The 57,671-nt window shown below is 30.7% G+C and carries 43 protein-coding genes and 2 rRNA genes (2 of these 45 only partly in view); 24 read left to right on the forward strand and 21 right to left on the reverse strand.

Annotated elements, in window-relative coordinates:
• Both H0I29_RS12190 and rrf read left to right on the forward strand, forming a co-directional pair.
• Positions 1 to 700 (forward strand): 23S ribosomal RNA (locus tag H0I29_RS12190); it begins 2,185 nt to the left of the window's first position.
• 107 nt (positions 701 to 807) lie between these two features.
• A 5S ribosomal RNA gene (gene rrf / locus H0I29_RS12195) occupies positions 808 to 917 on the forward strand.
• Between the two features lie 1,019 nt (positions 918 to 1,936).
• Here rrf and H0I29_RS12200 read toward each other — a convergent pair.
• The 4 genes from H0I29_RS12200 to H0I29_RS12215 form a co-directional block, all read right to left on the reverse strand.
• Entirely contained in the window at positions 1,937 to 2,803 is an 867-nt protein-coding gene (locus H0I29_RS12200; RefSeq protein WP_218752552.1) for a hypothetical protein, read from the reverse strand.
• A gap of 32 nt (positions 2,804 to 2,835) precedes the next feature.
• Entirely contained in the window at positions 2,836 to 4,707 is a 1,872-nt protein-coding gene (locus H0I29_RS12205) for a SusD/RagB family nutrient-binding outer membrane lipoprotein (protein ID WP_218752553.1), read from the reverse strand.
• A gap of 6 nt (positions 4,708 to 4,713) precedes the next feature.
• Positions 4,714 to 7,716 carry a SusC/RagA family TonB-linked outer membrane protein gene (locus H0I29_RS12210; protein ID WP_218752555.1) on the reverse strand — a complete coding sequence of 1,001 codons (3,003 nt, stop codon included), beginning with the start codon at positions 7,714 to 7,716 and terminating at the stop codon, positions 4,714 to 4,716.
• 887 nt (positions 7,717 to 8,603) lie between these two features.
• Positions 8,604 to 10,607: a BCCT family transporter gene (locus H0I29_RS12215; RefSeq protein WP_218752556.1), complete on the reverse strand. Its 2,004-nt coding sequence runs from the start codon at positions 10,605 to 10,607 to the stop codon at positions 8,604 to 8,606.
• 545 nt (positions 10,608 to 11,152) lie between these two features.
• Here H0I29_RS12215 and porQ point away from each other — a divergent pair.
• On the forward strand, positions 11,153 to 12,175 hold the full coding sequence (porQ, locus tag H0I29_RS12220) for a type IX secretion system protein PorQ (protein WP_218752557.1): 1,023 nt from the start codon (positions 11,153 to 11,155) through the stop codon (positions 12,173 to 12,175).
• A 1-nt stretch (position 12,176) separates the two neighbouring features.
• Positions 12,177 to 12,869 (forward strand): (d)CMP kinase, encoded by a 693-nt coding sequence (cmk, locus tag H0I29_RS12225; protein ID WP_218752558.1) that lies wholly within the window; start codon positions 12,177 to 12,179, stop codon positions 12,867 to 12,869.
• Between the two features lie 206 nt (positions 12,870 to 13,075).
• Here the strand turns inward: cmk and H0I29_RS12230 are convergent, their stop codons facing one another.
• Positions 13,076 to 13,705, reverse strand: coding sequence for a 7-carboxy-7-deazaguanine synthase QueE (locus tag H0I29_RS12230; RefSeq protein ID WP_208888786.1), 630 nt, complete (start codon positions 13,703 to 13,705; stop codon positions 13,076 to 13,078).
• A 242-nt stretch (positions 13,706 to 13,947) separates the two neighbouring features.
• On the opposite strand from H0I29_RS12230, the gene rpsA reads away from it, so the two are divergent.
• The 3 genes from rpsA (at position 13,948) to H0I29_RS12245 (ending at position 18,325) form a co-directional block, all read left to right on the forward strand.
• Entirely contained in the window at positions 13,948 to 15,759 is a 1,812-nt protein-coding gene (gene rpsA / locus H0I29_RS12235) for a 30S ribosomal protein S1 (protein ID WP_218732957.1), read from the forward strand.
• A gap of 309 nt (positions 15,760 to 16,068) precedes the next feature.
• The gene (gene glmM, locus H0I29_RS12240; protein ID WP_218752559.1) at positions 16,069 to 17,460 is read left to right on the forward strand and encodes a phosphoglucosamine mutase; all 1,392 of its coding nucleotides are present in this window, start codon (positions 16,069 to 16,071) and stop codon (positions 17,458 to 17,460) included.
• Positions 17,461 to 17,464: 4 nt separating this feature from the next.
• On the forward strand, positions 17,465 to 18,325 hold the full coding sequence (locus H0I29_RS12245) for a hypothetical protein (RefSeq protein WP_254712621.1): 861 nt from the start codon (positions 17,465 to 17,467) through the stop codon (positions 18,323 to 18,325).
• A gap of 34 nt (positions 18,326 to 18,359) precedes the next feature.
• On the opposite strand, the gene H0I29_RS12250 is transcribed toward H0I29_RS12245, so the two are convergent.
• Positions 18,360 to 19,250, reverse strand: a complete 891-nt coding sequence (locus H0I29_RS12250) for a lysophospholipid acyltransferase family protein (RefSeq protein ID WP_218752560.1) — start codon at positions 19,248 to 19,250, stop codon at positions 18,360 to 18,362.
• An 11-nt stretch (positions 19,251 to 19,261) separates the two neighbouring features.
• Positions 19,262 to 20,095 (reverse strand): lysophospholipid acyltransferase family protein, encoded by an 834-nt coding sequence (locus tag H0I29_RS12255; RefSeq protein ID WP_254712622.1) that lies wholly within the window; start codon positions 20,093 to 20,095, stop codon positions 19,262 to 19,264.
• A gap of 145 nt (positions 20,096 to 20,240) precedes the next feature.
• Here H0I29_RS12255 and H0I29_RS12260 point away from each other — a divergent pair, with 145 nt between their 5' ends.
• From H0I29_RS12260 to H0I29_RS12270, 3 genes are all read left to right on the forward strand, one after another.
• The gene (locus tag H0I29_RS12260; protein ID WP_218732961.1) at positions 20,241 to 20,897 is read left to right on the forward strand and encodes a rhomboid family intramembrane serine protease; all 657 of its coding nucleotides are present in this window, start codon (positions 20,241 to 20,243) and stop codon (positions 20,895 to 20,897) included.
• 179 nt (positions 20,898 to 21,076) lie between these two features.
• Positions 21,077 to 21,622: a Smr/MutS family protein gene (locus tag H0I29_RS12265; RefSeq protein WP_218732962.1), complete on the forward strand. Its 546-nt coding sequence runs from the start codon at positions 21,077 to 21,079 to the stop codon at positions 21,620 to 21,622.
• A 9-nt stretch (positions 21,623 to 21,631) separates the two neighbouring features.
• Complete coding sequence (locus H0I29_RS12270) at positions 21,632 to 22,765, forward strand: cysteine desulfurase family protein (RefSeq protein WP_218752561.1); 1,134 nt, start codon at positions 21,632 to 21,634, stop codon at positions 22,763 to 22,765.
• A gap of 78 nt (positions 22,766 to 22,843) precedes the next feature.
• On the opposite strand, the gene H0I29_RS12275 is transcribed toward H0I29_RS12270, so the two are convergent.
• The 10 genes from H0I29_RS12275 to dnaN all read right to left on the reverse strand — a co-directional run bounded on the left by H0I29_RS12275 (position 22,844) and on the right by dnaN (position 34,084).
• Positions 22,844 to 24,382, reverse strand: coding sequence for a hypothetical protein (locus H0I29_RS12275; RefSeq protein ID WP_218752562.1), 1,539 nt, complete (start codon positions 24,380 to 24,382; stop codon positions 22,844 to 22,846).
• An 80-nt stretch (positions 24,383 to 24,462) separates the two neighbouring features.
• Positions 24,463 to 25,272 (reverse strand): formate dehydrogenase accessory sulfurtransferase FdhD, encoded by an 810-nt coding sequence (gene fdhD, locus H0I29_RS12280; RefSeq protein WP_218752563.1) that lies wholly within the window; start codon positions 25,270 to 25,272, stop codon positions 24,463 to 24,465.
• Between the two features lie 191 nt (positions 25,273 to 25,463).
• A complete protein-coding gene (locus H0I29_RS12285) occupies positions 25,464 to 26,663 on the reverse strand; it encodes a class I SAM-dependent methyltransferase (protein WP_218752564.1) in 1,200 nt (399 codons plus the stop codon).
• Positions 26,664 to 26,669: 6 nt separating this feature from the next.
• The gene (locus tag H0I29_RS12290) at positions 26,670 to 27,752 is read right to left on the reverse strand and encodes an AI-2E family transporter (protein WP_218752566.1); all 1,083 of its coding nucleotides are present in this window, start codon (positions 27,750 to 27,752) and stop codon (positions 26,670 to 26,672) included.
• The gene (locus tag H0I29_RS12295; RefSeq protein WP_218752568.1) at positions 27,752 to 29,035 is read right to left on the reverse strand and encodes a hypothetical protein; all 1,284 of its coding nucleotides are present in this window, start codon (positions 29,033 to 29,035) and stop codon (positions 27,752 to 27,754) included. The genes H0I29_RS12290 and H0I29_RS12295 overlap by 1 nt, the downstream gene beginning before the upstream one ends.
• Before the next feature lie 85 nt (positions 29,036 to 29,120).
• On the reverse strand, positions 29,121 to 29,990 hold the full coding sequence (locus H0I29_RS12300; protein ID WP_218752570.1) for an RluA family pseudouridine synthase: 870 nt from the start codon (positions 29,988 to 29,990) through the stop codon (positions 29,121 to 29,123).
• Positions 29,990 to 30,412, reverse strand: coding sequence for a VOC family protein (locus H0I29_RS12305; protein WP_218732970.1), 423 nt, complete (start codon positions 30,410 to 30,412; stop codon positions 29,990 to 29,992). Before H0I29_RS12305 ends, H0I29_RS12300 begins: the two co-directional genes overlap by 1 nt.
• A gap of 31 nt (positions 30,413 to 30,443) precedes the next feature.
• On the reverse strand, positions 30,444 to 32,135 hold the full coding sequence (ggt, locus tag H0I29_RS12310; protein ID WP_218752572.1) for a gamma-glutamyltransferase: 1,692 nt from the start codon (positions 32,133 to 32,135) through the stop codon (positions 30,444 to 30,446).
• Positions 32,136 to 32,230: 95 nt separating this feature from the next.
• Positions 32,231 to 32,800 (reverse strand): ACP phosphodiesterase, encoded by a 570-nt coding sequence (locus H0I29_RS12315; protein WP_218755237.1) that lies wholly within the window; start codon positions 32,798 to 32,800, stop codon positions 32,231 to 32,233.
• 165 nt (positions 32,801 to 32,965) lie between these two features.
• Complete coding sequence (gene dnaN, locus H0I29_RS12320; RefSeq protein WP_165730063.1) at positions 32,966 to 34,084, reverse strand: DNA polymerase III subunit beta; 1,119 nt, start codon at positions 34,082 to 34,084, stop codon at positions 32,966 to 32,968.
• A 268-nt stretch (positions 34,085 to 34,352) separates the two neighbouring features.
• On the opposite strand from dnaN, the gene H0I29_RS12325 reads away from it, so the two are divergent.
• The 3 genes from H0I29_RS12325 to H0I29_RS12335 all read left to right on the forward strand — a co-directional run bounded on the left by H0I29_RS12325 (position 34,353) and on the right by H0I29_RS12335 (position 40,108).
• Complete coding sequence (locus H0I29_RS12325; protein WP_218752574.1) at positions 34,353 to 36,848, forward strand: PIG-L family deacetylase; 2,496 nt, start codon at positions 34,353 to 34,355, stop codon at positions 36,846 to 36,848.
• A gap of 319 nt (positions 36,849 to 37,167) precedes the next feature.
• Positions 37,168 to 39,054 carry a sodium:solute symporter gene (locus H0I29_RS12330; protein ID WP_218732973.1) on the forward strand — a complete coding sequence of 629 codons (1,887 nt, stop codon included), beginning with the start codon at positions 37,168 to 37,170 and terminating at the stop codon, positions 39,052 to 39,054.
• An 82-nt stretch (positions 39,055 to 39,136) separates the two neighbouring features.
• Positions 39,137 to 40,108 carry a Gfo/Idh/MocA family protein gene (locus tag H0I29_RS12335; RefSeq protein WP_218752576.1) on the forward strand — a complete coding sequence of 324 codons (972 nt, stop codon included), beginning with the start codon at positions 39,137 to 39,139 and terminating at the stop codon, positions 40,106 to 40,108.
• Between the two features lie 43 nt (positions 40,109 to 40,151).
• Here the strand turns inward: H0I29_RS12335 and H0I29_RS12340 are convergent, their stop codons facing one another.
• The 4 genes from H0I29_RS12340 to H0I29_RS12355 all read right to left on the reverse strand — a co-directional run bounded on the left by H0I29_RS12340 (position 40,152) and on the right by H0I29_RS12355 (position 44,573).
• The gene (locus H0I29_RS12340; RefSeq protein WP_218752578.1) at positions 40,152 to 40,823 is read right to left on the reverse strand and encodes a PolC-type DNA polymerase III; all 672 of its coding nucleotides are present in this window, start codon (positions 40,821 to 40,823) and stop codon (positions 40,152 to 40,154) included.
• Between the two features lie 2 nt (positions 40,824 to 40,825).
• Positions 40,826 to 42,742, reverse strand: a complete 1,917-nt coding sequence (locus tag H0I29_RS12345) for a DUF294 nucleotidyltransferase-like domain-containing protein (RefSeq protein ID WP_218752580.1) — start codon at positions 42,740 to 42,742, stop codon at positions 40,826 to 40,828.
• Positions 42,739 to 43,287, reverse strand: a complete 549-nt coding sequence (locus H0I29_RS12350) for an NUDIX domain-containing protein (RefSeq protein ID WP_218752582.1) — start codon at positions 43,285 to 43,287, stop codon at positions 42,739 to 42,741. Before H0I29_RS12350 ends, H0I29_RS12345 begins: the two co-directional genes overlap by 4 nt.
• 197 nt (positions 43,288 to 43,484) lie before the next feature.
• Entirely contained in the window at positions 43,485 to 44,573 is a 1,089-nt protein-coding gene (locus H0I29_RS12355; protein ID WP_218732978.1) for a M42 family metallopeptidase, read from the reverse strand.
• Positions 44,574 to 44,801: 228 nt separating this feature from the next.
• Between H0I29_RS12355 and H0I29_RS12360 the strand changes: the two genes are divergently transcribed.
• The 11 genes from H0I29_RS12360 to recN form a co-directional block, all read left to right on the forward strand.
• Complete coding sequence (locus tag H0I29_RS12360) at positions 44,802 to 45,692, forward strand: ABC transporter ATP-binding protein (protein WP_218752584.1); 891 nt, start codon at positions 44,802 to 44,804, stop codon at positions 45,690 to 45,692.
• A 105-nt stretch (positions 45,693 to 45,797) separates the two neighbouring features.
• Positions 45,798 to 49,454 carry a M1 family aminopeptidase gene (locus H0I29_RS12365; protein ID WP_218752585.1) on the forward strand — a complete coding sequence of 1,219 codons (3,657 nt, stop codon included), beginning with the start codon at positions 45,798 to 45,800 and terminating at the stop codon, positions 49,452 to 49,454.
• A gap of 64 nt (positions 49,455 to 49,518) precedes the next feature.
• Positions 49,519 to 50,598 (forward strand): esterase-like activity of phytase family protein, encoded by a 1,080-nt coding sequence (locus H0I29_RS12370; RefSeq protein WP_218752586.1) that lies wholly within the window; start codon positions 49,519 to 49,521, stop codon positions 50,596 to 50,598.
• A gap of 37 nt (positions 50,599 to 50,635) precedes the next feature.
• Positions 50,636 to 51,157 carry a hypothetical protein gene (locus H0I29_RS12375; protein WP_218732982.1) on the forward strand — a complete coding sequence of 174 codons (522 nt, stop codon included), beginning with the start codon at positions 50,636 to 50,638 and terminating at the stop codon, positions 51,155 to 51,157.
• A gap of 99 nt (positions 51,158 to 51,256) precedes the next feature.
• Positions 51,257 to 52,135, forward strand: coding sequence for a 4-hydroxy-tetrahydrodipicolinate synthase (gene dapA, locus H0I29_RS12380; RefSeq protein ID WP_218752587.1), 879 nt, complete (start codon positions 51,257 to 51,259; stop codon positions 52,133 to 52,135).
• Positions 52,136 to 52,140: 5 nt separating this feature from the next.
• Complete coding sequence (locus H0I29_RS12385; protein WP_165730085.1) at positions 52,141 to 52,653, forward strand: ferritin; 513 nt, start codon at positions 52,141 to 52,143, stop codon at positions 52,651 to 52,653.
• A gap of 238 nt (positions 52,654 to 52,891) precedes the next feature.
• A complete protein-coding gene (locus tag H0I29_RS12390) occupies positions 52,892 to 53,752 on the forward strand; it encodes an outer membrane protein assembly factor BamD (RefSeq protein WP_218732984.1) in 861 nt (286 codons plus the stop codon).
• A gap of 9 nt (positions 53,753 to 53,761) precedes the next feature.
• On the forward strand, positions 53,762 to 54,082 hold the full coding sequence (locus tag H0I29_RS12395; protein ID WP_218732985.1) for a DNA-directed RNA polymerase subunit omega: 321 nt from the start codon (positions 53,762 to 53,764) through the stop codon (positions 54,080 to 54,082).
• The gene (gene coaBC / locus H0I29_RS12400) at positions 54,082 to 55,293 is read left to right on the forward strand and encodes a bifunctional phosphopantothenoylcysteine decarboxylase/phosphopantothenate--cysteine ligase CoaBC (protein WP_218752588.1); all 1,212 of its coding nucleotides are present in this window, start codon (positions 54,082 to 54,084) and stop codon (positions 55,291 to 55,293) included. The genes H0I29_RS12395 and coaBC overlap by 1 nt, the downstream gene beginning before the upstream one ends.
• 83 nt (positions 55,294 to 55,376) lie before the next feature.
• Positions 55,377 to 56,267: a DUF4835 family protein gene (locus tag H0I29_RS12405; RefSeq protein WP_218732987.1), complete on the forward strand. Its 891-nt coding sequence runs from the start codon at positions 55,377 to 55,379 to the stop codon at positions 56,265 to 56,267.
• A 71-nt stretch (positions 56,268 to 56,338) separates the two neighbouring features.
• Positions 56,339 to 57,671, forward strand: partial view of a DNA repair protein RecN gene (recN, locus tag H0I29_RS12410; RefSeq protein WP_218752589.1) — the 5' portion only. The gene runs 320 nt beyond the window's last position; the window shows 1,333 of its 1,653 coding nt (coding positions 1-1,333); the start codon lies at positions 56,339 to 56,341; its stop codon lies off the right edge, out of view.

The raw sequence follows: 57,671 nt of genomic DNA on the forward strand, positions 1-57,671 counted from the left end.
CCACCCTTTGCTTATCTAGAGTCTAACTCAGAGATGAGGACAGTGCTTGGTGGGTAGTTTGACTGGGGTGGTCGCCTCCAAAAGAGTAACGGAGGCTTCTAAAGGTACCCTCAGTACGCTTGGTAACCGTACGTAGAGTGCAATGGCATAAGGGTGCTTGACTGAGAGACATACAGGTCGATCAGGTTGGAAACAAGAGCATAGTGATCCGGTGGTTCCGCATGGAAGGGCCATCGCTCAAAGGATAAAAGGTACTCCGGGGATAACAGGCTGATCTCCCCCAAGAGCTCATATCGACGGGGGGGTTTGGCACCTCGATGTCGGCTCGTCACATCCTGGGGCTGGAGAAGGTCCCAAGGGTTGGGCTGTTCGCCCATTAAAGTGGCACGCGAGCTGGGTTCAGAACGTCGTGAGACAGTTCGGTCTCTATCTGCTGTGGGCGTTAGAAATTTGCGTGGATCTGACTCTAGTACGAGAGGACCGAGTTGGACTGACCTCTAGTGTACCTGTTGTTTCGCCAGAAGCATAGCAGGGTAGCTACGTCGGGAAGGGATAAGCGCTGAAAGCATATAAGCGCGAAACCCACCACAAGATGAGATTTCTTTAAAGGGTCGTTGGAGATTACAACGTTGATAGGTCATAGGTGTAAAGGCAGTAATGTCATAGCCAAGTGATACTAATAACCCATAGACTTATGTACGCTTCCCGCCGAAAGGCGGGAGCAGAACCTCTTTATTTATTAGACGATTTAGATATTATTTTACCATATGTTAACTTATACAGTTAAAATTATTTAGCTGAAAATTTTAGGGTGGTTATAGCATTGGGGCTCACCTCTTCCCATCTCGAACAGAGAAGTTAAGCCCAATCGCGCCGATGGTACTGCATTTATGTGGGAGAGTAGGTCGCCGCCTTTCTTTAATCTTGAATATTCAAGATCCTAAACCTCAATTCTTATGAATTGAGGTTTTTTTTTGTAATAAACTCAAAGGTTTGTTATGGTCTTGTAATCTATGAATTACATAAAATCATCTAACTTATCATTTGATGGTAGGAAAAATCTCATACTCTTGATCATACACTACTTTATATTGTTAGGTGATTCCTTACAAAAGGTCGAAATGACAAACTGGTGGTATAATATGTTAATCCGTGTCTGTACGCGTTACAAACGAGCACTAGCCTCGGAAATACTTATTGTTATTTTATCAATCTGAATTTACTTCAATTTCTTTGTTGCATTAAGTTTATGCAAGGCGAGATGCTGAATCAAGTTCAGCATGACAAATTTTTATTCTCTCTTGATAATTTTTTTTGACTTTCTGTGGTTTATTCTGCTAATCTTTGACGATACTGTTACAAACAATGGGAGCCTTTAATTAGTAATTGTTATTTTATCAACCGGAATTTCTTTCAAAGTTTTATAATTTTGACATTAAGTAAGCACAGGTGCTCATATAAGTTGAGTTTTACAAGGTATCGTTTTTTAGTTCCCCTTTGCTTTGATTTAATATTGATATCTATTTTCGTTTAAAGTCTCTTATTGAAGTTAATTCAAAATAGATTATCCTTTTATGATTTTAGGATTTTTTTAAAAAGGTACAACTGACAAATTATTTTAAACAAATTTGTAATTTCTAAATAATAATAAGTCTTTTGATATTTATAAGACGTTAGTCAGAAATGTTCATTAATTACTATCTATTTTTTTATATAACTGAATGTTTTGCGTGAAGGATAGTAACAAAAAGCCCACAGTGAGGTACGAGCGAGGACTTGTAGTGTATAGCCTGACCATGCTTTTTTCATGGGCACGCCCTTAATTAGATTCACTTTTGCTTATATTGTCTTAAATAATTTATATAAGCATAAAAAGAATAAAGCCAGTTCTAAAGTAAATTAGAACTGGCTTTAATTTATACAAATTTGAAATTATTTACAATGCAGTATATTGATATACTCTACCGTAATAAGATGAGTTACCTACGCGGTATCTAGAAAGAATATGTTGTCTATAACTGCCAACATAACCTGTCCAATAATCACTATAATCATTCAAACTCCATCTAAAAACTTGTAGGCTACCTTGATCAGATCCATCATCTCCAATTACTCTAATACGGTAATAATTATACCCATAACCAGAAGATATTTCTATTCGTTTATTTACTGTTACTGGTTCCCATCCAGTTGCTTCTCCAAATAATACTGGTTCTCCAACATTAAACCATTCACTTCTTTCTCCGGTATCGTTATCTAAAATATATTGATATTGGTATTGAAGTCTTAGAGTAGTAGGTACTCCTGGTGTTTCATAAAGGGAATTATGAAATTTAATCCATGTTGTTTCACCTGTGTTTTCTGTTGTTATTTTTGGATATTCTCCATAATCTACTATAGTTGGATCTTTATCAAAATCATGCACAATTAGAGTCGTTTTTCCTGCAGGCATTTCAATATTCTTGTCATACACTAATGTTAAATCATCTACAGCTCCTATATATAGTTTTAGATTTATTAATCCAGATTCTGTAGTATAAAATTTACCACCCGTAGCAGATCTAGGTATAAAGCTATTAATAGGTAATGAATAAGTTTCATTGCTTAATAACTCATCATTTAATTCTATCCTATTTATGGTGCTAGCGGTTCCACTTGCAAGGGGAACTACATAATGTATTTGGAATTGTGCTGTTGTTTCTGTATCAATTTCTGTTGTGTCATATTCTACAACGTGTTCTTCACAAGCTGTAATTAAAAATGCACAAACTAGAAAGAGTCCTATTTTAGTTATATTTTTCATGTTTTTTAGATTTCTTAAGTTGAACATATACTTTATTGAGGTAAATCTCCTGGATAGACAAACCACGGAATAGACGTGTGATAATTCTCTGCTGTTCCCGATATAGGTTTAAGTATCTCTAAAGAAGGTATATTCCACATATATTCTGAATTAAATCGAGGTCTTATTCGGTAACTTGGTGAACCTTCATTTTGTGTATAATAAGATCCTTTTCTACCTTCCACTTGCGCAGGTGCTAAATAAAAACCTTTGTATACTTTAGTATCGTCTGTGTCTTTTTTCTGATCTACTAGTCCGTGTATAAAACCATTACCTGTGCTAGGAACATCTCCTGTATAGTCAATATCATAATTATATTTACGCATATCAACCCAAGCTTCTGAAGCTCCCCATGGATATAAAGAAACCCATTTTTGCATCATAATATGTGACAATGTAAATTCGTTTAATGGTAGTGCTCCTGCATAAGGTCCGTTTAAGTATTCTGATGCAAGTGAATTAAAAACACTTGTTGTAATTTTGTCACCTCCACTAGCACTTCCTTCACTTCCTGTACTTATATAACGAGCTGTTGTTTGCATATCTGCACTAACCCCTCTTTTGAAGGCTTCAAAAGCATCTGTTTTTTGACCCAACTTCCAATAGGTTTCTGCTAAACAAAATTGAATTTCAGAGTACGTGGTTAATATATATGGAGCATCATCTCTATAAATCCATCTACCAGTACCATCATGAACTGTACCTTGGTATTGAGAAGATAAGGTTCTACCGTAAAATGATGGAGCTTGTCCTATAGGTCCTGTACTACCTGTAAAAGAACCTCCATAATATTGATACGCTTTTATACTGTCTGTATTATTTAAATTTAAATATGTTGGGTTACTTTCTGTAGCCAATTTAACAGCAACTCTAGGATCATAATGACCTAATTCATTTGTTAACGTATCAGTTATAATTTGTTTATCCGCAAGTTCAACCGGATGATAATAGTTTGTCGTATTTATAATATGAATTTTATCTCCTGTTGCATCCTCATATTTAGGAACTGTACCTGTAAATACTTGTACTGCATAATCATGTTGAAAATAGCTGTAACTTAAATTACCTCTTGCCGTTCCCCAAAAATTATTATAGCTACTATATGGTGCAGATTGTGATCCACCACCTACAGAAACAGTAGCGTCATCACTAGGACTTTGGAAAGATTTACCAGCTGCATTAATTAATTCTTGAGCGTATGTTCCTGAAAAGTCTGATTTATTACTTAAAGAAGCTAAGTTACGGACAATAATGGCGTATGAAAATTTCTTCCACATTTCTTTATCACCACCATAAATAAAATCATTATTAGTTAATTTATCACCATACGATTGATCGTCAGTTTTTTCTAACATTTCAATTGCTTCATAAGCCCATTCACGAACTTGGGTGTAGACATCTTTTTGATAATCATAATCATGCTGTAGTAAACTAGGTACAAATGCATCATTCATTGGTACTTCTCCATGAACTTTTGTCAATAAATCCCAACTGTAAGCTTTCATTGCTAAACCAATTCCAGCTAAAGTCCAATCTTCTGCTTCTATAGATTGATTGATTAAGTTTTCTAGATTTTGACCTTGACTCCAATAAGTCATTCTCCAAATTTCTCCTCCAGCATCGCTCCCTAAATTATAGTAATTGCTAGCAAAACTGGTGTAACTACTTGTACCCATCATTTGTGTCATCGGAGCAATTGCTCTTAGATCATAATAAATACCTTGATATTGTTGGGTAATTCCTGCTAGGTATAAATATCCTTCTACTTCAGCAGGTGCATCTATATTATTATTTACATCAAGATATTCTTCACAGCTAGTAAAACTGAAAAAAGCTATAAGTATGTATATTAATTTATTTTTCATGATTTTTTAATTTAAGGTTAAACTGATTCCTACTGAATAGCTACGTGGATTTGGAATAGACCAAATATCAATACCTTCACCACCAGTACCTCCTGCAGCTGCTGAAACTGAGTTCCCCACAGCATCAATACCAGAATAATTTGTCCAAGTAAATAAGTCGTTTGCTACAAAATATAGGTTTACTTGAGAAAAAAGTTTAGATTTATTAAGTAAATCTTCATCTAGACGGTAAGAAAAACGTAATTCTTGCATACGTAAATAGTTTACATCTTTTTCTAGCCAATCTTCGTCTCCTCCTGTAAATATAGAAGAACCATACATACTATAATCTACTGCTATTGTATTTTGAGTTGGGTTAGCTGAATTCTCATTACCATCTTGAATAACACCATTAAATATTTGTGGACCACTTTCTCTTAAATCTACTGATTCCCAACTATTCCCTCTATACATCATATCTCGTTTTGTTCCATTTACAACAGTAGCTCCTAGACGTCCTGCAAATAAACTAGATAATCTAAAGTTTTTATATTTAAAACTAGTACTCATTCCAAAACGTAATTTTGGTTCTCTGTCTCCAATAATAGACCATTCACTAGCGGTGATAGGCAATCCTGTAGTTGGACTAATTAATATATCACCATTATCATTACGTTCGTAAGCTCTACCTGTTATAGTTGAAATTGATTCACCTTGCATAATACCATTTCGTATGTTTCCAGAAGTCCAAGTATAGGCATTATAGTATTCCGTTACATTTTCTGGCAGAGAAACAACTTCTGAAGTTCCTTGAGATCCATTGATACCAAAATTCCAAGTAAAGTCATTATTTCTTATAATATCAACATCAATATTTGCTTCCCATCCTTTTGTTTTAAATGTACCTACATTTAATGTGTTTAATACAAATCCTGTTGCATAACTTAATCTAAAACCTCTTACTATCTGATCTGAATTTTCCGTTGTAAAATAGGTAAAACTTGTTTTTACTCTATTTTTAAACAAACCTAAGTCTATACCAATTTCATTTGCAGTTGTAATTTCTGGTTTAAGTTCTGGGTTAGGACCTGTATAACCATATTTGAACCCCCCACCTGTTAAATTAGTTTTTTCTAATTGTGGGTCTATTTGTAAAGGACTTGCATCTTTACCAACTTGAGCCCATGAACCACGTAGCTTAAAATGATTTATAGTTTCATTATCCTTTAAGAAATCTAAATCAGATACAATTAAAGCTCCTTCTACAGCAGGATAGAAATAACTGTTGTTTTCTACAGGCAATGTAGATGACCAGTCATTTCTAGCTCTTAATGTTATAAAAGCTAAATTATTATATCCAAATTCAAACGAACCAGAAATTCCTTGTACTCGTCTTTTGGTATTTCTTTGGCTAGATGTTTGTGTTAAAGGGTCTGTGTTGTTGATAGATTGAAAATCTGTTGCAATAAAATTACTACCATAACTACTAGTTCTTGTTACTCCATTCTCTACTTGGTGATATCCTAATTGACCTGAAAATGAAAATTTGTCATCAAAATATGTATTACTATAACCACCAAGTATATTAATGGTCGGATCAGAAAAATTTGACTGAGTTATGTTATAACTACCTTCACCAGCATTATCATACGCATAATAAGGATGCGTAGATGTTACATAGGTTTGCATACCTACATCCCATCCAACTTGTGCCCTAACAAAAGTGTTTTTCATTGGCGTCATATTCAAAGAAATATTACTGATAAATCTATCTGATTCATCATAATACTTATTATTATTCATTCCAAAAAGAGGATTTAATAAATCTACATCAAGGTAATAATCAGGTGTTCTCATATGACTACCGTCTTCAGCAAGATAATTGCTCATATCATCTACTCTAGGCCATAACATAGCACGATATAACGGACCTGAAGTACCTGTTCTAACCTTGTTGTTTTCTGTATTAGTATATTGCAAAGCTCCTTCAAAAGTTAACCAGTCTGTAACTTCTGCTTTACCAGATAAACTTAAATTAGTTCTCTTGTATTTAGTAGTTTTTACAACACCAGTTTCGTTTAATTGAGAAAAACTACCACGAATAGTTGCTTTATCAGATCCTCCGTCTACAGAAACATTGTATCGTTGTTGAACGCCTGTTTGAAGTATTGCATCAAGATTGTCATAAATTTTTGTGTCTTCAGGATACAACCCTCCAAATTTACTTGTGTAATAGTAGTTTGTTGTCCCTTTAGCTCCGTTAGAATATTTGTCTTGCATTTCTGGATAACCATAAGCATTACTAAATTTTAGAAAATTACTAAATCGAACAGTTCCTTTACCAGAAGTACCTTTTTTAGTGGTAATAATAATTGCTCCGTTAGATGCATCTGAACCGTATAATGCCGCAGCACCAGCTCCTTTTAAAATTGTTATAGATTCAACATCATCAGGGTTAAAATCGTTACCTCTAGAAGAAAAGTCCATGTCACGTACAGAAAATTCTCCACCAGCCATTCCGCTCGGATCAAAAGTAGAATTGTTCATAGGAATACCATCCACTACATAAAGCGGTTGATTATTACCCGATATAGAGGTAATGTTTCTAAGAACCACATTGGTAGAGGCACCAGGATTTCCACTTGTAGACCCTACATTAAGACCAGCAACTCGACCTGCTAATGCGGTAATAAAATTTTCTCTACCAGAATCTTCAATCGTTTTTCCATCAACATGCTGAACTGAAGAACCGATACTACGTTTTACACGTTTTAAACCGAATTCTGCAGTTATAACAACTTCACCAAGAACAGAAGTGTCTTCTTCTAAAACGACCTTGGCAGTTGTGCTATTAACAACAACTTCTTTTTTTTGAAAACCAATAGAAGAGAAAACTAGCGTTTTACCTTTTGCAACTGATATGTTATAATTTCCATAAAAATCAGTAGACGTTCCTTTATTACTACCTTTAATTACAATAGTAACCCCTGGTAAAGGCGTATCAATTTTATCAACAACGGTACCTTTCACAACTATGTTTTGTGAAAATAGTACGGAAAATGAAGTTGTAAAAAAAACCAGAAGTGTTACTTTAATTTTTTTAGTCATAGTTATTATTATTGATTAGTTAAGACAAACTTAACAATTTATTACAATAATCTTGCATTTTATTTATTTTTTTTGCGTCATTTTTGCGTTTTTACTGCATTTTTATAGTTGGTTAGTGTTGCTTTATTGCAGTATTTTATTTTTATTATATCTAAATATAAAGTATTGTTAATTTTACATACTTGTTTTTGTGAATAATATTCATGATTGTTTATAATTGCATTTAGATAAAAAAATATTTTTTTTTCTCTTTTCTTAAATATTCAATTTGATGGGGAAGAAGTATATTATTTTTTTACTATTTCAAGTTTTTCGAAATAAGTAGAATATCATATAGTAAATATTTCTTTTAGAAGGTGGTGATTGTTAAAGCGGAAAATTGATGTCGTTAATAAACATTTTAAAAATGGAGTTTTTTATTATTTTCTAGTAAACAGAATATTCCTTTTTTACTTATAAAAGCAAATATGTTACTTAACATTGTTATTACTTAGATAAAACTAGTGTTAAATAAGGTTATATTTAAATACTCAGCTTTTATACCGTGGTCTTAGAATAAAAAAAAGTATTCCTAAAGCTAGATTTTTTATTTTCTTAAACTTATGATAGCCGAATACATACAGAGAGTTCTCTTGTAAAATCATCAATTTTAAACACTTATCAGATATCTTTTAATAAGGTGTTATTGATCATTACTCACAAAACCTTTGAATGGTTTCGTAAGTAGTAGTCATTGTTATGTTGATATTATTGTTTTGACTTCGTTTTTTAGAGATCTATTTGTTTTAAAGGATGAACATCGGACTGATTTATTTTTTATTTGCATTACTACTAATAAACATTTCGTTTTTTTCTTCGGAAATAATAGCTAAAAGCCTTTCGTAATGTTTGAGGACATCAGAAATTAGTTCATCTTTAGTAAAAAGACGTACGTCATATCCTTTTCTGTAATCACCAAAATAAGTTATAGGAAGGTAGGAACAATCTTCTTCAAATCCTCCAAGGTTGTCTTCATCAATTAAGTATTGAGAAACTAATTTTGATTGATTTTTTACGCCATATACAAAATTATTAACGACATCATACTTAATTTCAATTTCTACGCTTTTGGGTTTGTCGGAAAAATGAACAGTTGCTTCAATTCCATTATTTACAAATTCTTGGTGTAGTTCTTTAAAGGCAGGTTTAACCGTGTTTTCAATAAATTCATCAACAGATTTTTGGTCATCGTATGAAATAATTTGTTTTAAACGTTCTTTCCAAAATAAACCAGACCAAGGGGTTACTTGAAAATCACGTTTGTAATAATCATTATCTATAGCGAGTGCTTTTACAAGGCTCACAACAAATAAAAGAATAATTATAGAAAACGGTAGTGCTGTAATAAGTGTCATGCTTTGTAAGGCTTCAAGCCCTCCAGCGTTTAATAAAAATAGGGCTAGAATAGCAAGTAGAATTCCCCATCCTGCAGTTTGCCATTTAGGAGAATTTTGTGAGTTCTTACTAGAGATACTATTCATTACAAACATACCTGAGTCTGCAGATGTTACAAAGAAAATAAGAATGATAGAAATAGCTAATAAACTAATTACTTTAGTGAATGGTAGGTATTCTAAAAAATTAAACATCAAGGCATCAGGATTACTAGATAATTCACTAAGTAGACCATTTGCGACATTAATATCAAACCAAATAGCGCTATTTCCGAATACAGACACCCAAATAAAATTGAATAATGTTGGTATGATTAATACTGCCGAAATGAATTCTCGTATAGTTCTTCCTTTTGATATTTTAGCAATAAAAAGTCCAACATAAGGAGACCAAGAAATCCACCACGCCCAGTAAAGTATGGTCCAATCGTAAAACCAAGGCAGTGTTTCTTCTTCATAAATATGTGTATTAAATGTTAGTTTAAAAAAGTTATGAATATAACTACCCATTCCTTCGGTAAAACTGCTTATTATATAAACAGTTGGTCCAAGAAATAAAACAAATAATAATAAAATAACAACACTAATAATATTAATATTACTCAGTATTTTAACACCTTTATCTACGCCGGTTACAGCAGAAAAAATGGAAATAGAAACCAATACACCTACTATTATAATCTGATAGATAAAACTACTCTCGGGTACTATGTTTAGGGTTTCTAATCCAGAATTGATTTGAACAACACCAAAACCAAGTGTGGTTGTTATTCCAAAAAAGGTACTGCAAAGAGCGAATACATCAATTGCGTTTCCCCATTTTCCTTTAACCTTATCTTTTAGTATTGGGTATAAACAGCTTCGTAATGAAAGTGGAAGTTTGTATCGATATGCGAAGTAGGATAATGATAGTCCTACAGTACCATAAATAGCCCAAGCATGAATTCCCCAATGGAAAAAAGTATATAATTGAGCATTTTTTGCAGGACTAATGGTACTGTTGCCCATTAATACTTCATTGGAGTAATGCTGCATAGGTTCTGCTACACTAAAATACATCAACCCAATTCCCATACCAGCGGAAAATAGCATTGAAACCCATGAAAAGAAAGAATAGTCTGGCTTGCTATCGTTACTTCCTAGCTTAATATTTCCGTACTTACTAAACATTAAATAAACCAAGAAAATAACAAATATTGTAACACACCAAACGTATACCCAATTAAAGTTAACAAATATGAAGTTTTTAACCTTATTCAGGAGGGTTTCTGTAAAATCAGGAAAAATAGCAGAAATTAGACAAATGGAGATTATAAAAATTAGACTAGGTATAGTTACGCCTTTATCTAAAGTGGTTTTGGTTCTAAAAGAATTACTCATATTGTAGTTTTCGTAAAATATTTAGGTTAATTAATTTAGTGTTCTGTTTAATACTGTTTTCAAAAGGTAAAATTTAATGTGCAGTGAAGATAAAGCTTAAAGACAAAGCTTATAAGAAAAAATAAAAGCAGAAAAACAGTTGCATCCACAAAATTACAATAAAAATAATCAATAGAAAGGATTTCGATAGCCAATGGCCTTTGTAGCTAATAAAGTGTAGTTAATTTTCTTAGCCTTAAACCTTTAATTTAATATGTATTCAGAACAAGTAGAAGATTCAATTTTATACTTTTTGAAGTACCTTTTTAAGAAAAAACCATGTATAATTGTATTCTTAGGAAATAGATGGTAGGAACTTAATAGCTTTTATATGTCTGTTGAGTATCAATATTAATTATTCAGAAAATATAAATATATTTCATGAATAATATTCAGGATTATCTTATAATGACATTTAAATGAAAATATTTTATAGTTTTAAATAGTAATTTTTATGATGCTACTACGTTATAAAGTATATTTGTAAATTGAAACTAAATTAGTTAATGATAAAATTATTTTTTATTTCTATTTTATTTTTTTCTATCTCCTTAACTGCTCAAGTTGGAGGAGGAGAAGTGTATCAGTTTTTAAATATTTCTACTTCTGCGAGACAAGTAGCTTTAGGTGGTGAGGTTTTAACGCTTTTAGATGATGTAAACCAGCCAATTTGGAATCCTTCTGTGATAAGTGTTGAGATTGATAATAAATTATCTGCAAATTACACGAGTTACTTAGCCGGTATAAACATTGGTTCTTTAGCATTTGCAAAAACGATTTCTAGAAGGTTTGGAACGATACATGGAAGTATTAAATATATAGATTATGGTTCTTTAATAGGAGCTGATGAGGAAGGAAATGAAACAGGTAATTTTAATGCAAGTGATATTGCCGTTTCAGCTGGGTATGCTCTAAATATACCAAGATCAAATTTTTTTATTGGAGCCAACATAAGGTTTATCAACTCTAATATTGATAGTTATAGCTCTGTTGGTGTTTCTGCAGATTTAGCAATTTTATATAATAGCCCTTATAAACCATATACATTTACTTTAGTTGCTAGAAATTTTGGTACTCAAATACAAACATATAATGGTGTAAAAGAAAAAATGCCCTTTAAAGTAGCTTTAGGAGGTTCTTATAAATTAGAACACGTACCTTTAAAATGGTATGCGACTATAGATAATTTACAAAAATGGGATATCTCTGTAGCTAATCCGTCTGATCAAACAACCGATTTAGAAGGTAATATTACTAATGAAGACGTAGGTTTTTTAGGAAATACTTTTAGACATTTTGTTATAGGAGGTGAATTGTTTCCAGAGAGTTTGATTAATCTAAGATTGGGCTATAATTTTAGAAGAGCAGCTGAATTAAAATTACAAAACGCTAGAACTTTTAGTGGTTTCTCTTATGGATTTGGAATTCAAATGAACAGATTAAAGTTCAATTATGCGTATTCTAAATTTCATTCTGCAGCAAATGCAAGTACTTTTAGTTTATTAATAGATTTAGATAGTAGAAGGTAATATGAATAAAAAAATTATAATAGCTATTGATGGTTTTTCATCAACAGGAAAAAGTACCATTGCTAAATTAGTAGCAAAAAAGTACAATTATATTTATGTAGATACAGGTGCAATGTATAGAGCAGTTACCTTATTTGCTATGAACAATAATTTTGTGAGTAAAACTCATTTAGATGAAAAAGGACTTATTTTAAATTTAAAACATATTTCTCTTACATTTCAGTTTAATGAAGATTTAGGTTTTGCTGAAATGTTTTTAAACGCTGATAATGTAGAAAAAGAGATTAGAACTTTAGCAGTTTCTCAATTAGTTAGTAAAGTTGCAGCGATTTCTGAAGTAAGAAAAAAGTTAGTAGCAGAACAGCAACTAATGGGAAAAAACAGCGGTATTGTTATGGACGGTAGAGATATTGGTACAGTTGTTTTTCCGGATGCCGAATTAAAGTTATTTATGACCGCTTCTGCAGATAAGAGAGCTAATAGACGCTATAAAGAATTGATTGATAGAGGTGATAAAGTAGATTTTAAAGACATACTTTTTAATGTAGAAGAAAGAGATAGGATAGATTCTACCAGAAAAGATTCTCCTTTAATGAAAGCAAAAGACGCTATTGAGTTTGATAATTCTGATATGGGAATTAACGAACAGTTTGATCGTATTTGTTCTATAGTAGATAGAAGAATCGAAGATTAGTGTTTAAAGCTTACAAATAGTCTAGGCCCCCTGATTGAAGCATATGTTTGAATTCTTTTTAACTGTCAGTTAGATTGAATTTCTAAAGAATGAACAAATTTGTGTAGAGAACTAGCAATAAAAAAAGCGAGTGTCTTTCGACTACGCTTAAGATAAACTCCTCGCAGGGAGAGTAGTTCCTAATAAAAGTATAAAATACCTGAATATTATGGAATATTCAGGTATTTATGTGTTTGTAAAGAAATTTTCCACTTTGGATTTTTCATAACATAATCTACAATTTCTGCAGTCATCTTTTCTTTTTTACTCCATTCTGGCTGTAAATAAAGTTGACATTTAGCACCAACCTTAGCGGCTTCTTGCTCAGCAAAATCAAAATCAGATTTGTTATGAATAATCATTTTTAATTCATCTGCTTCAGGATAACATTCGGCTAAAGGCATTTTTGTTTTCTTAGGCGAAAGGCAAAACCAATTCCATTTACCCGAAAAAGAATACGCTCCAGAAGTTTCTATATGCGTTCTAATATTGTTTTTCTGAAGGTTTTCTGTAATATAATCCATAGACCACATTAAAGGCTCTCCACCAGTTATAACAACGGTATTCGCATATTTTTTAACGTTGTCTACAATAGTATCTGCTAAAGTAGGTGGGTGCAATTCTGCGTTCCAACTTTCTTTAACATCACACCAATGGCAACCCACATCGCAACCACCAACTCTAATAAAATAAGCGGCAGTACCTGTATGAGCACCTTCTCCTTGTATGGTATAGAACTCTTCCATTAACGGAAGCATTATTCCTTTATCTACTAAATCTTTTGTATTTTTATCCATCTTCATTAAAATCTACCTAAAAGGTTTTAAGGGTGCAAAGGTAGTTTTTTGTATATCAACAATAAAAGGAATAATAAATTAATTGTAAAGTGTTATAAATCAAAACATTTTTGTAAATTTGCACTCCTTTTTACGAGAACAGATTTATAAAAGGAATATTTAAAACAATTTATAAAAACAACTCTTTGCGTTTATATCGTTAAAATCTGATAAACAATAAGATACAAAATTATTATTCAGAAATGTCTGAAGAAACAAAAAACACTGAAGAGCAGGTAGCTGCTACTGAAGTACAAGCAACAGCAACTCCAGCTGTAGATCCAACACAATTTTTAGCTGATTTTAACTGGCACAAATACGAACAAGGTATTGAAGCTGTTGATGAAGAAAAATTACAAGCATTTGAAAAAGCGTTAGAAGGAACTGTAGGTTTTGTAAACGAGCGTGACGTAATTGAAGGAACTGTAATCAGAATTACTGATAGAGATGCAATCATCGATATCAACTCTAAATCTGAAGGAGTTATTTCTTTAAACGAATTTCGTTACAACCAAGGTTTAAAAGAAGGAGATACTGTAGAAGTATTAGTTGACAAAAGAGAAGATTCTTCTGGTCAATTAGTATTATCTCACAAAAAAGCAAGAGTAATTAAAGCATGGGAACGTGTTAACAATGCTCATGAAACTGGTGAAGTAGTTAACGGTTTCGTTAAATGTAGAACTAGAGGTGGTATGATTGTAGATGTTTTCGGAATCGAAGCATTCTTACCAGGATCTCAAATTGACGTTAAGCCAATTAGAGATTACGATCAGTATGTTGAGAAAACAATGGAATTTAAAGTTGTTAAAATCAACCACGAATTTAAAAACGTTGTTGTATCTCATAAAGCTCTTATTGAAGCTGATATTGAATTACAGAAAAAAGAAATTATTGGTCAATTAGAAAAAGGACAAGTATTAGAAGGTATTGTTAAAAATATTACTTCTTATGGTGTCTTTGTTGATTTAGGTGGTGTAGACGGATTAGTACATATTACTGATTTATCTTGGTCTAGAATCAATCATCCAAATGAGGTTGTAGAATTAGATCAAAAATTAAACGTTGTAATTTTAGACTTTGATGATAACAAATCTAGAATTCAATTAGGATTAAAACAATTATCTGCTCATCCTTGGGAAGCTTTAAACAACGAATTAAAAGTTGGTGATAAAGTAAATGGTGAAGTTGTTGTTTTAGCTGATTATGGTGCGTTTGTAGAAGTAGAACAAGGAGTAGAAGGGTTAATTCACGTTTCTGAAATGTCTTGGTCAACTCACTTACGTTCTGCACAAGATTTCGTAAAAGTTGGAGATAAAGTTGAAGCTCAAATTTTAACTTTAGACCGTGAAGACCGTAAAATGTCTTTAGGTATCAAACAATTACATCCAGATCCTTGGACAGATATTACTACTAAATATCCTGTAGGTTCTACACACACTGGTACAGTTCGTAACTATACTAACTTTGGTGTATTCGTTGAACTAGAAGAAGGTATTGATGGTTTAGTTTATATCTCAGACTTATCTTGGACTAAGAAAGTGAAGCATCCTTCAGATTTTGTAACTGTTGGTGATAAACTAGAAGTACAAGTATTAGAATTAGATGTAGAGAACAGAAAGTTAAACTTAGGTCATAAGCAAACACAAGATAACCCTTGGGATGCACATGAAGCTACGTATGCAATCGGTTCTAAACATGAAGGAACAATCAAAGAAAAGAATGATAAAGGAGCAGTTGTAATTTTCGCTGATGGCGTAGAAGGATTTGCACCTACAAGATTCTTAGAAAAAGAAGATGGTTCTAAATTAGAAAAAGGAGACAAAATCGAATTTGTAGTTTTAGAATTCTCTAAAGAATACAGAAGAGTTGTTGTTTCTCATACATCTTTATTTAAAGAGCAAGAGAAAAGAAATGTGAAAGTTGCCGTTAAGAAAGCAGCAGAAGCAGAAAAAACTACCTTAGGAGATATTGGTGGTCTTGCAGCATTAAAGAAAAAAATGGAAGAAGGTAAATAATCATTTACATTTCTAATATATTTTAAAAGTCGATACAATTTGTATCGGCTTTTTTTGTGCTTTAGATTTTTAGTATTTAAAAATTTTAATTTTTGAATACTGAAAACTTTTTTTAGGGGCGTTCCTAAAAAGGTCGGGCTTTCCACACTCGCTTTTTTTAAGAAAAATAAAAAAGAGCTCAAACAAATACTTCAATCCCTAACGCACATTTTTGCTAACAAATAGCTTACATAAAATTTACAGCTCACTAATTTATTTAATCATTTAATAGAATTATATTTGTTCCGCTTAAAAAGACAAGTATATATTATGACATTAATAAAATCAATTTCAGGAATTAGAGGAACCATTGGCGGAAAAACGGTTGATAATTTAACCCCAATAGACGCTGTAAAGTTTGCCTCTGCATACGGAGCTTTTATTAAAGCAAGAAATGCAGATAAGAAAAAAATTAAAGTAGTAGTTGGTAGAGATGCTCGTATTTCTGGTAAAATGATTTCTAGTTTAGTTGCTAATACTCTAGTTGGTTTAGGAATAGATGTAATCGATTTAGGTTTATCTACAACACCAACTGTAGAAGTTGCTGTACCTTTAGAGAAAGCAGATGGAGGAATCATCTTAACCGCTTCTCACAACCCAAAGCAATGGAATGCTTTAAAACTTTTAAATGAAAAAGGAGAATTTTTAAATGGAGAAGAAGGAGAGCAGATTTTAGCTTTAGCAGAAAGTGAAGACTTTTCATTTGCAGAAGTAGATGATTTAGGTTCTTATAAAAAGAATAAAAAATACTTAAAAAAGCATATTAAAGAAGTTTTAAATCTTGACTTAGTAGATGTAAAAGCCATTAAAAAAGCAAAATTTAAAGTAGTTGTAGATGGAGTAAATTCTACAGGAGGAATTTTTATTCCTGCTTTATTAAAAAAATTAGGTGTTAAATGTGTAGAGTTATATTGTACACCAAATGGTGAGTTTCCTCACAATCCAGAACCTTTAAAAGAACACTTAACAGATATTTCTGAATTGGTGGTTAAAGAAAAAGCAGATTTCGGAATTGTAGTAGATCCAGATGTAGATCGTTTGGCTTTAATTTCTGAAGACGGTTCTATGTTTGGCGAAGAGTATACATTAGTTGCTTGTGCAGATTACGTTTTAGGAAAATTAGGTGGCGGAAACACCGTTTCTAACTTATCTTCTTCTAGAGCATTAAGAGATGTAACAGAAAAGCATGGTGGAACGTATACAGCTTCAGCAGTTGGAGAAGTAAATGTGGTTATCAAAATGAAAGAAACCAATACAGTAATTGGTGGAGAAGGAAACGGAGGAATTATTTACCCTGCTTCTCATTATGGTAGAGATTCTCTAGTTGGTGTCGCTTTGTTTTTATCTCATTTAGCAAATAAAAAAATATCTTGTAAAGAATTAAGAGATTCGTATCCAAGTTATTTTATGAGTAAAAATAAAATTCAGTTAACACCAGAAATAGATGTTGACAAAATTTTAGAAACCATGGCGTCTACCTATTCTAACGAAGATGTAAATACTATAGATGGTGTAAAAATTGATTTTGCAGACGAGTGGATTCACTTAAGAAAATCGAATACAGAGCCAATTATTAGAATCTATACAGAAGCAAAATCACAGCAAGCTGCAGATGATTTAGCCGTAAGATTTATCAATGAAATTAAAGCAATAATAGCATAGTATTTTGAAAACAAAAGTAATAATAGGTTCATTTTTATTAATGAGCATCTGTTCTTTTTCACAAGAAAATAGTACAGAAAATACTGACAATTTTAAAAATGTAGAGAAAATAACCAATAAAGGAAAATTCTTTTTTTATTGGGGGTGGAACAGGGCTAATTACTCTGATTCAGATATTCACTTTACTGGAGATAATGGTAGTTATGATTTTACTTTACGTAATGTAAAAGCAAAAGACAGACAAACTCCATTTAGTTTCAACGATTATTTAAATCCGGGTAGAATTACCATTCCTCAAAACAATTATAGAATAGGATATTTTTTAAAAGAAAATTATACGATTTCTATAGGTGTAGACCACATGAAATATGTAATGGTTGCAGACCAAACGGTAAAAATTGACGGAGAGATAAATGCAGGAACTCCATTTGATGGTGTTTATAATAATGATAATCAAATATTATCTGAAGATTTTTTACAGCTAGAACATACCGATGGTTTAAATTATGTAAATGTTGAGTTTAGAAGATTTGATGAAATTGGTCATTTAATAGGTTTAAATCATAAGAATTTTCAAATAAACCTTACGGAAGGTTTAGGAGCCGGAATTTTGTATCCAAGAACAGATGTTAAGTTATTTGATCAAGAAAGACATGATGAGTTTCATATTGCAGGTTACGGTACTTCAGCTGTTATTGGACTAGATTTTACATTCTTTAAATATTTCTATATCCAATCAGATTTAAAGTTTGGTTATATTTATATGCCAGATGTTAAAACGACTTATAATCCAAATGATGGAGCTTCTCAAAGTTTTACTTTTTTCCAAAGAAATATACTTATTGGAGGAAGGTTTAATTTGTAAAAGAAATAAAAATCTACTAAAAGTGCCAAAAGGATTATAAAAATTCTTTTGGCACTTTGTCTTTATGTTTAAAACGTTTGTGAGACCATAAATATAATTCTGGTTGTAGCCTTATATTTTCTTCGGTTATTTTGGTGTATTTATCCGTAATTTGATAATCATCAAAATCTCTAGGTGTTTCCGTTATTAATTGAAATTCAATTTCATAATACCCTCTTTTTACTTTTCTTGCCACATAGTTAATTACAACAAAGTCGAACTTTTTTGCAAGCATTTCTGCACCAGTATGTATCGGTACTTTTACACCAAAAAACTCACTCCAATAATACGTTTTATGAGGTTGTGGAGACTGGTCGCTTAGTAAAATATAAGCAGCTTGTAGGTTATTGTCAATGTTTTTTTGAATATTAAGAATTGTTTCAGAGGTTTTATAACCATCAATACCAAACCGTTTTCTACTCTTTTTAATCGCTTTCTCGTAATACTTGTTTTGTATTTTAGTATATGCGCCTAAAATTGTTGTTTCTAAAGCAAGTGGCATACTTGTAGACCATTCCCAGTTAGCTTGATGTGCTCCAACAATTATAATACCTCTTTTCTTTTTGCTATAATTATCTACTAATTCTGGATTTAAAAATTTGTAACGTTTTTTTATCTCCTTCTCACTAATAGAAAAGTATTTGACACTTTCTACAACCAAGTCTGTAAAATGTTTAAAGAATTTTTTAGAAATTAATGCTATTTCATCTTCAGATTTTTCAGGGAAAGCAAGATGTAAGTTTGCTAAAACGACTTCTTTTCTGTAGCGGAAAACATAATATACTAGAAAGAAAAAAAAGTCCGAAATAATATATAAAACTCTCATTGGTAATATAGAGAGCAGTAAAATTAATGGATATGTAAGTACAAAACTTAATAATTGCATATAGTTGTTATTTATGATGGTAATATCGGAACTTTATCTCTATGTTTAAAACGTTTGTGAGACCATAAATAAACTTCAGGTTGATTTCTAATATTTCTTTCAGTTATTTCGATAAATTTATCTGTAAGTTGGTAATTTTTATACTCTTTTGGATTTTCTGTAATCAATTCAAATTCAACTTCATAATAACCTCTTTTAATTTTTCTGGTCGTCCAGTATACAAAAGACATATCGTATCTTTTAGCTAGAGTTTCTGCACCTATATGAATTGGTACTTTTATTCCCATAAATTCAGCCCAATAATGAGTGTTCTTTAGTTGTGGAGATTGATCGCTTAACAAAATATAAATACCTTGTTTTTTATTTACAAAATTTCGATGAAGGTTTCTAATTGTGTCTGAGGTTCTATATAAGGTTCCGCCAAACTTAGAACGAGACATTTTAATTACTTTTTCGAAGTGCTTGTTTTGTACTTTGGTATACGCAGCATAAAAATCTGGTTTTTTAATTTGTAAAGGTAAGCCTGTCAACCATTCCCAATTTGCTTGATGTATTCCTACTAAAGAAATACTTTTTCCGTTTTTAGCAACCTCTTTTAGTAAATCAATGTTTTTATATTTAATTCTTTTAGAAATTTCTTTTTCAGAAATTGTAAAAGTCTTTATACTTTCTACAATAAAATCAGTTAAATGTTTAAGAAAACCTTTACTAATTTTTATAATTTCTTCCTCACTTTTTTCAGGAAAAGCTAAATGTAAATTCTCTAAAACTACTTTTTTTCTATAGCCAATAATGTAATAGTTTAAGAGATATAGTCCATCCGAAATTATGTACAATATCTTCATAGGAAGTTTAGATATTAACCAAATAAACGGGTATATAAGACTAAAAACAATTAAATGCATGGAGTATTATTTTAAGTATGCAAATATCGGATATAAATTTAAAATGGAGTAGCATTAGTAAATCAGATTTCAGTAATTTTGCTTTATGATGAACAATATAAATCAAGCAGTATTAATACTGATTATTGCCAATGTTTTGGTTTCTATGAAAGGGTTTAATGATTACTCTTTTTTAGATAAATATAAGTTTCAAGTAGGTAAAGTTTTATCTGGTGAAAAAATAAGAACCTTAACTTCGGGTTTTTTACATGTAGACTGGCTGCATTTAGGTTTTAATATGTATGCTCTATATCTTTTTGGAGATATTGTTGCTCAGATTTTAGGGATTCCTGGTTTTTTAGTAATCTATTTTGGAAGTTTATTATCAGGTAGTTTGTACTCACTTAAATATCACAAAAATGAACCTTATTATAGTGCTGTAGGAGCTTCTGGAGCGGTTTCTGGTATTGTGTATGCTTCCATACTTTTATACCCTGCAATGGAATTGTATTTGTTTTTTATTCCAATACCAATTCCTGGTTATATTTTTGGGGTTGGGTATTTATTATATTCAATTTACGGAATGAAAAAGCAATTGGGTAACGTTGGGCATTCTGCACATTTAGGTGGAGCAATTGGTGGTTTTGCTATTACACTTTTATTAAATCCGTCTTTATTTGAGACAAATAAGATTTTAGTAATCTCATTAGGGATTCCTATTATATTGTTACTCCTTTTTGGTGATAAATTAAAAAGTTTATAAAAAAGAACCGATTGTTTAATAGGATTAACTCCTTATATACTGTACTTCTTTCAGTATCTTAACGTGTTAAGTAATCAGAATTTATACTTATTTTAGAGAGAAACCTTTTTAGCTTGTTACTTTTGTAATAAATTTACTTTCTAAAAATAACTGATAATAAAATTAAGTCAAGATAAAGAATGAGTTTAAAAATTGGAAATAAAGTAGCTGTTTTAGATGATGTTCTAAAAGGAAATGTCATCGGTATTAATGGTACTGAAATTTCTGTAGAAACTACCGATGGTATGATTTTTAAATTCAATGCATCAGAATTAGTTCGAATTGATGTAGAGCAACATGAGTTGTCTAAGTTTAGTGATATTAATAATTCACTATTAAAAGATAAAATTGCACAGAATAAACCAAAGAAAAGTTTATTTAAAAAAGAAAAGAAAGAAGTGATTTTAGAAGTCGATTTGCATATAAGTAAACTGACGAAGTCTACAAGAAACATGGATAATTACGATATGTTAAACCTACAATTAGACACTGCAAAAAGTAAAATTGAGTTTGCCATAGCTAAAAGAATCGCTAAAGTAGTTTTTATACATGGAGTTGGAGAAGGTGTTTTAAGATCTGAACTTTTAAGATTATTAAATAAATATCCAGTAAAATTTTATGATGCTTCTTATAAGAAATATGGCTTAGGAGCTACAGAAGTTTATATTTTTCAAAACCCTATTTAATTTTAAGTTATGAAAACCGTTTATTTAGATAACGCAGCAACCACTCAAATAGATGACCAAGTTATAGAGGTAATGCATACGTCTATGAAGAGTAATTATGGAAATCCATCATCTATTCATCAATTTGGTAGAAAAGCAAAATCTGCGGTAGAAACTGCTAGAAAGAATATTGCAAAGCATTTTAATGTAACGGCCAGCGAAATTATTTTTACTGCTGGTGGCACAGAAGCAGATAATTTAATATTGCACAATGCTGTTTTTAACCTTGGAGTTAAAAGAATTATTACGACTAAAATAGAGCATCATGCCGTTTTACATACGTGTTTTCATTTAGAAAAAAATCATAACATACTTGTAGATTATGTAAATCTTGATGAATTTGGAACTGTGGATACTGTTCATCTAGAACAGCTTTTATCAGCATCAGAAGATAAAACGTTGGTAAGTTTAATGTTGATTAACAATGAAATAGGTAATATTTTAGATATTGATGAAGTTACCGAGATTTGTATAAAGAATAATGCCTTATTTCATTCGGATACCGTACAAGCGATAGGTCACTATAATATTGATTTACAGAAAATATCGTTAGATTTTATGGTATCGAGTGCACATAAGTTTCATGGCCCAAAAGGAGTAGGTTTTGCCTTTTTTAGAAAAGGATTTGGAATTTTACCAATGCTTCATGGTGGCGAACAAGAGATGGGTGCAAGGTCTAGTACAGAAAATGTACATGCTATTTTAGGGATGGAAAAAGCATTGGAAATTGCTGTTTCTAGTTTAGAGGAAGATAAAAATTACATTGAGAATTTAAAAAAGTATTTTATTTTTGAATTAAAGAGTATTTCAGAAGACATTCAATTTAACGGACTTTCTTCAGATATTGAAAATAGCAGTTATACCATTTTAAATGTGCGTTTTCCTTTTACCAATGATATGCTTTTATTTAGTTTAGACATGGCTGGAATAGCTATTTCTGGAGGAAGTGCCTGCCAAAGTGGAAGTAATAAAGGTTCTCACGTATTACAAGAAATATTAAATGATACTGATGCAAATAAAACCTCAGTTCGTTTTTCTTTTTCTAAATATACAACCAAAGAAGAAATTGATTTTGTTGTTAAATATTTAGAAACTGCGATATAAGTAAAATACATTAAATCTATTAAAGATATCAATAGCACTACTTAAATACATAGTTTAAGTAGCGCTATTTTTTTTTCATTATTTCAATTTTAAAAAAGAGATGTTATACTTTAAACCAAGGTTGATAAATGGGCTGCTTAGTTCGCCTCCTCTTGCTTTTACATAACCTGCAGCTGCTCTTAAATTTAAGGTTTTAGAAAGCTCATAATCGAATCCTAAACTTGGTTTTATAATTAAACCTTGTCCTGTGGCAATACCACCACCACCTGCAGCACCACCTAATAGTTGTGCAAATAAAGAAGTAGAATCATTAAATAAAGGATTCGTTTTTAAACCTGCACCAACCAAACCTTCACCATAAGCACCTGCATTACCAAAATTGGCAAAAGAAGTTTGACCAGCAACATATACATTTTTATTTAAATCTAAATTTACTTGTAAAGAAATTTGATGCATGTGTTCTGTAGGGGCATCCATTCTTTTTGCATTAAAGTACATGTCTTGCTTTACAATGACTTCAAAGCCTTTAAATTTCCCTTTTGTAAAGGTTGCGTTGTCGGTATTTATTCCATTTCTCTCTATATAATATTTAATTCCGACACCAAAAGAAGAAGTGTAAAAATCTTTATTCGGAGTTAAGAGATAGCCCTTATTAACAGAGACATAAATGTCTTTAAATAATTGTTGTTCTATAGATAAATCAGGATAAAATAAGAAACCACCTTTACTATCTACACCACCACCACCACCAGCACCAATACCAAATTTTGCTAAAATATTGGTTCTATTTCTGTTCATTGATAAATGATAACCTCCACCAAGTAAAACATCCATATAACCTGCTCTAATACCATCGTAAGCACCATCTACTTTTAAAAATGTAAACCAATTTTTGTTTAAGTAAGAAGTATATTCAAATCCGGCTAATTTTATGGTTTTACCTTCTAAAACTTGATCATCTGTAGATTTAGCCTTGCTTAAAACCTTTAAATTGTTAAAGTGAACCATTAAAGAATTTCTTTTTGGATTTTGATTCCAACTAGTATTATTAAAATGATCTAAATCTATTTCTTTTTCTGCTGATTTATAATCTGAATATTCAAAATCTAAAGGAATTTCTAAAGCTACATTTAGTTGATGCCCTTTAATTTTTCCACCATCAAAAAAGTTAACATAACTCCAACCTCCGTTTATTGAAAAGTTTTTAAAGTCATAACCTAAATTAAAATGAGGTAATATAAAAGCACCACCGCCATCAAGAGCACCTGCGCCACCACCGCCACCAAAGTGAAAACCGGTATCCACATATAATTTATTAGAAAAATATTTTTTAAGACCTGCGTTTACTCCCAAAGTAAAAAAACCACCTCGTATTCCTGCAATAGAACCATAGAGCCCAACACCTGTATAGAATTCATCACCTAAAAATAGATTATAATTGATCCCTGTTAGTCCCATATTGGGTTCTTTGGAAGTTTCTATAATAGGCATATCAATAGAAAGGAAATCTATTTTAGCAAACCCTTTTTGAGTAAGTTTCTTCGGAGTATTTTCTGTTTGAGAAAATAATAGTTGGTTAGAAATTAGAACTACAAGTAAAAAAATAATCTTTTTCATAAGGTGATTTTTATCTTTTTTTAATGGTGATAATTACTGTTTTGGAAGCTGGAGTATTGCTAATATCTGCTTTTCTGTTTTTAGACATAGCTTTTCGTTTTTTCAACAAATGAAGGATTTGAATAAATGGTCATTTTTTGTTCTCTTGTAAAACCGATTAAGCAAATACCAAATTCTTTTGCAAAATCTACAGCTAAAGAAGAGCAGGCAGAGACTGCTACAATAATTGGAATTTTTGCAATAAATGCTTTCGAAACAATTTCGTAAGAAACGCGTCCGCTTACCAATAAATATTTAGCATGCTTTAAATAGTCTTTTATCAATAAATCTCCAATTACTTTATCTACAGCATTATGTCTTCCAATATCTTCTTTAACGGTTAAAAACTCATGGTTTCTATTAAAAATTGCTGCTGCATGACTACCACCAGAGTTTTTAAAAGTATGCTGAAAACTATTCATTTTTAAAAACATTTCATGTAAAACAGTACTAGAAAAAGTAGTTGTTTTAGTTCGTTTTTCTCCTTCAACATTATTGTCTTTTAGCTCATTTTTTTCACAAATTCCGCAAGAAGAAACAGAGAGCAATGTTCTTTTATTTAAATATCCTTTACCTAATACTTCTTTAGAAATAGTAACATTTATAATCGTCGGAATTTCATTTTCTTCCTTAACTATGTTAAAAATTAAAGTTTTGTCACTTTTATAAATATCTTCAGCAAAAAGCAATCCTCTTATTAATGCTTTGTCATTATCTGGTGTTCTCATAACTACAGTATAAGGCTCATCATTAATGTTAATTTGTAAAGCAGCTTCTACAACCAAAACATCCTGAATTGAAGTCTGTGCGTTTTGATTAATTTTTAGTGCTTGATAGGTGCTTGTTTGCATGTTTAGAAAGGTTAAGCCTTCCATACAAAATTACTGAAAAAAGTAGTGTAAAAAAACAAAAGTCTCGAAAGTGAATTCGAGACTTTTTATTTAAGTGTTTTAAGCCCCTAATCAAAAAACACTTAAAGTGTTTGTAAACTTAGTAATAAAACTTAATAAAATGTTGAAAAATGAATTTAATTTATTAACATTTAGTTGTTTAGGATCTGTTTGTGTTGTTCTTTCTTACAAAGAATAACAATATACTCAGTAGTATTAAGTGTTGTAAAGAATAAATATGTATTTCCACCGTCTTTAATTTTGGTTTCTTTTCTAATTTGAGCGACCGTTTTTGGGAAATTTCTTGTGGTAATATTTGCTTTGTTTTCTACAACTAATTTTTTAAGTTTCTTTTTATCGTAACTTAAAACGTTTTCTATTTTAAAGACCCTTCCAGGAAAATCAATGATTTCATCAGAGGTATATAAATGAGAATGTTGTTGTAATTTAAAAACTTTCAATTGTTGTGAAACTTCATGAAAACCTCCAGATTTTAAAATAGCAGCATTGGGTTCATATAAATAGGAGCGTGGTTTAGAATATTCAGAATTTACTGCTTCTTTATAATTAAAGTTAAAAGTTTGTATCTCTTTTTTACCAATATTTACGGTTTTGATTTTTATTGGATCACTATACTCTTTTTCTAATAAAAATAACAATTCTTTCACCTCATTATTAAAGGCAATAATATGAATTTCTTTTACAAATTTTAATTCATTTATTGTACTTGTAATGTCTAAAATAGGTGAATTTTTAATGAGTATTTGATTGGTTTTAGTAAAAAGGAAATCGATGTTTTCTGGAACATTCGGTAAACAATCATTTAGTAAGAACACCTTTCCTTTTAGATCATTTCTTCTTGAGGGATCTATGTAAATACAATCAAGATTTGCTTTGTGATTTTTTAGATATTCAAGACCATCACCAGAAAAAGTAGTGATGTTTTTTACCTTTAATTGCAGGTAGTTATGTTTTACAATTTTAGATAAATCTTCATTAATTTCACAATGAATAACTTCTTTAAATTGTTTTGAAAAATAAAAACAATCTACTCCAAAACCTCCTGTAATATCTATAATTGAACTTCCTGAAACCAAGTTACTTTTATAAGCAGCGGTAATTTCTGAAGAGGTTTGTTCTATACTTATTTTAGGCGGATAATAAATATTTTCTGTAGAAAACCAGCTTTCAAGTTTGTGTTCAGATTTTTGCTTAGCTACAATTTGATTGGCTAATTCTTGTACAGAAATATCTTTAAATGGACTTCCTTTTAAAATCAGTTTTGTAATGTTTGATTTTAAATTATCAGTAATAAATTGCTGAATTTTTGGACTTAAAATGGCTTTGTTCAAAAGAAATTAGAGGTCTTTAGTTAATGATTTTACTATTTTATTATCAGCCAAAAACTCTTTTAAAATTACTTTTAACGCAGTGTATAAAGGTACAGCAGTAATCATACCTACAACACCAAAAAGTAGGCCTCCAATAATGATTATTAAGAAAATTTCTAACGGATGAGATTTTGTTGTCTTAGAAAATATAATTGGCTGACTCGCAAAATTGTCAATTAATTGTGCAATTAGATAACCAGTCATTACATACATGGTTGTTGGTAAAATTTCTGATTGAAAATCTAATCCAATATTACTTGTCATCGATAAAATAAACATAATTACGGCGCCAATTAAGGGACCAACGTACGGAATTAGGTTTAACAAAGCACATAAAAAAGCAATGACGACGGCGTTATTAATTCCAAAAATTAGTAAGATAATAGTGTATATGATAAATAGGATTGTAATTTGAGAAATTAGTCCAATAAAATATCTAGACAATAAATTATTAATGGTATCTAAAGATTTAGAAAACCTGCTTTCATTGCCTTCTGGGACTATTACCATCACGCCATTTTTAAGCAAGTGACTATCTTTCATAAAAAAGAAAGATATAAATAATACTGAAAATAAACCAACACTTATAGTACCTACTGCACCTAAAACAGCATTTAAGAAATCAGGGATTTCTTTAAATTGAGAAATAAAATCTACATTTTTTAATTCACCCAAAACATCTATTCCTCTAGAAGAAAAATAGCCGGTAATTTGGTTAAAAATTTCTTGAATATTTGCTTCAAGTTTATCCACCTCAAGCAAAGATAAATTTTGGCCTTGCTCAGTAATTAAAGGAATAAACATTAAAATTAAACCTGTTAATAGGCTTAACATAAAAATCATGGTAAATACAACAGCAAGTGTGTTTGGAAACTTTAATTTTGCTCTTAGAAAAATAATGATAGGTCTGGCAACCAACGATAAAATACTTGCAATTATAATATAGATAATTACAGATTGAATGGTGTATAAGAAATAACCAAGAAGAAAAATCCCTAAAAGTATTCCTATAGCCCTTAAAATTCCGCTGGCAATTGTTTTAGATTTCATTAATTATATCCTTTTACTTTACCCATACTTAAAATATTACCATTACCAAAAGTATGATTAGTTGGTAACAAAGTACCACTTTCTGTAGTGATCCAATCTTGCCAAGTAGCAGAAACACCATCCATTTTCATGCTTGGTACAAACATTTTATAGCTTTTAGGTACAAAATTAGAATCTAAAATCCACAAATAAGAATCACCAGGTGTAGAACCTCCTGTTGTATATTTTACTAACAACGCGTCTTTATGATCTACTTGCTGTATGCTTCTTATAATTCCGTTTTCAAATAATTTATGCGGAGCAACTAACCAAAAAGAATCATTGTTAAAAATATCCCAAGCTTTTTTTACAATAGTTGTATCTGCTTTTTCTTGTTTTTTGTTGTTGATAAACACACTGCTATTTTCTCTATTTCTAGGATATAAATGTACACGAATGCTATCCCAAGAAACGTCTACAATATGTTTTTCTTTGTCCCATTTAAAATGTCTTTTTTCTCCAAAGCTCCATTCTATAAAACGAGTGTTTTTGTATGCTTCATGTTTTATCGCTTTTAAAATATTATTAGCAAGAATATCTGCTTTACTATTTTCCGACGTTACTTCTCCCATACTTATTTCTAAACCAAATATAGATAGTTCATGTTTAGTTGGTAATTTGATACCCGTTTTGGTGTCTTTTAAATCAGACCAAGTTGCAGAAACGCCACCAATAGGTATTATTGAAGTCCACATTTTGAAAGAAGTTGGTAAATAGTTTTCATCTAAAAACCATAGATAAGAATCTCCAGGAGTAGAACCTCCAGAAGTGTAGGTAATTAATAAGGCATCTTTATCATTGTATTTTACAAGGCGCCTTTCTGTTCCAGCATCAAAAACTTTATAAGGAGCTACTAACCAAAAAGAATCGTTATTAAAATAGTCTTGTGCTTGTTTTATAATTTTTGGATCTGGATTTTCAACAGCAATTCCTTTAAAGTCTACAAGGCTTTTTTGCGGTTCATTTAAAAATAAATGAACGGTATTTTCGTTCCATTTTACAATAACAACATTTGTTCTTTTAATCCATTTATAATGATGTTCATTTCTAAAACTCCATTCTAGTATTTCTGTGTTTTTGTAGGCATCAATATTTAATGCATTTAACATTTTTTCTGCTAAAGCATCGGCTTCTTTACCTTGTTTTCCTTCTGGTAAAGGTTCGTTTGTAGCAAAATAATAGATTCCTGCAGAAACAATTATTAGTAATAAAATAATTCCAATAATTTTAAAAAGCTTCTTCATTTTGTGATTTTATAATAAGTGGCTAAATTAATCTTTTTAGAATGAAGAAACTATGTGTTGGCTTTATTATAAGTTAATAAGGTTTTTAAAACGATAGTTCTTTAAATATTTTATTAAATTTCTTTGGAAGTTCTTTTGATATAGAAATAGTTTTTTTTGTAAAAGGATGCACAAAATCTAAAGTTGCTGCATGTAAATACAAGCCTTTTCCATTTAAAACTTTACCTTCTAAAAAGTACTCTTTATCACCTAAAATAGGATTTTCTAAAGAAAATAAATGTTTTCTAAGTTGGTGTTTTCTTCCTGTTTTTGGTGATAATTTCACCAAGTTTAAAAATTCAAAACGTTCTGAAATTACAGTATGTAAAACTTTAAAATCTGTTTTAGATTCTTTTTTATCAATAGGAAGTTTTATAGTTCCTTCTGAGTTCATTTTGCCAATAGTAACAGCAAAATAGGTTTTCTGAATTTCTTTCTCTTTAAATAATTTCCCTAATGCTGTAATTGCTGTGCTTGTTTTACCTATTAATAAAAGTCCGCTTGTAGGATAATCTAACCGATGAATTGGTTGTGGTTTTACTGCATCAGCTAAAGTACTTTTTTTAAGGTTTTGTGCCAATCCGTTGGCAATGGTTACAAACTTATTACCACTCACTAAAATACCTGCAGGTTTGTAAACAACGGCTAAAGTTTCGTCTTCAAATAAAACCTCAATATATAGTTTTAGTCTTTCAAATGTTGATGAGTTTTCAGACTCAAAAAGTTCTATTTTTTCTCCTCCAGAAATGTATTTAGATGTGGTTGCTAAACTTCCTTCAATAAAAATAAGTCCTTTTTTAATAGCTTTTTTAATACCAGATTTTGTGGGGATTGTGTTAAAAATACCAACGCTATATTCTTGAAAACGAATTGGTTTTTCTAACTTTTCTACAATATGAGTTTCTATTAATTGCATTATTTAGCAAATAATTGATTCATATCTTGAAAAGCTTTAAACTCTAAAGCATTATTTTCTGGGTCTTTAAAAAACATGGTTGCTTGTTCACCTACTTTTCCTTTAAAACGAATACAAGGTTCAATTTCAAATTTTGTGTTAACAGACATTAAACGCTCTGCTAAAGAATGCCAATCTTCCCAAGTTAAAACAACTCCAAAATGCGGAACCGGAACATCATGACCATCAACAGGATTTGTAACAGCTTTTGTTGGTACATATTCTTCTTTTTGGTGAATTACTAATTGATGTCCGAAGAAATTAAAATCTACCCATTGTTCTGTACTTCTGCCTTCTTCGCAGTTTAAAATATCTCTGTAAAAGGTTCTGCATTTTTCTAAGTCTTGTACTGGAATTGCTAAGTGAAATGGTTGTACTTGCATACGTTTTATAGTTTATTTTTATTAAAATTCATTAAAATCCTACGGCTGTATCATCTCCACGTTTATCTGCTCCACCTTCTAAACTTGTGTCGGGTAAAACTAAAATTGCAGAAACTTTACCAATAATTCTAGAAGTAGTTTCATCAATGGTATATCCAAGGTCTTTTAATTCTGAGATTACTTGTTTGTCAAAACTATTCGGCTCCATTTTAACTACATCTGGCAGCCATTGGTGATGAAATCTCGCAGCATTTACCGCTTCTTGCATTCCCATTTTATATTCATGAACATTTAGGATAGTTTGTAAAACAGATGTTATTATGGTAGATCCACCAGGGGTTCCGACTACCATAAAAAGTTTGCCGTTTTTTTCAACAATAGTTGGTGTCATAGAACTCAACATTCTTTTTTCTGGATGAATTTCATTGGCTTTTGCACCAATTAAACCAAACATGTTTGGCACACCAGGTTTGCTGCTAAAATCGTCCATTTCATTATTGAAAAAGAAACCTAATTCAGGTGAATATAATTTAGAACCATAAGCACCGTTTAAAGTTGTGGTTACAGAAACGGCATTTCCAAATTGATCTACAATTGAATAATGGGTAGTTTCATTACTTTCTATAACTTCTATATTTCCATGAGAAACATCGGCTGATTTTGTTGCTCTTTCAAAAGAAAAATCTGCCATTCTTTCTTTAGCATATGTTTTAGAAATTAGTTTTTGTTGTGGTACGGTAACAAAATCTGGATCTCCTAAAAAGAAACTTCTATCTGCATACGCACGTCTTTCTGCTTCAGTAATAACTTGAATAGATTTTGTTGTATTATGCCCAAATTTATCTACATCAAAAGGCTCAATCGCTTTCATTATTTGTGCCAAAGCAACACCTCCACTTGATGGGGGAGACATCGAAATTACTTTTAAGTCATCATAGGTAAAAGTAACAGGAGTTCTCCATTTAGCCTCGTATTTTGCTAAATCTTCTAAAGTGATGATTCCTCCATTTGCTTGAATAAAATTGACTATTTTTTTAGCAGTTTCTCCTTTGTAAAATTCATCTAATCCATTTTGTTGAATACGGATTAACGTTTCTGCTAACGCAGGATATTTAATGGTGTCATTTTCTTTCCAGTTTTTATTAAAAGGAATGGAATCTTTATTTGCTTTTAAAAATAAAGATTGATAAGTTTTAATTCTATCTTCTTGCTTTTTAGTTACTACAACTCCTCGTTTAGCTAAAGCGATAACAGGCTTTAAAATTTCTGACATCGGCATTATTCCAAATTTTTTATGAGTAGTAAAAATACCTGCTAATGTTCCTGGAACTCCAACTGCCATTGCTCCTAAAGTACTTTTTTCTTTTACAACATTGCCTTCATTGTCTAAATACATGTCTCTGCTGGCGGCTAATGGTGCTTTTTCTCTATAATCTAACGCGCCAATTTCTCCATCTGCTTTTCGGTAGACCATAAAACCACCACCACCAAGGTTTCCTGCAAATGGGTATGCAACTGCCAAAGCTAAATCTGTAGCAGCCATTGCATCAAAAGCATTTCCACCTTTTTTAAGAATGTCAGAGCCAATTTTAGAAGCTTCAATTCTTGCAGAAACAACCATAGCCTTTTGAGTGATTAGACCTGTAGTATTTTCTTTTTGTTCTGCAGTCTTACAGTTTATCATTAAAAGTGAAAGACTAAAAAGTAAAATTATTTTTTTCATAAGGTTGGTGTTAAGTTCTTTAATTTGTTTAGAAGGAGTAATACTTCAATTTAAAACTTCTTCCTATTAGTTATGCAAAATATATTCAACAAAAACTACTCTTGAATTTCATTTGTGTTAGAAGCGCTAGTTAGTTCTTTAAACTTTTGATTTGTATGTGCTATTAAATCTTTAAAAAATAAGGTAAAATCTTCTTGAAGTTCATCTTCTAAAAGGCGTAAATCCTCAATGGCTAAATTCATTTGAGATTTTCCTTTTGTTCTAGTATTCATTCCGTTTAAAACCTTTGCAATTCCGTCTTTATATTGATAATTGAACAAAATATTATATTCAATCATATATTTAATGAAGTTTTGAGATTTTACAGGTAAATCGTCTGAAATACTGCTAAATAAATCATAAACATCTTTGGTATAGGTTTCTAGAGGGATGTCTGAATAATCTGCCCAATTCTTAGCTAAGAAATAATCATAAAAAATATCAATAATTACGCCATCGTAATGTCTGTAACGTTCGTGCAAACGTCTTTTACTTTTTCGTACAACTTCGTGAGCATCTGTAAACGTGTCAATTTCTCTGTGTAAGAAAATTCCTTGCTGAATTTCTTTAGAAAAGCTCAAATAATTATTACCTCTAATATGGTCGGCAATAAAATTACCAATCATAATATTGGTGTTGTTTTGTGATAAATATAAATGGGCTAGGAAATTCATGAAGGTAAATGTAAAGAAAAAACCACAATTAATTTTTAATCAATTGTGGTTTTTAATATTATAATTTCCTGCTTTTACAGGAATGATATATCATTTTAATGCAATAAATAAAGTGTATTAGCTATTTAACATTACTGGCATTACTAACATGGTAACTTGTTCACCTTCGTCAGTACCATCAATAGGAGTTAAAATTCCTGCTCTGTTTGGTAAAGACATTTCAATTAAAACATCGTTAGAGCTTAAATTGTTTAACATTTCGCTTAAAAAACGAGAGTTAAATCCAATTTGCATATCATCACCTTGGTAATCACAACTTAAACGTTCGTCTGCTTTATTAGAGAAATCTAAATCTTCGGCAGAAATATTTAATTCCGTCCCCGCCATTTTTAAACGGATTTGGTGTGTTGTTTTACTAGAGAAAATAGAAACACGTCTTACAGAGTTTAAGAAAGAAGCTCTGTCTACAGTTAATTTATTTGGATTCTCTTTTGGAATTACTGCTTCGTAATTTGGATATTTACCATCAATTAAACGACATACTAAAACTACGTTATCAAACGTAAATTTTGCATTTGCATCGTTATATTCAATAGTAACATCACTATCAGAACCACCTAAAATACCTTTTAATAAGTTTAAAGGTTTTTTGGGCATAATAAATTCTGCGGTTTGATCTGCAGTAACATCCGTTCTTGTATATTTTACTAATTTGTGAGCATCCGTAGCAACAAAAGTCAAACTTTGCGAGCTAAACTGAAAAAATACACCACTCATTACTGGGCGTAAATCATCATTTCCTGCAGCAAATATTGTTTTAGAAATTGCAGTTCCTAAAATACTTGCAGGTACTACTGTTTTACTTGGTGATGGTAAAGAAACCGCTTTAGGGAATTCATCTCCACCAAAATAAGCCATGTCATATTTACCTTGATCAGAACTAATTTCAATTGCATTGTCACCTTCCGTTTTAAACGTTAAAGGTTGGTCTGGAAACGTCTTTAAGGTATCTAATAATAAACGTGCAGAAACAGCTATAGAACCAGAACTATCACTTTCTACATCTATTACAGAACTCATTGTTGTTTCTAAATCTGATGCAGAAACTTTTAATTGGTTTTCAGATAATTCAAACAAAAAGTTATCTAAAATTGGTAAGGTATTGTTGCTATTTATAACGCCGCCTAAAACTTGTAATTGTTTTAATAATTGCGAACTCGATACAATAAATTTCATTGATTTTTTATCTTTATTAGTCTTACAAATATAACCTTATTAAGTGATTCTGAAAATTAATTTATTAACAGGTTATGAGCATTTTGTTAATGAAAATTGAAACGTTATAATTATGTTAACAAATTTCAAGACCCCTCATAAAAAACTACATTTGTTTTTATGACAATCTGTAATTTTTTAAAGATTGTTAGACTAATCATTACAATGAGGTTTATATAATTTTTTTTAACCTCACTAAGACTTAAAAGAATAGACCAATTTTATACATATGAAGAAATTTTTACTTTCTACACTAGCCTTTTTACTGATTTCTGTTTCAGTATTCGCTCAAAAACCTCAAAAATTAACCTCGAATCAGATTTACGAGAAAATTCAAAAACTGAATTTCTTAGGAACTGCGCTTTATATTGCTGCGCATCCAGATGATGAAAATACGCGCTTAATATCTTATTTATCAAATAATGTAAAAGCAAGAACTGCTTATTTGTCTTTAACAAGAGGAGATGGAGGTCAGAATTTAATTGGTTCGGAACTTAGAGAGTTATTAGGTGTTATTAGAACTCAAGAATTATTAGCCGCAAGAAGTGTTGATGGTGGTGAACAAATGTTTACAAGAGCAAATGATTTTGGATATTCTAAACATCCAGATGAAACGTTAGAAATTTGGAATGAAGAAGCTGTTTTAAGTGATGTTGTTTGGGCAATAAGAAATTTTATGCCAGATGTTATTATCAATAGGTTCGATCATAGAACTCCTGGTACAACGCATGGTCATCATACAGCTTCTGCTATTTTAAGTGTGGCGGCTTTTGATATTGCCAATGATTCTACTAAATATTCTGATCAACTTAAATATACCAAAACTTGGCAACCAAAACGTTTGTTTCATAATATTTCTTCTCGTTCCTTTAAAAGTCAAGAAGCATTTAACGAAGCTGCAAAAGATTTAATTTCTTTTGATATTGGAGCGTATTATGCTTTAAAAGGTTTGTCTAATAACGAAATTGCGTCTATAGCAAGTAGCCAACATTTGAGTCAAGGTTTTGGACGTTTGAGCACAAGAGGATCTCAAAAAGAGTATGTAGAGTTTTTAAAAGGAGATTCTTTAATAGTAGAAAACGATGTTTTTTCTGGTATTAATACTACTTGGAGTCGTTTAAAAAATGGAGCTTCAATAGGGAAAATTTTAAAGGATGTAGAAGAAAATTTTGATTTTGTAAATCCGTCTAAACACTTATCTAAATTAATGTTAGCGTATAGCATGATGAGCGATTTAGAAGACAACCACTGGAAAACAATTAAAGAAAAGCAGATTAAAGAAATTATTGAAGCTTGTGCAGGTTTGTATATAGAGGCTTCTGCAAACAGTTCTTCTGGAACACCTAATTCTAAAATTGATATAAATTTTGAAGTATTAAATAGAAGTGATGTAAATATGCAGCTAACTTCTATTGTTTCTGAATTAGATAGCATTGAAATTTTTAAAGGATTTAATTTAACAAAGAATGAGAAATTTACATTTAAAGAAACATTTGCTTTAAAAACAAATTCTTATACAGATCCTTATTGGTTGCGTAAAGAGGCTACTTTAGGAATGTATACTGTAGATGATCAAGCATTAATTGGGTTGCCAGAAACACCTAGTATTTCTAAAATAACGTATAAATTAATCATAGATTTTATTCCGATTACGATTACAAAGAATATTGTTAGGCGATATGCTGAAAGAGATAAAGGAGAAATTTATGAACCTTATGAGGTTTTACCAGAAGTAACCACAAAAATTAAAAACAAAGTACTTATTTTTTCTGATAGCATTTCTAAGAATATCAATGTAGTAATTAGAGCCGGTATTCCTTTTGTGCAAGGAAAGGTAAGTTTAAAAGTTCCTGAAGGTTGGCGAGTAACTCCTGCAGAAATTAATTTTAATATTGAACAAAAGGAAGATGTACAAAATGTTTCGTTTTTAGTAACACCACCTAAAAATCCGTCTGAAGGAAAATTAGAAGTTATTGCCGTTTCTAAAGGCGAAAGCTATACTAAAGAGTTGGTTGAGATTAATTACAATCATATTCCTAAACAAAGTGTTTTGTTAAATTCTGAAGCAAAAGTTGTTCGTTTAGATATTCAAAAAGTAGGAAATACAATTGGTTATATAAAAGGAGCAGGTGATGCTGTTCCAGAAAGTTTACGTCAGATTGGTTATAGCGTAGAAATTATAGACCCTATAAATATTAATGAAGAAAACTTATTAAAGTATGATGCTATCGTTTTAGGTATTAGAGCTTATAATGTTGTTGATGAGCTAAAATTCAAACAAAAATTCTTGTTAGAATATGTAGCAAAAGGAGGAAACATGATTGTGCAATATAACACGAATAGAAATGTAGATGTTGCAGCACCTTTTCCTTTAAAGTTGTCTAGAGATAGAGTAACAGATGAGTCTGCAGATGTTTTAATATTAGCAGAAGACAATCCGTTAATGAATTTTCCTAATAAAATTACCAACGAAGATTTTAATGGTTGGGTACAAGAACGTGGTTTGTATTTTCCTAATATTTGGCATGAATCTTACACACCTGTTTTATCTATGAATGATAAAGGAGAACACATGAAATTGGGTAGTTTGTTAATTGCTAAATATGGTAAAGGAAATTATATCTATACAGGTTTAAGTTTCTTTAGAGAATTGCCTGCAGGTGTTTCTGGTGCGTATAGATTATTTGCAAATATGTTGTCTGTAGGGAAAGAAGTTTCAAAGTAAGGTTCAGGGTTTAAGGTTTCAAGTTTGAGATTTCAAGTTGGAATATTAAAGTGAAGTTTAAAAAGGACAAAAGTGACAAACAAGTTTAGCCCTGATTGAGTTGTTTGTTTGAGCTCTTTTTTACTGTCAGTTCGTGCAAATTTGTATCGAGAACAGAAGTAAAAAAAGCGAGTAACAAAAGCAGGAAATAGCTTCTAATAAAAATAGAATGAAAGAAGAAAAATATACTTGGAAAAAAGAATATTCATTGGTTTTAATAGCGAATGTAATTTATGTTATTGCGTTTTATTTAATTACAAATTATTTTACAGTTTAGTTTATGGAAATTGAAAGTAAATTACATGCAATAGATTGGATTATTCTTTCTGTAACCTTAATTTTTATAGTAGCGTATGGTACATATGTAACTAGAAAAAATAAGAATGTAACCGATTATATTAAGGGTGGGAGCGACTCTAAATGGTGGACAATCGGTCTGTCTGTAATGGCAACACAAGCGAGTGCAATTACGTTTTTATCTACACCAGGACAAGCGTTTCATAGCGGTATGGGCTTTGTACAGTTTTACTTCGGATTGCCTATTGCAATGATTATAATTTGTGTAGTTTTTATACCGATTTATCATAAATTAAAAGTCTACACAGCTTACGAGTTTTTAGAAGGAAGATTCGATTTAAAAACGAGGAGTTTAGCGGCAATTTTGTTTTTAATTCAACGTGGATTGGCTGCCGGAATTACCATTTTTGCACCTGCCATTATTTTAAGTGCCGTATTAGATTGGGATTTATTAACACTGAATATTATCATCGGTTTTTTAGTGATTATTTACACGGTTTCTGGAGGTACAAAAGCAGTAAACGTAACGCAAAAACAACAGATGATTATCATTTTTATTGGAATGCTAATTGCGTTTTTTATGATTATGAGTCAGCTTCCAGAAAACATTACATTCAGCAATGCATTAGAAATTGCGGGGGCAAGTAATAAAATGGAAGTGTTAGATTTTTCTTTCGATTTAAGTAATAGGTACACAGTTTGGACTGGGATTTTAGGGGGAACATTTTTAATGTTATCATATTTTGGAACAGACCAAAGTCAGGTGCAACGTTATTTGTCAGGAAAATCGGTTAGAGAAAGTCAGTTAGGTTTAATTTTTAACGGATTGTTAAAAGTGCCAATGCAGTTTTTTATTCTGCTAATTGGTGTTATGGTTTTTGTTTTTTATCAATTTAATGCATCGCCTTTAAACTTTAATCCTACAGCAAATGACGCGGTTCAGAACTCTGAATTTGTTGGTGAATATCAGAAATTAGAAGCAGAACATACCATTATAGAAAATGATAAAAGATTGTTGTTTTCTGATGGTTTTCAGAAGGAAGAAGCTACTCGAATTCAAGAATTAAATGAAAGAGATTTAGCTTTAAAAGAATCAGCTAAAGAAATTATTAAAAAAGTAAATGAGAAATCCATTAAAAAAATAGAATCAAACGACAAGGATTATGTGTTTATTCATTTTATTTTAAACAATTTACCAAGAGGATTAATCGGACTTTTATTAGCGGTTATTTTATCTGCAGCAATGTCTTCTACTGCATCGGAATTAAACGCATTGGCAAGTACAACTGCTATAGATTTGTACAAGCGAAATGTAAGAGAAGATAAAGATGAAGAGCACTATGTAAAGGCTTCTAAATGGTTTACATTGCTTTGGGGAATCATAGCCATTTCGGTGGCGTGTGTGGCCAATTTATTCGATAATCTAATTCAGCTTGTAAATATTATTGGGTCTATTTTCTACGGAAACGTCTTGGGTATTTTCTTGTTGGCATTTTTCTTTAAAAAGGTAAATGGAAATGCAGTGTTTAGAGCAGCTTTAATTACGCAAATATTAATTTGTTCTATTTATTATTTCGGAATTTACAACTTAGAATCACAAGGTTTAGAACCGATAATTAGTTATTTATGGCTGAATTTTATTGGATGTGTTTTAGTGATATTTTTCTCACTATTATTCGTTTTTAAAGCGATAAATAGGCAAAGTAAAATAGCGTTAGTAATTAGTTTATTGGCTATTTTAAAAATTACATACGATGTGTTGAACGATGTTTCATTAAACATAACTCATGTTGTTTCTCTAATTGTATTATTTTCTTTTTTAGGGTTCTTTAATATTGACAAGACAATTTTAAATGAAAAAGAAAATTAATTGAGAATACTTTAGATAAATAAGTGTAGACAGTATTTGATACCTTTTTAGATTCTATCTTTAAATAATTAAAAAAGTTACTATGGAAAATAAAATAATAAAATGGGGAATTATTGGCCTTGGAAAAATAGCTACAAAATTTGCTACTGATTTGGCAACTGTAGAAAATGCAGAATTAGTTGCTGTTGCTTCTAGAAGTGAAGGGAGAGCAAGCGATTTTGCAAAGAAATTTGGTGCTAAAAAGGCATATAAATCATACGAAGCTTTGGCTAAAGATGCTGAGGTAGATGCAGTATATGTGGCTACTCCGCATAGTTTTCATAAAGAACATGCTATACTTTGTTTAGAAAATAAAAAAGCAGTTTTATGTGAAAAGCCTTTTGCAATGAATTTGCAAGAAGTAGAAGAAATGATTGCGGTAGCAAAAGAAAATAATGTTTTGTTGATGGAAGCATTATGGACGTATTTTTTACCACATTTTACGTATGTTTTAGATCTTGTTAAGAGCAGGGAGTATGGAGAGTTAAAAAAGCTAGAAGCAGATTTTGGTTTTTATAATACGTATGATACAGATCGAAGATTATTTAAAAAAGAAGTGGGAGGAGGAAGTTTATTAGATATTGGTATTTATCCAATTTTTGCAGCTTTATCTACTTTGGGAACTCCACTTACTATTGAAGCCGATGCTACTTTCTTTAAAAATGGTGCAGATGCTGAATGTAATATGCTTTTTAATTATAAAAATGCAACTGCTAATTTAAAAAGTACCTTGTTAGAGAATACTCCAACGGAAGCTGTTTTTACGTTTGACACTGCAATTGTAAAAATAAACACACAATTTCATGCGCCTTCTTCTGTAACAATTTTAAAAAATGATACAGAAGAAACCATTAGTTTCGATTATAAAACCATTGGTTATAGTTTCGAAACAAAACATTTTAATAGTCTTTTAAGAGAAAACAAAAAAGAAAGTACTATTATGACCTATGATTTTTCTAGAAGTCTAATTCGTGTTTTAGACACCGTTAGAGAAAGTATCAATCTAACGTATTAAAGATGCTTTTTGAGTATATGGAATTTTAAATAAGAAAATGCTATTATGAATTTAGCAAGTCTTTCACGGTTAAATCGTTGTTTTTATCTAAGCGAGCTATTATTTTTAAAAACAATATAGCTGTAATAAGAGCATCTCCACTTGCGGTATGTCTATCACTTTTAGATACATTTAGTTCATCACATAATTTATCTAAAGTATAACGTTCTTTTGGCAATGTGTTTTGATAAACAGTATGCTTAGAGGTTCTATATAAATGTTCTGTATCTAAGGTCTTATTTTTAATTTCTGGTAGTTGGTTTCTTACTAAAATTTGGTTCATCATCATAATGTCAAAGTTTATATGATGCCCAACTAAAATTGAATTACCGATGTATTTTAAAAAACTTTTTAGCGCTTCTAATTCAGAGATTTTTGTTATGCTTCCTTCTTTTAAAATTCCGTGAATATGTACCGTTTCTGGATTAAATATTTCTTGTTTTAAATACACCTCAAAACTATCATTTACATTTAAAGTGTTGTCGATTAAAGAAACAGCACCAATAGACAATACACGATCTCTCATTCTGTTAAATCCCGTAGTTTCTGTGTCAAAAACAACAAATCGAGTTTCGTTTATAGCGAGTTTTGGTGCGTTTAAAAAACTATCTTCATACTCTAAAAAGTAATCCGGAAGTACCTTATTTTCCTTCTTATTAAACCAGTTAAACTTCATAATTATCTCATGTTTGATAAGTTAAATTTAATAGTAAGCACTTCTTGAATTTCTCTAATAGGTTTAAAACACCTTTTAAGTTTCAACTTTTCTTCTTTTGTTAAAGACTCTAATTTAATAAATTTACCAGAATCGTTGTGTAATATTCCTTGTTTGGTTTTAAATTTTAGCAAGGCTTTAAAAGCATAAGAACAAGATTGATACAGTTCTTTATTTTGAGGTTCTATTTCAGCTAATCTTTCAAAACGGTGTGCAGTATTGTTAATTTCAAAAATATTATTGGAGAGCGTTAAAAGTCTTGCTGCATTAATTAAGGGCATTAAAGCTCTTTGTTTTATGTTAAAAGAATCTTTATGGTCACCATTATTCTCTACTAGAAACTGTTTAAAAAATCCTAGAGGAGATGGACTTGCAATGGCTTCTTTTGCTAAAAAAGTAAATAAAAGAGTCCTTTCATTAAGTGTTTTAAAAATGCTTTTGGTTAGCTCTCTTGCCATAGAAACTTCCCCATAAATAGCGTTAAAATCAAAGAAAATAGACGATAATAAAATGGCTTCTCCATCAACATTAAAAATCCACTCGTTAAATTGATCTTTCCATTCAGATAAAGACAAGCACCATTTAGGATTGCTTGCCATCATTTCTGCAGGGCAATATTCATAACCAATTTTATGTAGCGATTTTGTAATATGACCTGCTAATTGTAAAAAATATTCTTTCGTTTCTGTATATTGTTCTTTGCTAACATCCTCGAAAATGATAGCATTGTCTTGGTCTGTATATAAAAGTTGTTCTTTTCTACCCTGACTTCCTAATGCTAACCAAGTAAATTTAGCAGGCGGTGGCGTAGCCATTTTTTTTAAAGAAATCTCAATAACTCTTATGGTTACACTATCATTTATTTCGGATATAATTTTAGAAATATGTGATAATGGTATATTTTGTTCTAGATAAGATTTTAAAAGTTGATTGGCCTTGATTCTAATTTCTCTTATCTCTCTTGTTTTTTTAGCTCGTTTAATCTCTTTTAAAATTACTGTTGGGTTGTTTCCTAGTGAAGCTAAAACATCATGATTAGTTAAAATTCCTATCAACTTAGAATTACTTGTCCCATCTACAGTAATACACAAATGACCTACCTTTTGCTTTATCATTTGTAACTGAGCGTCTAAAACAGTAAGGTTTTTAGATTGTGTAATTACTGGGGAAGACATGATTTCTGTTACAGAGATGTCTATAGAAAATAGACCTGTAGCTATTTTGTTTTTAAGATCGCTATTTGTAATAATTCCTAAAGGAACGCAGGCATCATCTACCACTATAATACAGCCAACTTTTTGATTACTCATTTTTATAGCGGCTTCTTTAGCTGTAGCATTAGCTTTACAGGTTAATGGCTTCTTAGTGTAATTTACAGAGTGTAAATTAGAATAAGCTAAATTATCATTTTCTATATAATCTGTAAAAACATTGCTGTTTTGCTCGTTTGTATAAGGATCAAAAGAGTTAGAAGCAAAAGAAGTTAATAGATATTTATTAATTTTTAAACTTCTTTCTGATACTGCTTCAAAAATTTCAATAGGAATCGCATAGACAATAGATTCTTCATTGGCGATGGCGTCTAATAAATAGTTTTCTTTACTAATTAACGGTCTTAAACCAAAAATATCACCACCATCACAAATGTCTATCAGCGCTTTTTTGTCATTAGAATTTTTATACAAACTAATTCCTCCATTTCTTACAATGTAAAATTGTTTGTGAATTTCATCATTCTCGTTAAAAATAACTTTTCCTTTTTCTAAATAGATAATGGAAACTTGAGAAGCTATTTCTAATATTTTTTTTGTAGCTAATAAGTTGAAAGGCGGATAGTTTTTTAAAAAATCGTAAACGCGTTCTGCAATTGAATTTTTCATCTTTTATGTATTTGTTGATGAATTTTGTTATAAACCGAACAGTAATACTCATGAAATCTAGGAAGTAAAACATTCTTTAGGTTTTCTGTGCTTTTTAAAGTTGATAAATCAAATAATTCGATGGCATCAACTTCTTCTTCTTGAATGGTTAATGTTGATAAAGGCACTTTTAATTCAGCGATAAAAACATGATGATGTTCGTTATCTTGAATTCCGTTTGCATGAGAAACTTGATGAATCCTTGTGCCTATTTTGATGAGGTCTTTTTCTTCTATTTTAAGTCCGATTTCTTCAAAGACTTCTCTTTTTGCTGAGGTAATAATAGCTTCTCCGGCAGCAATATGTCCTGCAACAGAAATATCCCACAAACCAGGAAATACTTTTTTGGTCAATGCTCTTTTTTGAAGTAATATTTTTTCATCCGAAGTAAAAAGCCAAATATGAACAGTTGCATGAAACCAACCATTTTTATGGGCTTCAGATTTTAAAGCAGTTTTTCCTGTAAGTTTTCCATCAGGAGTTAAAATGTCTATGAGTTCGTCCATAATTAAAAGACACGAATTTCACTAATTACCACTAAATAATATTTTTTAGTTAGTTTGTCATTTCGACGATAGGAGAAATCTCATAATATAGATTACAAAATCATGAGATTTCTCAATCGCTTAAAAAAGCTCATTTCAAAATGATATAAAAGTCAAAATAATTAGCATAATCCGTGAAATTCGTATCTGTATTTTATTTATTCAAAATAAGAAAAAGTTTCTCCTCCTTTAATATTCAATAATGTTTCATAAATCATTTTAATCACATTTTCTACATCATCTCTGTGTACCATTTCTACAGTGGTGTGCATGTATCTTAACGGTAAAGAAATTAGAGCAGAAGCAACGCCACCATTACTATAAGCAAAAGCATCTGTATCAGTTCCTGTTGCTCTAGAAAGTGCAGAACGCTGAAAAGGAATTTCTTTTGCTTCGGCAGTTTCTGTAATTAAATCACGTAATTTTTGTTGAACAGCTGGTGCATAAGCAATAACCGGACCTTTACCTAATTCTAAAAGACCAGCAGTTTTTTGCTCGATCATTGGTGTAGTTGTATCGTGTGTTACATCAGTAACAATTGCCACATTTGGTTTAATGGTTTGTGTAATCATTTCTGCACCACGCAAACCAATTTCTTCTTGTACTGAGTTTGTAATGTACAATCCGAAAGGCAATTCTTTTTTGTTTTCTTTTAATAAACGAGCTACTTCGGCAATCATAAAACCACCCATTCTGTTGTCTAAAGCTCTACAAACAAATTTATCTCCGTTTAAGATATGAAATTCATCTGGATATGTAATTACACAACCAACATGAACACCTAAATCTTCTACTTCTTTCTTGGTAGCACAACCTGTATCTATAAAAATGTTGTCTGGTTTTGGAGCTTGCTCATTTGATTTGTCTCTTGTATGAATTGCAGGCCATCCAAAAACACCTTTTACAATTCCGTTTTTAGTGTGAATGTTTACAATTTTACTTGGTGCAATTTGATGATCTGATCCTCCGTTTCTAATCACGTAAATCAATCCGTTATCAGAAATATAATTTACATACCAAGAAATTTCATCTGCATGCCCTTCAATAACTACCTTGTATTTTGCATCTGGGTTTATAACTCCTACTGCAGAACCATAGGTATCTGTAATAAATGTGTCTACATACGGTTTTAGGTAGTCCATCCAAATTTTCTGACCTTCCCATTCGTATCCGGTTGGTGCAGCATTATTTAAGTATTTTTCTAAAAATGTAAGTGACGCTTTATTTAAAATTGATTTTTTTGCCATTATAAAAGTTTATAAAGTTTTAATATGAAAAGTTCTAAAGTTAAATGTTAGTTCGGTTGTTTTTTCTATTGTAAAAGTAATCAGAAAAAATATAGAGTACATTTTATACTTCCAATGGTAAAAATAATACGATTTTTTAGGAACTCCATTAAAAAAATCACAAAAAAGTGTAACAAAAGTGCTTACTTTTACACTAATCACCAAAGTAATATCACTAAAACCAACAATATGAAGTTAGTAATTGAAAATTTAACCAAAACATACAAAAACGGCGTAAAGCCTATTGATAATTTAAGTATTGAAATAGGTACAGGAATGTTTGGTTTGTTAGGACCAAATGGTGCAGGGAAATCTTCTTTAATGAGAACCATTGCAACATTACAGAGTCCAGATTCTGGTTCAATTACTTTTGGTGATATTAATGTTTTAGAAGACAATATGTCTTTACGTAAAGTGTTAGGGTATTTGCCACAATCTTTTGGTGTGTATCCTAAAATGTCTGCCGAAGATTTGTTAGATTATTTTGCAACTTTAAAAGGAATCTCAAAAAAATCTGAAAGAAAAGCCATTGTAAAAGAGGTTTTAGATATTACTAATTTATATGAAGTAAGACATAAATATGTTGCGGGTTATTCTGGCGGAATGAAACAACGTTTTGGTATTGCGCAATTGCTTTTAAACAATCCAAAACTAATTATTGTGGATGAGCCTACTGCAGGTTTAGATCCTGCAGAGAGACATCGTTTTTTAAATGTTTTAAGAGAAGTTGGAAGTAATTGTACGGTTATTTTTTCTACACACATTGTAGAAGATGTTAAAGAATTGTGTAATGAAATGGCTATTTTAAACGGAGGTAGAATTTTAAAACACTCTACACCACAAAAAGCAACAGAAGAATTAGAAAACACCATTTGGACAAAAATTGTAGAAAAAGACGATTTAGAAGAAAATATGAAATTGTACAATGTGTTGTCTAGAAATTTTAATACAGACAATACGTTAAATATAAGAGTACATGCAGAAGAAAAACCTTCAGATGATTTTGTAGCAGCAACTCCGCAATTAGACGATGTGTATTTTATTGCATTAAAACAAGACGAACCAGTTTTAACAAGTTAAGAGTTATTAGTTAAAAGTTAAGAGTACTAACATGCTCTAGCCAAAAAATTTTATAAAGAGAATCTAACTCACCACTCAAAACTCATCACTCATAACTTTGTAATTATGTTTTCAACTATTTTTAAACACGAATTAAAATACTGGTTTAACAAACCTGTTTTTTATATTTATATTTCAATATTTTTATTAATCTCTTTCTTCTTATCTGCAACATCTGCGGGTATTTGGGATGGCGTTTCTGGTACCACTGGTTCTTCCAGAATTGTAAATTCGCCAATTGGTGTTACAGGTATCTTTAATGCATTTACTATTTTAATCTTCTTTTTATTTCCATCAATTATTGGAGTTTCTATTTACAGAGATTTTAAAAGTGAAATGCACTCCATTTTATTTTCGTATCCGTTTACAAAAGCGAATTATTTATTTGCAAAGTTCTTTAGCGGAATTGTAGTGGTTTCTGCTATTGTTTTGGTTGTTGCTTTAGGAATGGTTATTGGGTTTCGTTTTCCAGGAACCAATTCAGATATTGTTGGCGATTTTAATGTTATGACTTATTTAACAACGTATTTGGTTTATATTTTACCAAATGTATTGTTTTTTGGTGCTGTTGTTTTTGCTATTGTTACATTTTCTAGAAGTGTTGCAGCTGGTTTTATTACGGTAATTATTTTAATGTTTGTTCAGGGAGCTATTTCTAGTATTTTATCAGAACCAGAACAAGCAACATTGTTAGCTGTTTTAGATCCTTATGGTTCTTCCGCGTCTTCTTATTATACAAAATATTGGACCGTTTCTGAACAAAATGAAATGCAAATTCCAATAGGTGAATTGGTAATTTATAACCGTTTATTGTGGTTGGTAGTTTCCTCTTTAATTTTTGGGTTGGTTTATAAATATTTTAAATTTACACAAAATGCAATTACACTTTCTTTTAGAAAAGTAAAAGCAGAAAGAATTACAAAATCTAATTTTAGCGGAGTTACAAGAATAACGTTACCAAAAGTGTCTCACGATTATTCTTTTATTCAGAATTTAAAAGTGATGTGGCACTTGTCTAACATCGATTTTAAATACATTTTTAAAAGCTTACCTTTTATCTGCATTCTTATCGTTGGACTTTTAATGTTGTTTGGAACTTTATTTATTTCTAGTGAAATTTTTGGAACAGATACATTACCAGTAACTTGGCAAATGTTAGGTGGTGGAAATATTTTTAGTTTGTTTGTTATTAATATTTGTACTTTTTTATACGCTGGTATGTTAGTGCAAAGAGCAAGAACTGCAAAAATTAGTCATTTAGTTGATAGTACACCAATACCAAACTGGACATTATTATTCTCTAAATTGATTGCTATTTTAAAAATGCAATTGGTTTTACTGGCAGTAATTATGGTTTCTGGTATGTTGTTTCAAGCGTATCAAGGATATTATAATTTCGAAATTGGTCATTATATAAAAGAGTTGTTTGGGTTAAAATTTTTAAACTATGCAATTTGGGCTTTCTTAGCAATATTTGTACAAACGTTGTTTAAAAATCAATATTTAGGTTTATTAGTTTTGTTAATCGTTGCTATGGGGATTCCGTTTTTAGACTTAATAGGAATTGAGTTAGCCATTTTTAAATATAACGAAGGCCCAGGTTTTAGTTATTCGGATATGAATGGGTATGGCTCTGCGTTGTCTCGTTATTTATGGTATAAAATCTATTGGATTTTAGGAGGAACAGTATTACTTCTTGTAAGTGTTTTATTTTGGGTTAGAGGATTACCAAATTCTTTTTCTGAAAGAATGGATATTGCTGTCTCAAGATTTAAAACACCTCAAAAAATTGGTTTAGCGGTTGTTTTGGTTGCTTTTTTAACTTTAGGTTTTACGATCTATCAAGAAACAAAATCAGAAGAAGAAAACTCAGCTTCTAAACAAGCTGAATTAAATGCCGTTAAATGGGAAAAAAGTTATAAAAAATACGAAGATTATAAACAACCAAGAATTGTAGCTGTAAATGCAGATGTAGCTATTTATCCGAAGAAAAGAACGTACAAAGCAAGTGCTATTTTTACAATGATAAATAAAACGGATAAAGCAATTGATAGTATTTTCTTAAATCATAACTCATTAGAAAACACCTTCGAATTTAATAAACCAAATAATTTGGTCTTAGAGGACACGGTTTTTAATTTTGATATTTATAAGTTCGATAAAAAAATACTACCTGGCGATTCTTTACAACTTACAGTGCATGTAAAAAGTAAAGAAAATACCATGTTTCAAAGAAAATCGCCTGTTTTAGCAAACGGAACATTTTTAAATAATTTCTCTATGTTTCCTAGTTTAGGATATTCTTCTGCAGGAGAATTGACTGACAATAAAATTAGAGAAAAGTACAGTTTACCTCCAAATAATTTACAATCTGAACCTACAGATTCTACCGCTTTAGGAAATACATATATTTCTAAAGATTCTGATTGGATAGATTTTGAAGCAACCGTTTCTACATCCGAAGATCAAATTGCAATTGCACCAGGTTATTTGCAAAAAGAATGGACAGAAGAAGGACGTAAATATTTCCATTATAAAATGGATAGTAAAATGTTGAATTTCTATGCATTTAATTCCGCAAGATATCAAGTTAAAAAAGAAATGTGGAATGGTATTAGTTTAGAAATTTACTATCACAAACCACACAATTATAATTTAGATAGAATGCTAAAAGGGATGAAAGCATCTGTTACGTATAACGAGAAAAACTTTAGCCCTTATCAACATAAACAGTTAAGAATTGTAGAATTCCCTAGAACACAAGGTACTTTTGCGCAATCTTTTGCAAATACAATTCCGTTTTCTGAAGGCTTTGGTTTTATTGCTGCTGTAGATGATACAAATGATGATGGAGTAGATTATCCTTTTGCAGTTACTGTACACGAGGTTGCACATCAATGGTGGGCACATCAAGTTATTGGTGCAGATGTTTTGGGTGCTACCATGTTGTCAGAAAGTTTGTCGGAATATGTTTCGTTAAAAGTATTAGAGCATCAAAATGGAAAACCGAAGATGCGTACCTTTTTAAAGAAAGCTTTAGATGATTATTTAATGCAAAGAACCATGGAAAGAAAGCGTGAAAATGCATTGATGTATAACGACGGACAAGGGTATATCCGTTATCAGAAGGGGTCTTTAGTTTTTTATGCTTTAAGTGATTATATAGGTGAAGAAACCTTAAATGGGGCTTTAAAAAAGTATGTAGAAAAAGTAAAGTTTCAAGAAGCTCCATATACAACTTCCGTAGAAATGGTGAATTATATTAGAGAAGTAACACCAGATTCCTTACAATATGTAATTAAAGATATGTTTGAAACCATTACGTTGTACAGAAACCAAATTTTAGAAGTAAAATCTACAGAATTAGACAACGGGAAATACGAAGTAGAAATAGAATTTGAAGTTTCTAAATATAGAAATGATGAAAAGGGAAAACGGTATTATGGTGAAAAAGTGGGAGATACTTTAACGTATCAAACGGATGAAATGAAAAAACCTATTTTATCAGTTCCATTGGCAGATTATATTGATATTGGTATTTTTGCGCAGGAAGAAGTTGATGGGGAAAAGAAAGAAAAAGAGCTGTATTTAAAGAAGCATAAGATTACAGAGATCAATAATAAAATTACAATTATTGTTGATGAAAAACCGGTTGAAGTAGGAGTAGATCCTTACAATAAATTAATAGACACGAAGTCTGAAGATAATAGAAGAAAGTTGTAGTGTTTTATGATAATTGATCTTTCATTTTTTTAATTTGAAAGATCTTTTTTTCAAAATAAAAATTATGAAAAGTATTGTTTTAGGTATTTTAGGTTGTCTTGTTTTTTGTTCTTGTAAACAAGAAAAAGCAATAGAATTAAATTTTCTTGATGAATTTGTTTTAGCAGATTCCATAGCATTTCAAAACTCAATTATTGGAGGATTGTCTGGTATAGATTATGCAAACGATGCTTATTATTTTGTGGTGGATGATGCGAAAAACCCTCGTTTTTTAAAAGCAGCAATAAACATCGAACAAAATAAAATTAAGGCTGTAGATTTTAAAAAGGTTGTTTTATTAAATGATACGACAACTTCTTATTATAAAGAAAACGCTTTAGATTTAGAATCCATTTTTGTAGAAGCAGAAACCGAAGAGGTTTATTTTGTTGGTGAAGGATCTATTAATAAAGGTAAAAGTCCTACTGTTTTTAAAACAGGTTTAAACGGAAATTTTATAGAAGCTTATGAGCTTCCTAAAAACTTAAGTGATATTAAAAATATAAAACACAATGCTGTTTTTGAAGGTTCTTCTAAAAGTATTGATGGAAAAGGTTTTTGGGTAGCAATGGAAGGTCCTTTAAAAACGGATGGGGAAGATCCTTCTTTTACAAAAGCATCATCACCAATTAGAATCACGTATTTTGATAAAACATCTAAAAAAGCAACAAAGCAGTTTGCGTATCAATTAGAACATATTACAAAACCATCCAAAGGAAATATTAATTTAAACGGATTAACATCGATCTTAGAGTATAAAGAAAATAACTTTTTTATTATTGAAAGGACGTATCAAAGCGGTTATGGTTCTTATGGGAATATTGTCAGAATTTTTGAGGCAGTTATCGATAAAGAAACTACTAATGTTTTAAATATAGATGCTTTAAAAGAGTCTGGTTTTATTCCGCTTAAAAAGCGTTTATTATTAAATTTTGAAGAGGTTAAAAGTCAATTAACAGAAGGAATTATAGATAACATAGAAGGTATTACATTGGGGCCAAAATTAGCCAATGGAAACCATTCTTTACTTATAGTTGCTGATGATAATTTTCAAGTCTATGGAAAACAATTAAATCAATTTATTTTATTAGAAATTACTGATTAATAATTTCTGTTTTTATCAAGTTAACGTATTTTAAGTAATGAATTTTTTAAAGTTAAAAGAAACCAGAATCAAAAAAAAGTTTGATAAAAACATCAAACAAGTGTCTGAAAGTAGAATTGTTTCTCAAAAGGAAATTAAATCTGTGGGTATTTTAACTACGGCAAGTATTTCTTTAGAGGTCGATTTGCAAGCAAAAATAGAAACTGTTCTAGGTCTTAAAAATGTTAAAATATATAGTTTTAAGAAAAGTGATGCTACAAAAGACACATCCTTTAAATACTTTACACAAAAAGATATTAATTGGAAAGGGGTGTATATTGAACCTAGTTTTAAAAGTTTTTTAGAAGAACCATTCGATTTGTTAATAGGTTATTTTAGTGAGGCTAATTTGTATTTAGAAACAGCTGTTTTACAATCTAATGCTACCTTTAAAGCTGGTTTTTCTGGAGTAAATTCTAAATTGTACGAATTAGAAGTTTCCGAAGATACAGCACATGTAGAAGCATTTTCATCAGAACTAAAGAAATACCTTCAAATTCTTAAAAAACTAAAAAATTAAACTTTAATAATAAAGTTGTTTATTCTTGGTAAGAATTGTTTTTTTAGTGATGAAGTTCAGCATTAAATCGTAATTTTACGCCTTATAAAATACATAATAATGCAGAGATTTATTGGAACTGGAGTTGCGTTGATAACACCTTTTAAAGAAGATTTAAGTGTAGATTTTGATGCACTTGTAAAATTGGTAAATTTTAACATCGAGAACGGAACAGATTATTTAGTAATTAATGGTACAACAGCAGAAAGTGCAACTATTACTAAAGAAGAAAAGCAAGAAATAATTAACGTTATTATTAAGACAAACAATAAGCGTTTGCCTTTAGTTTTAGGGGTTGGAGGTAATAATACCGCTTTAGTTATAGAAGAATTACAAACAAGAGATTTTACAGGTTTAGACGGTATACTATCTGTTGCGCCTTATTATAGTAAGCCAACACAAGAGGGTTTTTATCAGCACTTTAAAGCGATTGCTCAAGCTACAGAATTACCAATTATTTTGTATAATGTTCCTGGTAGAACTGCAAAAAATATGGAGCCTGCAACTACAATACGTTTGGCTAATGAATTTGAAAATATAGTGGGTATTAAAGAAGCAGGAAATAACCAACAACAGTATTATACGTTGTTAAAAGATAAACCAGCAGATTTTTTAATCATTTCTGGAGATGATGATATGGCTTTAGGAGTTGCCTTGGCGGGTGGTTCTGGTGTGATTTCTGTAATTGGACAAGCCTTTCCTAAAGAATTTTCTACAATGATAAATCATGGTTTACAAGGTAATAATAAAGAAGGATATGCTATTCATTATAAAATGATGGATGTTGTAGATTATATTTTTGAAGAGAATAATCCTGCAGGTATAAAAACAGTTTTACAGGAGTTAGGTCTTTGTAAAAACGATGTTCGTTTGCCTTTAGTGCAAGCAAGTGCAGAACTTCAATCTAAAATTGCTAAATTTGTAGCGAACTTTAAATAGAAAATATGTTATCACCAGTTATTGAAAAAGCATTAAACGAACAAATTAGAGTAGAAGCACAGTCTTCTCAAATATATTTGTCAATGGCTTCTTGGGCAGAAGTTTTAGGTTTTGAAGGCGTTGCACAGTTTATGTACGCACATTCAGACGAAGAAAGAATGCACATGTTAAAGTTGGTGAAATTTATAAATGAACGTGGTGGGCATGCAATAGTATCAGCATTAGATGCACCTCCGGTGGAATTTGGTGAATTTAAAGAAATGTTTCAAGAATTATTTAATCATGAAGTTCATGTTTCTGCATGTATAAATGATTTAGTAGATATTTGCCTACAAGAAAAAGATTATGCTACTCATAATTTCTTACAATGGTATGTTTCTGAACAAATAGAAGAAGAAGCATTGGCTAGAAATATCTTAGATAAAATAAAGTTAATTGGTGATGATAAAGGTGGTTTTTACCTGTTTGATAATGATATTAAACAATTAATTACTGCAGTACCACCTGTGCAACAATAATATTAACAAACTTTTAGTAACAACTAATCGCTTTTTTTGCGTCTTTTGTGTCGTTATTATATGACATAATTTATTGTCAAAAAAAGCGTTTTAGTTTCATATGTTATTCTTAATACTGTGTATTTAGAAATTTCATTGAAACAGTTATCCTAAAGTTGTTTTGGGAGCTAAAAGGGAAGAATTATTTCAGAAAAAATAAATTCTTTTATTATCCATATTTAATCACTAATTTTGCACGATGCAAAAAATTAAAAATTTAGCGTGTTTATTGATGTTCTCACTTGTATTATTTTCATGTGGGGAATATCAAAAAGTTTTAAACAAAGGTACTACGGAAGAGCAGTATAAAATGGCTGTAAAATTGTACGAAAGCAATAAGTTTAGTAAAGCTTTGCGTTTGTTTGAGAAAATAACACCAACTTATAGAGGGAAACCACAAATGGAGCGTATCCAATTTATGGTAGCACAATCTAATTTTAACGAGAAGAATTATAGTATGTCTGGTTATTATTTTGATCGTTTTGCAAAGAATTATCCGAAAAGTTCTAAGCTTGAGGAAGCAGCTTTTTTATCAGCTTATAGCTATAAATTGGCTTCTCCTAGTTTTAGTTTAGACCCAACGGATACAAATAAAGCTTTGGATGCTTTTCAAAGTTTTATAAATACGTATCCAGATTCAGATAAAATAGAAGAAGCGAACCAACATTATAAAGAATTAAGGTATAAGCTTCAGAAAAAATATTTCGAAATTGCTAAAACGTACTATAGAACAGCTGAATACGATTTAAGAAATTATAAAGCGGCAATACAAGCTTTTGATAATTTATTAGCAGATTATTTAGGTTCTGAGTTTAAAGAAGAGGCATTATATTACAGGTTAAAAGCTGCACATGACTTTGTTTTAAAAAGTTATGACAGGAGAAAACTAGAACGTATAAAAGATGCAATAGATGCATACGATAAGTTAAAAAGAAATTACCCAGAATCTCAGTTTATGGAAGATTCAAATATAATGTTAGCGACCTTACAAAAAGAACAAGTAAGAATTGATGCATTGATTGCAAAACAGGTTGAAGTTCAAAATTCAAAAAAGAAATAATAATTAATTATGGATTATAAAGATACAAAGGCACCTTTAAGTACTATTACTTATAATAAGAATGAAGTAGAAGCTCCTACAGAAAATATTTATGAAGCTATTTCTATTATTGCCAAAAGAGCAAATCAAATCAACGGTGATTTAAAGAAAGAATTGGTTGATAAATTAGAAGAGTTTGCTACTTATAACGATAGTTTAGAAGAAGTTTTTGAAAATAAAGAGCAAATAGAAGTTTCTAAATTTTACGAAAGATTACCAAAACCAACAGCTATGGCTATGGAAGAGTGGTTAAACGGTAAAGTTTATTTTAGAACTCCAGAAGCAGAATAATGTCTGTTTTAAGTGGTAAAAAAATTTTATTAGGAATTACTGCTGGAATTGCTGCATACAAAACGGCTGGTTTAGTCCGTTTATTTATAAAATTAGGCGCAGAGGTCAAAGTTATTATGACTCCTGCGTCTAAAGATTTTATAACACCTCTTACACTTTCCACACTTTCTAAGAACCCTGTTTATTCTACTTTTTATAATAAGGAGGATGAAGAAAATGAGCTTTGGAATAATCATGTAGATTTAGGTCTTTGGGCAGATTATATGTTAGTTGCTCCGGCAACAGCAAATACCATGTCTAAAATGACAAATGGCACTTGCGATAATTTATTATTGGCTGTCTATTTATCTGCAAAATGTCCAATCTACTTTGCACCTGCAATGGATTTAGATATGTACATCCATCCATCAACCAAAGAAAATTTACAAAAATTAAAATCTTTTGGAAATACAATTATCCCTGCAACCTCTGGTGAGTTGGCAAGTGGTTTAGTTGGTGAAGGAAGAATGGCTGAGCCTGAAGATATTGTATCATTTATAGAAAAAGATATTTTATCTAAATTACCTTTAAAAGGTAAAAAAGTATTACTTACTGCAGGTCCAACGTATGAAGCTATAGATCCTGTTCGTTTTATAGGCAATCACTCTTCTGGTAAAATGGGGTTTGCAATTGCAGAGGCGGCAGCTAATTTAGGTGCTGAGGTTTTTTTAGTTTCTGGTCCAAGTCATCAAAAAATACAACATTCTCTAGTACATAGAGTAAATGTTATTTCTGCTGATGAAATGTACAACGCAGCTCACAAATATTTTAAAGAAGTAGATGTTGCTATTCTTTCTGCTGCAGTTGCAGATTATAGGCCAAAAAATGTAGCAACTCAAAAAATAAAAAAGACAACTTCTGCGTTAGAGATTGAGTTAGAACCAACAAAAGATATTTTAGCTTCTTTAGGTGAAATTAAAGAAAATCAATATTTAGTTGGTTTTGCATTAGAAACCAATAATGAGCTAGAAAATGCAAAAGGGAAACTAAAACGTAAGAATTTAGATGCTATCGTTTTAAATTCTTTGCAAGATAAAGGTGCCGGTTTTGCTACAGACACAAATAAAATTACTATTATTGATAAAGATTTGACTGAAAAATCATTCGAATTAAAATCTAAAGTAGAAGTAGCTAAAGATATTATGAATGAAATTGTAAAAAATATTTCTTAATATTTTTTGTCTCCTCGAGCGCAGTCGAGAGGTTTTGGTTTAGGTCCCGACTGCGCTCGACCAGACAGTAAAAAACAAAATAAATGCGTAAACTTATATTTTTTTTTCTGTTAATATTTTCAGTTTCTGTGTTAAAAGCACAAGAATTAAATTGCTTGGTTACTGTAAACTACAACCAGGTTCAAGGTTCAAATACGCAGGTTTTTAAAACACTAGAAAAATCTTTGTCAGAGTTTGTAAATCAAACTAAATGGACAAATAACGAGGTAAAACCAGAAGAGAGAATAGATTGTGCTTTTACAATAATAATTACTTCTAGAGATGAAAATAATTTTAATGCAACGATACAAGTTCAGTCTACAAGACCCGTTTTTGGATCTACCTACGCTTCACCTGTATTAAATTTAAAGGACAACGATTTCAATTTTAAATACAATGAGTTCGACCCATTAGTTTACAATAAAAACTCTTATGATAGTAATTTAATTTCTACCATTGTTTTTTATGCAAACATTGTTTTAGGAGCAGATTCAGATACTTTTAAAAGAAATGGTGGAGAATCGTCTTTTAGAGTTGCAGAGAATGTAATGTTACAAGCGCAGCAAAGTGGAATTGCTTCTTGGCAAAATGTAGTAGGAAAACAAAATAGGTTTTTATTGATTGATAGTTTTTTATCTCCAAAACTTTCTGCATACAGAACAGCTACTTATACGTATCATAGAAGAGGATTAGATGAGTTTTCTTTAAACAAAGGTATTGCCAAACAAAATATGGAAGAGGCGGTAATCTCTTTAGAAAGTATCTATAATAAAACAGTTGGTAATTATTTAATTCGTGTATTTTTTGATGCAAAATCAGATGAAATTGTAAATATGTATACAGATGATGCTACTTCTAGAAATAAAAATAGACTTGTTGAAATAGTGAAAAAAATATCTCCGAATAACAATGCTAAGTGGAAAAATATTAAGTAAAACATTCCTTATAATTATTGTTTATTCTTGATACAATTTTCCTTAATTTTAGCTTCTAAAATTTCGAGCATTTGTTAACACAACTTTCCATTAATAACTACGCATTAATCAATCACTTATCTATTGATTTTTCTTCAGGCTTATCTATTATTACAGGTGAAACAGGAGCAGGTAAATCCATACTTTTAGGTGCATTAGGTTTAGTTTTAGGTAACCGCGCAGATTTATCATCATTAAAAGATACAAGCACAAAATGTGTTGTAGAAGCTAAGGTTGCTATTGCGAATTACAATTTAGAAGATTTTTTTAACGATGTAGACTTAGATTACGAAGCAGAAACTATTATTAGAAGAGAGATTTTACCATCTGGTAAGTCGAGAGCTTTTGTAAATGATACGCCAGTGACGTTGTCTGTTTTGAATAAGTTAAGAACAAAATTAATCGATGTGCATTCTCAGCATCAAACTATAGAATTGTCAGATAACCTTTTTCAGTTTTCAATTTTAGACGCCTTAGCTCAGAATACAGCAAAAATAGCCTCTTACAAACGCGGTTTTTCTCAGTTAAGTAAATTAAAAAGAGAATTTTCTAAATTAAAAGAACAACAGAAAGAAGCGAATCAGCAATACGAATATAACCTACATCTTTTTAAAGAATTAGAAGAAGCTAAAATTAAGGCAGAAGAACAAGATGATTTAGAGGAACGTTTAGAAAAGCTGAATAATATTGAAGATATTAAAGGTAATTTATCGGAAGCTTTAGAAATTACGGTGAATGAAGAAATTGGAATTCAGAATTTGCTAAATACTTTAGAGAATCGGTTGTCTAAAATTGCAACATTCTCTAAAGAATATCAAGTATTATCAGAAAGAGTTACTTCTGTAAAGATTGAAATCGATGACATTGTTTCTGAGTTAGAAGATGCGAATGAAAATGTAGATTTTAATCCGAATGAAGCCGAAGAAATTAATGACAGATTACAATTACTATATAATTTACAGAAGAAACATACAGTAAGTAATAATGTGGAGTTACTTAAAGTTTTCGAAGAACTTTCAGAAAAAGTGGCGCAAGTAGAATCTGCAGACGAAGTAATTATTGAGAAGCAAAAGGAGATCGATGAAATTTCGTTAAAATTAGATAAAGTAGCCGATTTAATTTCTAATGCAAGAACAAAGTCAATTCCTAAATTAAATAAAGAATTACAAGCTTTATTAACCGATTTAGGTATGGAAAACGCTCGTTTTTCAATTAAAATAAAGCAAACTAAAAATTATTTTGCAAACGGAAAAGATGAATTAGAATTTCTTTTTTCAGCAAACAAAGGAGGTAGTTTTGGTGAATTGAAAAAAGTAGCTTCTGGTGGAGAATTGTCTAGAATTATGTTGTCTGTAAAAACAATTT

Origin of the sequence: Polaribacter sp. R2A056_3_33 (assembly GCF_019278485.1) — a bacterium.
In the GTDB taxonomy this organism is placed as follows: Bacteria; Bacteroidota; Bacteroidia; order Flavobacteriales; family Flavobacteriaceae; genus Polaribacter.

Coding starts and splice junctions, on each gene's coding strand:
- H0I29_RS12200 (WP_218752552.1), bottom strand. CDS start 2,803: ATGAAAAATATAACTAAAATAGGACTCTTTCTAGTTTGTGCATTTTTA.
- H0I29_RS12205 (WP_218752553.1), bottom strand. CDS start 4,707: ATGAAAAATAAATTAATATACATACTTATAGCTTTTTTCAGTTTTACT.
- H0I29_RS12215 (WP_218752556.1), bottom strand. CDS start 10,607: ATGAGTAATTCTTTTAGAACCAAAACCACTTTAGATAAAGGCGTAACT.
- porQ (WP_218752557.1), top strand. CDS start 11,153: ATGATAAAATTATTTTTTATTTCTATTTTATTTTTTTCTATCTCCTTA.
- cmk (WP_218752558.1), top strand. CDS start 12,177: ATGAATAAAAAAATTATAATAGCTATTGATGGTTTTTCATCAACAGGA.
- H0I29_RS12230 (WP_208888786.1), bottom strand. CDS start 13,705: ATGGATAAAAATACAAAAGATTTAGTAGATAAAGGAATAATGCTTCCG.
- rpsA (WP_218732957.1), top strand. CDS start 13,948: ATGTCTGAAGAAACAAAAAACACTGAAGAGCAGGTAGCTGCTACTGAA.
- glmM (WP_218752559.1), top strand. CDS start 16,069: ATGACATTAATAAAATCAATTTCAGGAATTAGAGGAACCATTGGCGGA.
- H0I29_RS12250 (WP_218752560.1), bottom strand. CDS start 19,250: ATGCAATTATTAAGTTTTGTACTTACATATCCATTAATTTTACTGCTC.
- H0I29_RS12255 (WP_254712622.1), bottom strand. CDS start 20,095: ATGAAGATATTGTACATAATTTCGGATGGACTATATCTCTTAAACTAT.
- H0I29_RS12260 (WP_218732961.1), top strand. CDS start 20,241: ATGATGAACAATATAAATCAAGCAGTATTAATACTGATTATTGCCAAT.
- H0I29_RS12265 (WP_218732962.1), top strand. CDS start 21,077: ATGAGTTTAAAAATTGGAAATAAAGTAGCTGTTTTAGATGATGTTCTA.
- H0I29_RS12270 (WP_218752561.1), top strand. CDS start 21,632: ATGAAAACCGTTTATTTAGATAACGCAGCAACCACTCAAATAGATGAC.
- H0I29_RS12275 (WP_218752562.1), bottom strand. CDS start 24,382: ATGAAAAAGATTATTTTTTTACTTGTAGTTCTAATTTCTAACCAACTA.
- fdhD (WP_218752563.1), bottom strand. CDS start 25,272: ATGCAAACAAGCACCTATCAAGCACTAAAAATTAATCAAAACGCACAG.
- H0I29_RS12290 (WP_218752566.1), bottom strand. CDS start 27,752: ATGAAATCTAAAACAATTGCCAGCGGAATTTTAAGGGCTATAGGAATA.
- H0I29_RS12295 (WP_218752568.1), bottom strand. CDS start 29,035: ATGAAGAAGCTTTTTAAAATTATTGGAATTATTTTATTACTAATAATT.
- H0I29_RS12300 (WP_218752570.1), bottom strand. CDS start 29,990: ATGCAATTAATAGAAACTCATATTGTAGAAAAGTTAGAAAAACCAATT.
- H0I29_RS12305 (WP_218732970.1), bottom strand. CDS start 30,412: ATGCAAGTACAACCATTTCACTTAGCAATTCCAGTACAAGACTTAGAA.
- ggt (WP_218752572.1), bottom strand. CDS start 32,135: ATGAAAAAAATAATTTTACTTTTTAGTCTTTCACTTTTAATGATAAAC.
- H0I29_RS12315 (WP_218755237.1), bottom strand. CDS start 32,800: ATGATTGGTAATTTTATTGCCGACCATATTAGAGGTAATAATTATTTG.
- dnaN (WP_165730063.1), bottom strand. CDS start 34,084: ATGAAATTTATTGTATCGAGTTCGCAATTATTAAAACAATTACAAGTT.
- H0I29_RS12325 (WP_218752574.1), top strand. CDS start 34,353: ATGAAGAAATTTTTACTTTCTACACTAGCCTTTTTACTGATTTCTGTT.
- H0I29_RS12330 (WP_218732973.1), top strand. CDS start 37,168: ATGGAAATTGAAAGTAAATTACATGCAATAGATTGGATTATTCTTTCT.
- H0I29_RS12335 (WP_218752576.1), top strand. CDS start 39,137: ATGGAAAATAAAATAATAAAATGGGGAATTATTGGCCTTGGAAAAATA.
- H0I29_RS12340 (WP_218752578.1), bottom strand. CDS start 40,823: ATGAAGTTTAACTGGTTTAATAAGAAGGAAAATAAGGTACTTCCGGAT.
- H0I29_RS12345 (WP_218752580.1), bottom strand. CDS start 42,742: ATGAAAAATTCAATTGCAGAACGCGTTTACGATTTTTTAAAAAACTAT.
- H0I29_RS12350 (WP_218752582.1), bottom strand. CDS start 43,287: ATGGACGAACTCATAGACATTTTAACTCCTGATGGAAAACTTACAGGA.
- H0I29_RS12355 (WP_218732978.1), bottom strand. CDS start 44,573: ATGGCAAAAAAATCAATTTTAAATAAAGCGTCACTTACATTTTTAGAA.
- H0I29_RS12360 (WP_218752584.1), top strand. CDS start 44,802: ATGAAGTTAGTAATTGAAAATTTAACCAAAACATACAAAAACGGCGTA.
- H0I29_RS12365 (WP_218752585.1), top strand. CDS start 45,798: ATGTTTTCAACTATTTTTAAACACGAATTAAAATACTGGTTTAACAAA.
- H0I29_RS12370 (WP_218752586.1), top strand. CDS start 49,519: ATGAAAAGTATTGTTTTAGGTATTTTAGGTTGTCTTGTTTTTTGTTCT.
- H0I29_RS12375 (WP_218732982.1), top strand. CDS start 50,636: ATGAATTTTTTAAAGTTAAAAGAAACCAGAATCAAAAAAAAGTTTGAT.
- dapA (WP_218752587.1), top strand. CDS start 51,257: ATGCAGAGATTTATTGGAACTGGAGTTGCGTTGATAACACCTTTTAAA.
- H0I29_RS12385 (WP_165730085.1), top strand. CDS start 52,141: ATGTTATCACCAGTTATTGAAAAAGCATTAAACGAACAAATTAGAGTA.
- H0I29_RS12390 (WP_218732984.1), top strand. CDS start 52,892: ATGCAAAAAATTAAAAATTTAGCGTGTTTATTGATGTTCTCACTTGTA.
- H0I29_RS12395 (WP_218732985.1), top strand. CDS start 53,762: ATGGATTATAAAGATACAAAGGCACCTTTAAGTACTATTACTTATAAT.
- coaBC (WP_218752588.1), top strand. CDS start 54,082: ATGTCTGTTTTAAGTGGTAAAAAAATTTTATTAGGAATTACTGCTGGA.
- H0I29_RS12405 (WP_218732987.1), top strand. CDS start 55,377: ATGCGTAAACTTATATTTTTTTTTCTGTTAATATTTTCAGTTTCTGTG.